This window comes from Acidovorax sp. T1 (assembly GCF_002176815.1).
Classification (GTDB): domain Bacteria; phylum Pseudomonadota; class Gammaproteobacteria; order Burkholderiales; family Burkholderiaceae_C; genus Acidovorax.
Genome location: NZ_CP021648.1, coordinates 1,310,001 through 1,367,671, shown reverse-complemented (window position 1 = coordinate 1,367,671; position 57,671 = coordinate 1,310,001). Strand labels below are relative to the sequence as shown.

47 protein-coding genes, 2 tRNA genes, 2 rRNA genes and 1 riboswitch (2 of these 52 cut by a window edge) are annotated in these 57,671 nt (G+C 64.0%); of the genes, 18 read left to right on the top strand and 33 right to left on the bottom strand.

Translation table 11 applies throughout. The features are described 5' to 3' along the window. The 12 genes from fabZ to rpsB form a co-directional block, all read right to left on the bottom strand. Window positions 1-146 carry the 5' portion of a 3-hydroxyacyl-ACP dehydratase FabZ gene (gene fabZ, locus CCX87_RS06505; protein WP_087744817.1) on the bottom strand. Its footprint begins 295 nt before the window's first position, so the window shows 146 of its 441 coding nt (coding positions 1-146); its start codon is at window positions 144-146; its stop codon lies off the left edge, out of view. Window positions 147-162: 16 nt separating this feature from the next. Continuing rightward, on the bottom strand, window positions 163-1,143 hold the full coding sequence (lpxD, locus tag CCX87_RS06500) for a UDP-3-O-(3-hydroxymyristoyl)glucosamine N-acyltransferase (protein WP_087744813.1): 981 nt from the start codon (window positions 1,141-1,143) through the stop codon (window positions 163-165). A 24-nt stretch (window positions 1,144-1,167) separates the two neighbouring features. Beyond that, complete coding sequence (locus tag CCX87_RS06495) at window positions 1,168-1,686, bottom strand: OmpH family outer membrane protein (protein WP_087744810.1); 519 nt, start codon at window positions 1,684-1,686, stop codon at window positions 1,168-1,170. Beyond that, window positions 1,686-3,983 (bottom strand): outer membrane protein assembly factor BamA, encoded by a 2,298-nt coding sequence (bamA, locus tag CCX87_RS06490; RefSeq protein WP_087744807.1) that lies wholly within the window; start codon window positions 3,981-3,983, stop codon window positions 1,686-1,688. The genes CCX87_RS06495 and bamA overlap by 1 nt, the downstream gene beginning before the upstream one ends. Window positions 3,984-4,028: 45 nt before the next feature. Beyond that, window positions 4,029-5,393: an RIP metalloprotease RseP gene (gene rseP / locus CCX87_RS06485; RefSeq protein WP_087744804.1), complete on the bottom strand. Its 1,365-nt coding sequence runs from the start codon at window positions 5,391-5,393 to the stop codon at window positions 4,029-4,031. 26 nt (window positions 5,394-5,419) lie between these two features. Then, a complete protein-coding gene (gene ispC, locus CCX87_RS06480; protein ID WP_087744801.1) occupies window positions 5,420-6,610 on the bottom strand; it encodes a 1-deoxy-D-xylulose-5-phosphate reductoisomerase in 1,191 nt (396 codons plus the stop codon). Further along, the gene (locus tag CCX87_RS06475; RefSeq protein ID WP_087744798.1) at window positions 6,607-7,464 is read right to left on the bottom strand and encodes a phosphatidate cytidylyltransferase; all 858 of its coding nucleotides are present in this window, start codon (window positions 7,462-7,464) and stop codon (window positions 6,607-6,609) included. Before CCX87_RS06475 ends, ispC begins: the two co-directional genes overlap by 4 nt. Window positions 7,465-7,473: 9 nt before the next feature. Further along, complete coding sequence (uppS, locus tag CCX87_RS06470; protein WP_087744795.1) at window positions 7,474-8,205, bottom strand: polyprenyl diphosphate synthase; 732 nt, start codon at window positions 8,203-8,205, stop codon at window positions 7,474-7,476. A 30-nt stretch (window positions 8,206-8,235) separates the two neighbouring features. Next, window positions 8,236-8,796, bottom strand: coding sequence for a ribosome recycling factor (gene frr, locus CCX87_RS06465; RefSeq protein ID WP_087744792.1), 561 nt, complete (start codon window positions 8,794-8,796; stop codon window positions 8,236-8,238). Between the two features lie 43 nt (window positions 8,797-8,839). After that, complete coding sequence (pyrH, locus tag CCX87_RS06460; RefSeq protein WP_087744788.1) at window positions 8,840-9,562, bottom strand: UMP kinase; 723 nt, start codon at window positions 9,560-9,562, stop codon at window positions 8,840-8,842. Between the two features lie 51 nt (window positions 9,563-9,613). Next, on the bottom strand, window positions 9,614-10,537 hold the full coding sequence (tsf, locus tag CCX87_RS06455) for a translation elongation factor Ts (protein ID WP_087748214.1): 924 nt from the start codon (window positions 10,535-10,537) through the stop codon (window positions 9,614-9,616). 106 nt (window positions 10,538-10,643) lie between these two features. After that, window positions 10,644-11,396, bottom strand: a complete 753-nt coding sequence (gene rpsB, locus CCX87_RS06450) for a 30S ribosomal protein S2 (protein WP_087744785.1) — start codon at window positions 11,394-11,396, stop codon at window positions 10,644-10,646. Window positions 11,397-11,583: 187 nt separating this feature from the next. Between rpsB and CCX87_RS06445 the strand changes: the two genes are divergently transcribed. Continuing rightward, a complete protein-coding gene (locus tag CCX87_RS06445) occupies window positions 11,584-12,927 on the top strand; it encodes an amidase (protein ID WP_087744784.1) in 1,344 nt (447 codons plus the stop codon). Between the two features lie 52 nt (window positions 12,928-12,979). Next, the gene (locus CCX87_RS06440; RefSeq protein ID WP_087744781.1) at window positions 12,980-14,218 is read left to right on the top strand and encodes an FAD-dependent oxidoreductase; all 1,239 of its coding nucleotides are present in this window, start codon (window positions 12,980-12,982) and stop codon (window positions 14,216-14,218) included. A gap of 56 nt (window positions 14,219-14,274) precedes the next feature. Here CCX87_RS06440 and CCX87_RS06435 read toward each other — a convergent pair whose 3' ends face one another. Continuing rightward, complete coding sequence (locus tag CCX87_RS06435) at window positions 14,275-15,798, bottom strand: CoA-acylating methylmalonate-semialdehyde dehydrogenase (RefSeq protein ID WP_087744778.1); 1,524 nt, start codon at window positions 15,796-15,798, stop codon at window positions 14,275-14,277. A 110-nt stretch (window positions 15,799-15,908) separates the two neighbouring features. Here CCX87_RS06435 and CCX87_RS06430 point away from each other — a divergent pair, with 110 nt between their 5' ends. Together CCX87_RS06430 and CCX87_RS06425 are read left to right on the top strand one after the other, a co-directional pair. Then, window positions 15,909-16,853, top strand: coding sequence for a LysR family transcriptional regulator (locus CCX87_RS06430; RefSeq protein WP_232476496.1), 945 nt, complete (start codon window positions 15,909-15,911; stop codon window positions 16,851-16,853). A gap of 80 nt (window positions 16,854-16,933) precedes the next feature. Beyond that, window positions 16,934-18,457, top strand: a complete 1,524-nt coding sequence (locus CCX87_RS06425) for an NAD(P)H-hydrate dehydratase (protein WP_087748212.1) — start codon at window positions 16,934-16,936, stop codon at window positions 18,455-18,457. Window positions 18,458-18,549: 92 nt separating this feature from the next. Here CCX87_RS06425 and rnr read toward each other — a convergent pair whose 3' ends face one another. Then, a complete protein-coding gene (gene rnr / locus CCX87_RS06420; RefSeq protein ID WP_087744775.1) occupies window positions 18,550-20,874 on the bottom strand; it encodes a ribonuclease R in 2,325 nt (774 codons plus the stop codon). A gap of 19 nt (window positions 20,875-20,893) precedes the next feature. Here rnr and CCX87_RS06415 point away from each other — a divergent pair. Next, window positions 20,894-20,978 (top strand) — tRNA-Leu (locus CCX87_RS06415). 190 nt (window positions 20,979-21,168) lie between these two features. Further along, window positions 21,169-21,253 (top strand) — tRNA-Leu (locus CCX87_RS06410). Between the two features lie 5 nt (window positions 21,254-21,258). On the opposite strand, the gene CCX87_RS20735 is transcribed toward CCX87_RS06410, so the two are convergent. Together CCX87_RS20735 and CCX87_RS06405 are read right to left on the bottom strand one after the other, a co-directional pair. Beyond that, on the bottom strand, window positions 21,259-21,516 hold the full coding sequence (locus CCX87_RS20735) for a hypothetical protein (RefSeq protein WP_143218328.1): 258 nt from the start codon (window positions 21,514-21,516) through the stop codon (window positions 21,259-21,261). A gap of 15 nt (window positions 21,517-21,531) precedes the next feature. Further along, window positions 21,532-24,273: a DUF349 domain-containing protein gene (locus tag CCX87_RS06405; protein ID WP_087744772.1), complete on the bottom strand. Its 2,742-nt coding sequence runs from the start codon at window positions 24,271-24,273 to the stop codon at window positions 21,532-21,534. Window positions 24,274-25,237: 964 nt separating this feature from the next. Between CCX87_RS06405 and CCX87_RS06400 the strand changes: the two genes are divergently transcribed. The 3 genes from CCX87_RS06400 to nrdR all read left to right on the top strand — a co-directional run bounded on the left by CCX87_RS06400 (window position 25,238) and on the right by nrdR (window position 28,031). Beyond that, window positions 25,238-26,080, top strand: a complete 843-nt coding sequence (locus CCX87_RS06400; protein ID WP_087744769.1) for a lytic transglycosylase domain-containing protein — start codon at window positions 25,238-25,240, stop codon at window positions 26,078-26,080. A 54-nt stretch (window positions 26,081-26,134) separates the two neighbouring features. Then, window positions 26,135-26,287, top strand: a riboswitch (ZMP/ZTP riboswitch). Window positions 26,288-26,318: 31 nt separating this feature from the next. Beyond that, window positions 26,319-27,563: a serine hydroxymethyltransferase gene (glyA, locus tag CCX87_RS06395; RefSeq protein WP_087744766.1), complete on the top strand. Its 1,245-nt coding sequence runs from the start codon at window positions 26,319-26,321 to the stop codon at window positions 27,561-27,563. Between the two features lie 18 nt (window positions 27,564-27,581). After that, window positions 27,582-28,031: a transcriptional regulator NrdR gene (gene nrdR / locus CCX87_RS06390; RefSeq protein ID WP_087744763.1), complete on the top strand. Its 450-nt coding sequence runs from the start codon at window positions 27,582-27,584 to the stop codon at window positions 28,029-28,031. A 206-nt stretch (window positions 28,032-28,237) separates the two neighbouring features. On the opposite strand, the gene CCX87_RS06385 is transcribed toward nrdR, so the two are convergent. Beyond that, window positions 28,238-29,983 carry a bifunctional metallophosphatase/5'-nucleotidase gene (locus CCX87_RS06385; RefSeq protein ID WP_232476549.1) on the bottom strand — a complete coding sequence of 582 codons (1,746 nt, stop codon included), beginning with the start codon at window positions 29,981-29,983 and terminating at the stop codon, window positions 28,238-28,240. A gap of 71 nt (window positions 29,984-30,054) precedes the next feature. Next, window positions 30,055-31,152, bottom strand: coding sequence for a chorismate synthase (gene aroC, locus CCX87_RS06380; RefSeq protein WP_087744758.1), 1,098 nt, complete (start codon window positions 31,150-31,152; stop codon window positions 30,055-30,057). Between the two features lie 259 nt (window positions 31,153-31,411). On the opposite strand from aroC, the gene CCX87_RS06375 reads away from it, so the two are divergent. Continuing rightward, on the top strand, window positions 31,412-33,583 hold the full coding sequence (locus CCX87_RS06375; RefSeq protein ID WP_087748211.1) for a sensor domain-containing protein: 2,172 nt from the start codon (window positions 31,412-31,414) through the stop codon (window positions 33,581-33,583). 33 nt (window positions 33,584-33,616) lie between these two features. Here the strand turns inward: CCX87_RS06375 and CCX87_RS06370 are convergent, their stop codons facing one another. After that, complete coding sequence (locus CCX87_RS06370) at window positions 33,617-34,069, bottom strand: CBS domain-containing protein (protein WP_087748210.1); 453 nt, start codon at window positions 34,067-34,069, stop codon at window positions 33,617-33,619. Window positions 34,070-34,165: 96 nt separating this feature from the next. Here CCX87_RS06370 and CCX87_RS06365 point away from each other — a divergent pair, with 96 nt between their 5' ends. Then, complete coding sequence (locus CCX87_RS06365; protein ID WP_087744755.1) at window positions 34,166-35,476, top strand: O-acetylhomoserine aminocarboxypropyltransferase; 1,311 nt, start codon at window positions 34,166-34,168, stop codon at window positions 35,474-35,476. A gap of 2 nt (window positions 35,477-35,478) precedes the next feature. Continuing rightward, window positions 35,479-36,288, top strand: coding sequence for an alpha/beta fold hydrolase (locus tag CCX87_RS06360; RefSeq protein WP_087744752.1), 810 nt, complete (start codon window positions 35,479-35,481; stop codon window positions 36,286-36,288). Window positions 36,289-36,350: 62 nt separating this feature from the next. Here the strand turns inward: CCX87_RS06360 and CCX87_RS06355 are convergent, their stop codons facing one another. Then, window positions 36,351-37,736, bottom strand: coding sequence for an FAD-binding oxidoreductase (locus CCX87_RS06355; RefSeq protein WP_087744749.1), 1,386 nt, complete (start codon window positions 37,734-37,736; stop codon window positions 36,351-36,353). A 238-nt stretch (window positions 37,737-37,974) separates the two neighbouring features. Next, window positions 37,975-39,225: a YihY family inner membrane protein gene (locus CCX87_RS06350; protein ID WP_087744746.1), complete on the bottom strand. Its 1,251-nt coding sequence runs from the start codon at window positions 39,223-39,225 to the stop codon at window positions 37,975-37,977. 157 nt (window positions 39,226-39,382) lie between these two features. On the opposite strand from CCX87_RS06350, the gene CCX87_RS06345 reads away from it, so the two are divergent. From CCX87_RS06345 to xth, 6 genes are all read left to right on the top strand, one after another. Beyond that, complete coding sequence (locus CCX87_RS06345; RefSeq protein ID WP_087744743.1) at window positions 39,383-39,808, top strand: DUF2069 domain-containing protein; 426 nt, start codon at window positions 39,383-39,385, stop codon at window positions 39,806-39,808. 61 nt (window positions 39,809-39,869) lie between these two features. Next, window positions 39,870-41,291, top strand: a complete 1,422-nt coding sequence (locus tag CCX87_RS06340; protein ID WP_087744740.1) for an FAD-binding oxidoreductase — start codon at window positions 39,870-39,872, stop codon at window positions 41,289-41,291. Next, window positions 41,288-42,352: a metallophosphoesterase gene (locus CCX87_RS06335; protein ID WP_087744737.1), complete on the top strand. Its 1,065-nt coding sequence runs from the start codon at window positions 41,288-41,290 to the stop codon at window positions 42,350-42,352. The genes CCX87_RS06340 and CCX87_RS06335 overlap by 4 nt, the downstream gene beginning before the upstream one ends. Before the next feature lie 130 nt (window positions 42,353-42,482). Further along, window positions 42,483-43,328 (top strand): thymidylate synthase, encoded by an 846-nt coding sequence (locus CCX87_RS06330; RefSeq protein WP_087744734.1) that lies wholly within the window; start codon window positions 42,483-42,485, stop codon window positions 43,326-43,328. Between the two features lie 10 nt (window positions 43,329-43,338). Then, the gene (locus CCX87_RS06325) at window positions 43,339-43,827 is read left to right on the top strand and encodes a dihydrofolate reductase (protein ID WP_087744730.1); all 489 of its coding nucleotides are present in this window, start codon (window positions 43,339-43,341) and stop codon (window positions 43,825-43,827) included. A gap of 82 nt (window positions 43,828-43,909) precedes the next feature. Beyond that, window positions 43,910-44,686, top strand: coding sequence for an exodeoxyribonuclease III (xth, locus tag CCX87_RS06320; RefSeq protein WP_087744727.1), 777 nt, complete (start codon window positions 43,910-43,912; stop codon window positions 44,684-44,686). A gap of 228 nt (window positions 44,687-44,914) precedes the next feature. Here xth and ntrC read toward each other — a convergent pair whose 3' ends face one another. The 12 genes from ntrC to CCX87_RS06260 form a co-directional block, all read right to left on the bottom strand. After that, window positions 44,915-46,516, bottom strand: coding sequence for a nitrogen regulation protein NR(I) (gene ntrC, locus CCX87_RS06315; RefSeq protein ID WP_087744724.1), 1,602 nt, complete (start codon window positions 46,514-46,516; stop codon window positions 44,915-44,917). A gap of 39 nt (window positions 46,517-46,555) precedes the next feature. Further along, window positions 46,556-47,578, bottom strand: coding sequence for a nitrogen regulation protein NR(II) (gene glnL / locus CCX87_RS06310; RefSeq protein WP_087748209.1), 1,023 nt, complete (start codon window positions 47,576-47,578; stop codon window positions 46,556-46,558). Window positions 47,579-47,646: 68 nt separating this feature from the next. Beyond that, window positions 47,647-48,144, bottom strand: coding sequence for a hypothetical protein (locus CCX87_RS06305; RefSeq protein ID WP_087744721.1), 498 nt, complete (start codon window positions 48,142-48,144; stop codon window positions 47,647-47,649). Window positions 48,145-48,354: 210 nt separating this feature from the next. Then, the gene (gene glnA, locus CCX87_RS06300) at window positions 48,355-49,770 is read right to left on the bottom strand and encodes a type I glutamate--ammonia ligase (protein ID WP_087748208.1); all 1,416 of its coding nucleotides are present in this window, start codon (window positions 49,768-49,770) and stop codon (window positions 48,355-48,357) included. A gap of 170 nt (window positions 49,771-49,940) precedes the next feature. Beyond that, the gene (locus CCX87_RS06295; RefSeq protein ID WP_087744718.1) at window positions 49,941-50,762 is read right to left on the bottom strand and encodes a competence/damage-inducible protein A; all 822 of its coding nucleotides are present in this window, start codon (window positions 50,760-50,762) and stop codon (window positions 49,941-49,943) included. Next, window positions 50,759-51,667: an EI24 domain-containing protein gene (locus tag CCX87_RS06290; protein WP_232476495.1), complete on the bottom strand. Its 909-nt coding sequence runs from the start codon at window positions 51,665-51,667 to the stop codon at window positions 50,759-50,761. Before CCX87_RS06290 ends, CCX87_RS06295 begins: the two co-directional genes overlap by 4 nt. A gap of 59 nt (window positions 51,668-51,726) precedes the next feature. Further along, entirely contained in the window at window positions 51,727-52,764 is a 1,038-nt protein-coding gene (locus CCX87_RS06285; protein ID WP_369825237.1) for a sterol desaturase family protein, read from the bottom strand. A gap of 63 nt (window positions 52,765-52,827) precedes the next feature. Next, a complete protein-coding gene (locus CCX87_RS06280) occupies window positions 52,828-53,640 on the bottom strand; it encodes a polysaccharide deacetylase family protein (protein ID WP_087744713.1) in 813 nt (270 codons plus the stop codon). Window positions 53,641-53,644: 4 nt separating this feature from the next. Next, window positions 53,645-54,598 carry a YncE family protein gene (locus CCX87_RS06275; RefSeq protein WP_442857483.1) on the bottom strand — a complete coding sequence of 318 codons (954 nt, stop codon included), beginning with the start codon at window positions 54,596-54,598 and terminating at the stop codon, window positions 53,645-53,647. Between the two features lie 212 nt (window positions 54,599-54,810). Then, on the bottom strand, window positions 54,811-55,560 hold the full coding sequence (locus tag CCX87_RS06270; RefSeq protein WP_087744706.1) for a 16S rRNA pseudouridine(516) synthase: 750 nt from the start codon (window positions 55,558-55,560) through the stop codon (window positions 54,811-54,813). Between the two features lie 105 nt (window positions 55,561-55,665). Beyond that, a 5S ribosomal RNA gene (gene rrf / locus CCX87_RS06265) occupies window positions 55,666-55,778 on the bottom strand. A 141-nt stretch (window positions 55,779-55,919) separates the two neighbouring features. Next, window positions 55,920-57,671: ribosomal RNA gene (locus CCX87_RS06260) — 23S ribosomal RNA — on the bottom strand; it runs 1,127 nt beyond the window's last position.

The window sequence follows — 57,671 nt, the reverse complement described above, 5'->3', positions numbered from 1 at the left end:
AAGTGCCCCATGAAATAAGGCTCGTTGAACGTGACGTTCTTGATTGCCTTGATGCGCGTGTTGCTCTCCAGCTCAATCACCTTGTCCACCAGCAAAAACGGGTAGCGGTGGGGCAGTTGCTTGAGAATTGCGTGGATATCCATCATCGAGTTGTTCTTCCGTTCATGCAGCCTTGAGAGCCTGCTCGAGCGCCTTGATGCGCTCGCGCAAGCTGTACAGTTGTTTGAGTGTGGCGGCGTTTTTTTCCCAGCGCGCATTGTCGTCGATGGGGAACATGCCGGTGTACTGGCCCGGCTTGGTGAGCGAGCGTGTGGCGACCGTTCCCGCAGAGATGTGCACGTTGTCAGCCAGCGCCAGATGCCCCAGCACAATCGCGCCACCGCCCACGGTGCAGTGCGCGCCGATAGTGGCACTGCCGGCCACGCCCACGCACCCGGCCATGGCCGAGTGTTTGCCGATGCGCACGTTGTGACCGATCTGGATCAGGTTGTCGAGCTTCACGCCGTCTTCAATGACGGTGTCCTGCAATGCGCCGCGGTCAATGCAGGTGTTGGCACCAATTTCCACATCGTCGCCAATGCGCACGGCGCCCAGCTGCTCGATCTTGATCCATTCGCCGCCCTGCGGCGCAAAGCCGAAACCGTCAGCACCAATCACCACACCCGCATGCACGATGCAGCGCGCGCCGATGTGGCAGCCTTCACCCACCGTCACGCGCGACTTGAGCACCGTGCCGGCGCCAATGTGCGCGCCGCGCTCCACCACACACAGCGGGCCCACCGAGGCACTGGGATGCACTACGGCCTGCGCATCCACCACGGCGCTGGGGTGCACACCGGGCTGCGCGGCCGCGCCATGGTGCTGTCGCCAAAGCTGCGTCACCCGGGCGAAATAGGCATAGGGGTTGTCCACCACAATGCAGGCGCCGCGCGCCAGCGCCGGCTCGCGCATGGCGGGCGCCACAATGACACAGGCCGCCCGGGAGGCGGCCAGTTGCTGCTGGTAACGCGGGTGGCTCAGGAAACTGATGTCGCCTGGGCCGGCGGTTTCGAGCGGCGCAATGCGCAGGACTGCGGTGTCCCGCAGCCCCCCTTCCAGCGATCCACCCAGCGCATCAACGATGGCCCCAAGGAGCAAACTCACGCGCCACCTGCCCTGCGCCGCGGCTTATTTGCCAGCGGCATTCAGCGCCTTGATCACCCGGTCAGTGATGTCGTGCTTGGGGTTGATATAGACGGCTTCCTGCAGGATCACGTCGTATTTTTCGGCTTCGGCAACCTGCTTGACCACCTTGTTGGCACGGTCCAGAACCTGGGCGAGTTCTTCGTTCTTGCGGGCGTTCAGGTCTTCCTGGAACTCGCGGCGCTTGCGCTGGAATTCGCGGTCCTGGTCCACCAGCTGGCGCTGGCGCGTTGTGCGCTGACTTTCGGCCATGGTGGGGGCTTCACGCTCGAATTTTTCGGTCGCCGTCTTCAGGGTGTTGCCCATGTCGATGAGCTCCTTCTCGCGACGGGAGAACTCCTGCTCCAACTTGGCCTGGGCCGCCTTGGCGGTGGTGGCTTCGCGGAAGATGCGGTCGGTGTTGACGAAACCGGCCTTGAATTCTTGTGCCTGCAGTGCAGGGGCGGCCACTGCCAGTGAGCCCAGCAGCAGGGCCAGGGTGAAATGGCGGGAAAGTGATTTCATTAGAAGGACGTACCAATCTGGAATTGAAGTTTCTGGATTCTATCGCCGGCGAACTTGCGCACCGGTTGGGCATAGGCAAGACGCAGCGGACCCAGGGGGGAAATCCAGCTCAGGCCCACACCCGCGGATGCACGCATGTCGCTGAAACGAAGCTTGTCATCCTCGCCATAAACATTGCCCACATCCACGAAGGTGAAAATGCGCAGCGTGCGGTCATTGCCTGCACCTGGAAAGGGCGCGATCAGTTCGGCATTGAGCGTGACTTTTTTGGGTCCGCCCAAAGAGGCGCCCGTGACATCGCGTGGCCCCAGTGTGCCCTGATCGAAACCACGCACCGAACCCAGGCCACCGGAGTAGAAGTTCTTGAACACCGGGAACGGCCGACCGTTCAAGCCCTTGCCATAGCCCAGTTCGCCATTGAAGGCCACCGTGAACCGCTTGTTCAGCGGGACGTATTGCTGGTATTGGTAGTTCGCCCGCAGGTAGCGCGCATCGCCCGCCACCGACCATTCGGAATTGAGCCGCTGGTAGCGACCCGAATTCGGCGCCAGCGCACTGTCACGGTCATCGCGCGACCAGCCGATGGTCAATGGAACGGAGTTGCTAGAGCTACCGTAGGTGTCGGCGTAGGCCAGGTACGCAGCCGGCATGTTGGTGCCCGCCTTGATCTTGGTCTGCTCGATACCACCGCCAAAGAAAACAGTATCGGTTTCGCTGAAGGGCACCCCAAAGCGCACCGAGGCTCCCGTGGTGACCAACTGATAATTGCCGCCCTGCTCGTCATAGGGCTTGTCGGTTCGGTAATAAGCGTCCAGGGTGCGCGAGATGCCGTCCTGGGTGAAATACGGGTCGGTAGTGCTCAACACCAAAGTCCGCCGGTATTTGCTGGTATTGACATCCACCCCCAGGTAGTTGCCGGAGCCGAAAACGTTTTCCTGTTTGATGGCAAACGACAGTGACACCTTTTCAGCGCTGGAAAAACCGGCACCGAGTTGCAGGGAACCGGTGGGCTTTTCGGCCACATTGATCACCAGGTCAACCTGGTCGGGCGATCCAGGCACTTCCTGGGTTTCAATCCCCACCTCGGTGAAGTAGCCCAGCCGGTCCACGCGATCGCGAGACAGACGGATCTTTTCGCCGTCGTACCACGAGGCCTCGAACTGCCGGAATTCGCGGCGCACGACTTCATCACGGGTGCGGTTGTTGCCGCTCACATTGATGCGCCGCACATAGGCCCTGCGGGCCGGCTCGGCCTGCAGCACCAGCGCCACACGGTTGTTTTCACGATCAATCTCCGGTACCGCCTCGACACGCGCGAATGCAAACCCGAAGCGCCCAAAATATTCGGAAAAAGCCTTGGTGGTTTCGGTGACCTGATCGGCGTTGTAGGGCTCGCCAGGACGAATGGTGACCAGCGATTTGAACTCGTCTTCGCGATCGAGGTAATTGCCTTCGAGCTTGACCCCCGACACCACGAAGCGCTCGCCTTCAGTCACATTGACCACAATGGAGATGTCCTGCTTGTCGGGCGAGATGGCCACCTGGGTGGAATCCACGCGAAACTCAAGGTAGCCGCGCTGAAGATAGTAGGAACGCAGCGTTTCCAGATCGGCATTGAGCTTGGCGCGGGCATAGCGGTCCGATTTGGTGTACCAGCTCAGCCAGCCGCCAGTGTCCTGATCGAACAGCCCCTTGAGCGTGGACTCGCTGAACGCCTTGTTGCCCACAATGCGTACTTCCTTGATGCGTGCCGGCTCGCCTTCCACCACAGTGAAGGTGAGGTTGACACGGTTACGCTCGATGGGCGTCACGGTGGTCACCACCTCGGCGCCGTACAAGCTCTTGTTGATGTACTGGCGCTTGAGCTCCTGCTCTGCCCGATCGGCCAATGCCTTGTCGTAGGGGCGACCTTCGGTCAGCCCCACGTCGCGCATGCTCTTTTTGAGCGCTTCCTTGTCGAACTCCTTGGTGCCCGCGAACTCAACGTCGGCAATGGTGGGGCGCTCTTCCACCACCACCACCAGCACGTTGCCAGTGGCCTCCAGCCGCACGTCCTTGAAAAGCCCCAGGCCAAACAGGGCCCGAATGGCGGCGGCGCCCTTTTCGTCGTTGTAGTCATCGCCCACCCGCAGCGGCATGGAAGCAAAAATGGTACCGGGCTCTACGCGCTGCAGACCCTCCACCCGAATATCCTGCACCTTGAACGGCTCCAGGGCCCATGCCGCATTGGCGACCAAAACCATGGCTGCAACAGCCGATGCGGTACGCACGCCCAGGCGATTGATGTGTTTTTTCATGAATGAAGCGGGAGCCGCATGACGCAGGGAAATGCGGCAAAAAGGTTAGCCAAAGAGCCGGGTGATATCGTTGAACAGGGCAATGGACATCATGAGAAGAAGAACCGCCACGCCACCGCGCTGCAGGTGTTCCATCCATGCATCCGATACTTTCCTGCCGGTCACACCCTCCCAAAGATAATACATCAGGTGCCCGCCATCGAGGACCGGCAATGGAAGCAGGTTGAGCACGCCCAGGCTCACGCTGATGAGCGCCAGAAACACCAGGTACTGCGTGATACCCATGCTGGCCGAGCGGCCGGCGTAATCGGCAATCGTCAAGGGTCCACTCAGATTTTTCAGGGAAGCCTCGCCGACCACCATGCGGCCCATCATGCGCAAGGTCAGAACGGACACGTCCCAGGTCCGCACCACACCGTTCCACAAACCCTCCACCGGGCCGTGCTGCACGGTGACAAACTCGGGCGGCGCGCCCACATAGGCGCCGATGCGGCCCACACTGGCGTTTTGCTCTTTCTGGACGTCGGGCATCACGTCCAGCGTGAGCTGCTGGCTGCCGCGTTCAATGCGCCAGGGCTGCACCACCGCCGCATCAGCATGCACAGACTGGCGAATCAGCTCCCGCAGCTGCTGGCCATCCACCACATCCACCGCACCCACTTTCAGCACCACATCGCCCTGGCGGAGCCCCGCCCGCTGTGCAGCGCCATCGGCCATGACTTCACCCAGCACGGGCCGTGTCCAGGGCCCCAGAAGCCCCACCTTGCGAAAGAGCTGCGCATCGGCCTCGCGCGCGTCGATCTGCGCCATGTCGAGCGGCACCTCACGGTGCGCGCCGCCGGGTGTGGGTTCGACCTCCAACCGGACCCTTTGGCCTTCAAGGGCGCCGCGGGTCAACAACCAGCGCAAGTCTTCAAAAGAACGCACCGGCTCCAGTTCGTCCGAACCGAGGGCCGCACTGTGCACCAGCTCACCACCGCGCAATCCGGCCACCTGCGCCACCGAGCCCGCCACGGGGCTGGCCAGCAGCGCCTTGGGTTCCTGGACACCGATCCAGTTCACCACCGAATACAGCAACATGGCCAGCAGCAGGTTGGCAATGGGGCCCGCTGCCACGATGGCCGCGCGCGAACGCAAGGGCTGGGTATTGAACGCAAGGTGACGCTCGGCCTCGGGCACCGGCGCCTCGCGCTCATCGAGCATGCGCACATAGCCGCCCAACGGGAAGGCACTGAGCACAAACTCGGTGGATGAGCCCTTGGGTTGCCAGCGCAGCAGCGGCTTGCCAAAACCCACCGAAAACCGCAGCACCTTGACGCCACACGCCACCGCCACCCGGTAATGCCCGTATTCGTGCACAGCGATCAGCACGCCCAGGGCAACAACGAAAGCAACAAGGGTCAGCAGCATGCAAAGGCTCCGTGAATTAACCGCATTCAGGCTGCCAGACGGCCGGCGGCCTGCTCGGCCACACTGCGCGCCTGGGCATCCAGGGCCAGCAAGGCATTGAGCGAATCGGGACTGGAGGGCGAAACCGCCTCCAAAGTTGCAAGATTGAGGTGGTGAATCTGGTCAAACCGGATGCGGCGCTCCAGAAACGCCGCCACCGCTACCTCGTTGGCCGCGTTCAGCACCGCCGTCGTGCCCTGCGGAGCCGCCAGGGCATCCCACGCCAGCTGCAATCCGGGAAAGCGGTCGCGATGGCCATGGTCGTCGATGGCTTCGAAGGTCATGGCCGAGAGTGCATGAAAATCGAGCGCCGAGGCCCCCGACTCGACCCGCTCGGGCCACGCCAGACCATAGGCGATGGGCACCCGCATGTCCGGGGTGCCCAACTGTGCCACCACCGATGTGTCCCGGTACTGCACCATGGAGTGGATGATGCTTTGCGGATGGATCACCACATCCAATTGCGACGGAGCCACGCCAAACAGGTAGCGCGCCTCAATCACTTCCAGCGCTTTGTTCATCATCGTGGCCGAGTCCACTGAAATCTTGCGCCCCATGCTCCAGTTGGGATGGGCACAGGCCTGCTCTGGCGTGACGTCGCGCAGCGAATCGGGTGTTCGGGTGCGAAAAGGTCCGCCCGACGCGGTGAGAATGATTTTCTCGACCCGCTGGCTCCAGGTGGCGGGATCTTCGGGCAGCGACTGGAAAATGGCCGAATGCTCGCTGTCGATCGGCAGCAACGTGGCCGCGCCTTCGCGCACCGCGTCCAGAAACACGTCGCCGCCCACCACCAGCGCCTCCTTGTTGGCCAGCAGCAAGCGCTTTCCGGCCCAGGCCGCCGCCAGGCAGGGCGCCAGCCCTGCAGAGCCGACAATGGCCGCCATGACCGTATCCACATCGTCATTGGATGCTATTATTTCAAGAGCATCAGGCGATTGAAGGACGGTCGTTTCAAGCCCATTTGCCTTGATTTTCTCGGCCAACAGACGGCCATGGGGCGCGCTGGCCATCACCGCAAAGCGGGGCCTGAACTGTGCGCACTGCGCCAGCATCAGGTCCACCTGGGTGGCGGCGCTCAAGGCAAACACTTCAAACCGGTCGGGGTGACGCGCCACCACGTCGAGCGTGCTGGTACCAATGGAGCCGGTAGAGCCCAAAACAGTGAGTCGTTGTTTCATAGAGGGGTTGTCAGGCGGGTCAGCATCAGGGCCAGAGGGAGCGTGGGCAACAAGGCATCCACCCGGTCCAGCACACCGCCATGCCCTGGCAGCAGACCACTGCTGTCTTTCACGCCCGCGCTGCGCTTGATCAGCGATTCCACCAGGTCACCGGCCACGCTCATGGCCACCATGAACAAGACCGAAATCACCAGCAACCACCCACCCTGCTGCGCCAGGCGGCTGTAAAAACTGGGCACAGTGGCCTGCCAGTGGACATCTGCGGCAACCCAGGCAAATGCCAGCACGATCACGCCCGCCAGAGCGCCCCATACCCCTTCCCAGCTCTTGCCCGGGCTGATGGAAGGCGCCAGCTTGGTTTTGGTGAAGCGCAAGCCAAAGGCACGGCCAGCAAAATAGGCAAAGATATCGGCCACCCACACCAGCACCAGCACCGACAGCAGAAAATTGACGCCCAGATGGCGCGCCTGCACCACGGCCAGCCAGGCCAGCCACAGCACCAGCACACCGGCCACCAGACGCACGCCCGCAGGAATGCGCGCCCAGCCCGGCACGCCGGCGCGCAGCAGCCAGGCCGCGCACAGCACCCACAGGCCACCACCAACAATCCACAGCGCGGTCAGGGGCCGGTCAACCCAGCCCAGCGCCCAGGACGCAGCGCACAAGGCAACGCAGGCGGCGCCCACGGCCAGCGAGCCGGCCTGGCCATAGCCGCTCAACCGCCCCCACTCCCACGCACCAGCGGCCATGAGCACCAGCACGACCAGCGTGAACGGCACCGTGGATGGATAAAAAAGCGCGGGCAGCAGGATAGCCAGCAGGACAAGGGCGGTGATGACACGCTGGAGAAGCATGGGGCCTTTTCAGCCGCGCACCGGGGCAGGATGCGCGGACACGATCTGTTCGGAGGTTTTGCCAAAGCGGCGCTCGCGGCAACTGAAGGCGGCAATCGCCTCGTCCAGTGCCGACTCGTCGAAATCCGGCCACAACCGGTCGCTGAAGAACAACTCAGAGTATGCGGCCTGCCACAGCAGGAAATTGCTGATCCGCATTTCCCCCCCGGTGCGGATCACCAAATCTGGATCAGGCACATGAGCCATACCCATGGCACCATGCAGGCTGGCCTCGGTGATGGACTCACCGCGCGCCGCCAGCGACGCGGCGGCCTGGGCGATATCCCAACGGCCGCCGTAGTTGAAGCACACGTTGAGCACCAGGCGCGTGTTTTCCGCCGTGGCGGCCTCCGCCCGCGCCAGGCCCTCGCGCACCTTGGGCGACAGGCCCGTCCGCTCGCCCACAAAGTACAGGCGCACACCGTCTTTTTTCAGCTGCGGCACTTCGCGCGCCAACGCCATGGCCAGCAGTTCCATGAGGCCGGAGACCTCATCGACCGGACGGTTCCAGTTTTCGGACGAGAACGCGAAGACGGTGAGCACGGCCACGCCGCGCTGCACGCAGGCGCGTGCGCAGCGGCGCAGCGAATCAACCCCTTGCTTGTGGCCCGCCAGACGCGGCAGAAAGCGGCGCGTGGCCCAGCGGCCGTTGCCATCCATGACGATGGCAATGTGGTGTGGCACCACCGGTGGTACAGACATGCAGAACGATCAGACCCGTGGACGAGGGGCTCAGACCGCCATGATTTCCTGTTCTTTGCCCGCCACCAGGGAATCGATCTCGGCGATGTGCCTGTCGGTGAATTTTTGCACTTCAGCTTCGGCGCGCTTTTGGTCGTCTTCGGACGCCAGCTTGTCCTTGACCAGCTTCTTGACGGATTCGTTGGCGTCGCGGCGCAGGTTGCGCACGGCAATCTTGGCGCTTTCGCCTTCGTTGCGCGCCAGCTTGGTCATCTCCTTGCGGCGCTCTTCGCTCATGGGCGGCATGGGCACGCGGATCAGGTCGCCCATCGACGCGGGGTTCAGGCCCAGGTCGCTTTCGCGGATGGCTTTTTCGATCTTGGCGCCCATGCCCTTTTCCCAGGGCTGGACGCTGATGGTGCGCGAATCGATCAATGCCACGTTGGCCACCTGGCTCAGCGGCACGAAGGAGCCGTAATACTCGACCTGCACGGTGTCCAGCAGGGCCGGGTTCGCACGACCGGTGCGAATTTTCTGCAGGTTGTTCTTGAACGCAGCGATGGACTGGTCCATCTTGGTTTCGGCGTTTTTCTTGATATCAGCAATCGTCATTGTTTCTCCTCAGGGCAGGCAGGCGGCAGGCGGGGCCTGGTGGTCAGGCATACACCAGCGTGCCTTCGTCTTCGCCCATGACCACCCGCTTCAGGGCTCCGTGCTTGATGATGGAAAACACACGCACAGGCAACTTCTGGTCGCGGCACAGGGCAAAGGCCGTCGCGTCCATGATGCCCAGGTTGCGTGACATCGCCTCGTCGAAACTGAGTTGGGTGTAGCGCGTAGCCGTGGGGTCCTTATGGGGGTCGGCAGTATAAACGCCGTCCACCTTGGTGGCTTTGAGAACCACCTCGGCACCAATCTCGGCCCCGCGCAGGGCTGCGGCGGTGTCGGTGGTGAAGAACGGGTTGCCCGTTCCGGCCGCAAAAACGACGACCTTGCCCTCTTCCAGATACTGCAGCGCCTTGGGGCGCACATAGGGCTCGACGACCTGCTCGATGGCAATGGCAGACATCACACGGGCCACCAGGCCCTGCTTGTCCATGGCATCCGCCAAAGCCAGCGCGTTCATCACGGTGGCCAGCATGCCCATGTAGTCGGCGGTGGCGCGGTCCATACCGACCGAACCACCCGCCACGCCACGAAAAATATTGCCCCCACCGATCACCACCGCCACCTGGACGCCCAGGCGGGTCACCTCGGCGATCTCCTCGACCATGCGGACGATGGTGGCACGGTTGATACCGAAGGCGTCATCCCCCATCAACGCCTCACCAGACAGCTTGAGCAAAATGCGCTTGTGGGCTGGTGCAGCGTGGGTCATGGGAAATTTCTCCGGTGATGGTGTCGGGACTTGGGGGGATTGCGGAAACGATCAGGCAGCAGCCTTGGCAGCAGCCACCTGGGCAGCCACTTCGGCAGCGAAGTCGTCCACCTTTTTCTCAATGCCTTCGCCGACCACGTACAGGGTGAAGCCCTTGACTGTGGTGCCGGCGGCCTTGAGCATCTGCTCGACGGTCTGCTTGTCGTTCTTCACGAAAGCCTGGTTGAACAGCGAGACTTCCTTGAGGAACTTCTGCACGCCGCCTTCGATGCGCTTGGCAACGATTTCATCGGACTGCACAGGCTTGCCTTCGGCCGTGGCCTTGGCAGCGTCTTCAGCCGCCTTGGCAGCCGCCACCGAGCGCTCTTTTTCGATCAGTTCGGCAGGCACTTCAGCGCTGGTCAGGGCCACGGGCTTCATGGCAGCGATGTGCATGGCCACGTCCTTGGCGGCGGCTTCGTCGCCTTCGAACTCGACGACCACACCGATGCGCGAGCCGTGCAGGTAGGAAGCCAGCTTGCTGCTGCCGCCAAAGTACTTGAAGCGGCGGAACGACATGTTCTCGCCGATCTTGCCGATCAGACCCTTGCGCACGTCTTCCAGCGTGGGGCCAAAGCTATCTTGCTCGTAAGGCAACGCGCCCAGAGCAGCCACGTCGGCGGGGTTGTGCTTGGCAACCAGCTCAGCGGCAGCCTTGGCCAGGGCCATGAAGCTGTCGTTCTTGCTCACGAAGTCGGTTTCGCTGTTGACTTCCACCAGGGCGCCCGTGGTGCCGTCGATGTAGCTCGCCACCACGCCTTCAGCGGTGATGCGCGATGCAGCCTTGCCGGCCTTGGTGCCAAGCTTGACGCGCAGCAGCTCTTCGGCCTTGGCCATGTCGCCATCAGCTTCGGTCAGCGCCTTCTTGCATTCCATCATGGGAGCGTCGGTCTTGCCGCGCAGTTCAGCGACCATGCTTGCGGTAATTGCAGCCATCATTGTTCCTTCAATATTCAGTTCAGTCAGTTCAGATTCGGGCTAAAAAAAAGGGGGCTCACCAGGGGCCCCGCTTTTATCCGCGATACATCGCGCAGCCGGGACTTCAGGCAGCGGACTCTTGCACTTCCACGAATTCGTCGCTGCCTTCAGGAGCCACCGCCTTGACCACTTCGTTCACGGCGTTGGCACGGCCTTCGATGATCGCATCGGCGATGCCACGGGCGTACAGCGTCACGGCCTTGGCCGAGTCGTCGTTGCCAGGGATCACGTAGTCGATGCCTTCAGGCGAGTGGTTGGTATCGACCACACCGATCAGCGGAATGCCCAGCTTCTTGGCTTCGGCCACGGCGATCTTGTGGAAACCCACGTCGATGATGAAGATGGCGTCGGGCAGGGCAGCCATGTCCTGGATGCCGCCGATGTCCTTTTCGAGCTTGGCGATTTCGCGGCTGAACGTCAGCTGCTCTTTCTTGCTCAGGCTATCAAGGCCGGTTTCGAGCTGGGCCTTCATGTCCTTCAGGCGCTTGATCGAGGTCTTGACGGTCTTGAAGTTGGTCAGCATGCCGCCCAGCCAGCGCTGGTCGACGAAAGGCACGCCAGCGCGCAGCGCTTCGGTGGACAGGATTTCGCGGGCCTGGCGCTTCGTGCCGACCATCAGGATGGTGCCGCGGTTGGCAGCCAGTTGCTTGGCGAACTTCTGGGCTTCCTGGAACAGTGGCAGCGACTTTTCCAGGTTGATGATGTGAATCTTGTTGCGATGGCCGAAGATGTAGGGGGCCATCTTGGGGTTCCAGAAGCGGGTTTGGTGACCGAAGTGGACACCGGCTTCCAGCATTTCGCGCATGGTAACGGACATAGAAATACTCCAAAGGTTGGGTCTAAAATCCAGCCCCAATACTTGCGCCGCCGTGCTTTGCACGAAGACGCAACACCTTGACAGGGCTGGTTTGCGATTGGTCTTGCCGCCTTCGCCGCGCCCACGCCACCTTGCGGCATCGCACACGCTGCTACTCTCAGCAAAACCCAAAGATTCTAGCACAGCCATGCTTTTTGACCTGACCACCACCCGCCAGCGCCTGGAGGACGGCACCAGCACCGCCCCTGCCGAACTGGAGCAATGCCTGGCAGTGGCGCAGTCTGCCGCCTGCGATCACGCCTTTGTGCGCCTTATGCCCGAGGCGGCGCGCACCACGGTGGCGCAAAACGATCCCAGCCGGCTACCGCTGGCGGGGCTTTCGGTGTCGGTCAAAGACCTCTTTGACATCGCGGGCCAGCCCACCGCCGCCGGCTCCACGGCGCTGGCCGACGCAGCGCCAGCACTGCAGGACTGCCCCGCCGTCGCCCGCCTGCGGTCGGCTGGTGGCACGGTCATCGGCCGCACGAACATGGTGGAGTTTGCTTTTTCGGGGGTGGGCGTGAACCCGCATTTCGGCACGCCCGCAGCCTGGGATGGGCGCTTTGGTGCGCTGCCGGGCGCGCCGCGAATTCCCGGCGGCTCGTCGTCGGGTGCGGGCGTTTCCGTGGCCACCGGTGCCGCCTTTGTGGGGCTGGGCTCGGACACGGGCGGCTCCATCCGCATCCCTGCCGCGCTCAATGGCATTGTGGGTTTCAAGAGCACGGCCCGCCTCGTCCCGACGACGGGCGCCATTCCGCTTTCCACCACGCTGGACACGGCCTGCGCCCTGACGCGCAGCGTGCGCGACGCCATCGTGGTGCACGAGGTGCTGGCCGCACGGCGCGTCACGCGCAGCCCCGCGCCGCTGCGCTTTTGGCGCCTGGCCGTGCCCTCCACCACCTTTCTCGACGGCCTTGATGCCACCGTGGCCCGGGCGTTCGCCCGCACGCTGGACACTTTGCGCCGCGCGGGCGCGCACATTGAAGAGATTGCACTACCACTGACGGCAGAACTGGGGCCGATGCAGGCCAGCGGCAGCCTGTCGGCCGCAGAAAGCCACGCCTGGCACCGCCCCCTGCTGGCCAGGCGCGCCCCGCAATACGACCCGCGGGTGCGCAGCCGGATCGAGCGCGGCGCCACCATGGTGGCCGCTGACTACATTGATCTGCTGCACGCGCGCCAGCACTGGATAGCCCGCATGGAGGCCGCCCTGGCCCCCTACGACGCCCTGCTCTCGCCCACGGTGCCCCTGGTGGCGCCCCCCATCGCCGATGTGGCGCCCGGCGCCGAACGCGACGCCGAGTTCTTTCGCGTCAACGCCCTGCTGCTGCGCAACACCAGCGTGGTGAACATGCTCGATGGCTGCGCCCTGTCGCTGCCCTGCCATGTGGCCGGGGAACTCCCGGTCGGGCTGATGGTCTGGCACGCTGCCCTGCACGACGACGCGGTGCTCAACGTGGGCCTGCAGATCGAGCAGACACTACAAAAATAATAGCTACCAACGCTTTACCATCAAGCGCTAGAAGCCAAAAACACTCTAACTCATGAAGATCGCCATCGTGGGCGCCGGCATTGTCGGCGTGTCCACCGCATACGAGCTGGCCCGCGACGGCCACGAGGTCACCGTGCTGGAACAGCGCAACGCCGTCGCCGAAGAAGCCAGCTTTGCCAACGCCGGTCTGCTGGCGCCACACCTGCTCACACCCTGGGCCACGCCCGGCCTGGGCACGCCGCTGAAGCTCATGGGCCGGCGCGCCACGCTGCGGCTGGCCCAAGGCGTCAAGGGGGCCGACCTGGCATGGCTGTGGCGCTGGCGGCGCGCAGCACGGCGCGGCGCGCAGGCCGCGCAGCTGGCGGCGCTGGAGGGCCTGGCCCGCTACAGCCAGCAGCGCCTGCTGCAGATCGCAACTGAGCACGCGCTGGACTTTGAAAGCAACCAGGGCCGGCTCATTTTGCTGCGCACCCCGCAAGAACAGGCCCGGTGGCAACCCGTCCTGCAGTTGTTGCGCGACGCCGGCGTTGCGCTGCGCGAGGTCGATGCCGACGCCGCACGCCAGATCGAGCCCGGCCTGTGCCCCGAAACCCCGCTGGCGGGGGCGCTGCACTTGCCCGACGCCATGGCGGGCAACTGCCGGCTGTTCGCACAACTGCTGCGCCAGGGCATGCAAGCCGGCGGCGTGGAGTTTGCTTTTGGCACCCGCGTGACCCGGCTGGCATCCCGGCCCATGGGCGTGCAGGTGCATGGCGAAAGCGGCACGCGGCCCTTTGACGCCGTCGTGCTGTGCGCCGGCATGGCATCGGCCGCCCTGCTGCGCCCGCTGGGCTTGCGCCTGCCGTTGGCGGCTGTGCATGGCTATTGCATCAGCGCACCGCTGCGCGAGGCGCTGCATGCGCCCGTGGCCAGCGTGGTGGACAGCCAGCACCAGATCACCATCACCCGCCTGGGCCAGCGCGTGCGCATCGCCGGCGGTGCCGAGCTGGGCGGGCAAGGTGCCGCGCACCACGCCCCCACGCTGCAGCAGCTCTACCTCCGCATGAACGAATGGTTTCCGGGCGGCGCCCTGCTGTCCTCCGGGCTGCAGGTGTGGCGCGGCGCACGCCCCACGCTGCCCGATGGTGCGCCCGTGGTGGGCGCCAGCGGTGTGCCCGGGCTGTGGCTCAACACCGGGCATGGCGCGGGCGGGTGGGCGCTGGCCAGCGGCTGCGCCCGCGCCGTGGCCGACCTGATCGGCCAGCGCAGCCCCGATGTCAGTCTGGACGGTCTGGGGATTCAGCGCTTCTGAACCCCCGCAAAAAAAGGGGCTTGCAGCCCCTTGTTTTTCGAACAAGCCGACTCGCCTCACTTCGCCGTCGGCATCACAAACTCGGCGCCCTTGGGCGTGCTCTCCGGCCAGCGCTGCATGATGCTTTTTTGCTTGGTGTAAAAACGCACGCCTTCTTCACCATAAGCGTGCATGTCGCCAAACAGGCTGCGCTTCCAGCCGCCAAAGCCGTGCCAGGCCATGGGCACGGGAATCGGCACGTTGATGCCGACCATGCCCGCCTGGATGCGGCGGCCGAACTCGCGGGCCACGTTGCCGTCGCGCGTGAAGCAGGCCACGCCGTTGCCGAACTGATGGTCATTGACCAGTTTCACCGCTTCACCGAAATCCTTGGCGCGCACCACTGCCAGCACGGGGCCGAAAATCTCTTCCTTGTAGATGCGCATGGCGGGCGTGACATGGTCAAACAGCGTGCCGCCCAGCCAGAAACCGCCTTCGCAGCCTTCGCCGGCCTGCTTGCCGTCAAAACCACGGCCATCCACCAGCAGCTGCGCGCCCTCATTCACGCCCAGATCGATGTAGCCCGAGATGCGCTCGTGGGCCGCGCGGGTCACGATGGGCCCCATCTCGGCCGCCAGGTTGGTGCCGTTGAGCACCTTGAGGGCCCGGGTGCGCTCGATGAGCTTGGGCACCAGTTGGTCGGCCGCATCGCCCACCAGCACGGCCACGCTGATGGCCATGCAGCGCTCGCCGGCCGAGCCGTAGCCTGCGCCAATCAGCGCGTCCACGGCCTGGTCGATGTCGGCGTCGGGCATGACGACCATGTGGTTCTTGGCGCCGCCCAGGGCCTGCACGCGCTTGCCGTGGCGGGCACCGGTTTCGTAAATATAGTTGGCGATGGGGGTCGAACCCACAAAGCTGATGGCCTTCACGTCAGGGTGCTCGATGAGCGCGTCCACAGCCTCCTTGTCACCCTGCACCACGTTGAACACGCCATCGGGCAGCCCTGCCTGCTGGAACAGGTCGGCCATCAGCAGCGAGGCCGTGGGATCGGTCGGGCTGGGCTTGAGCACGAAGGTGTTGCCGGCAGCAATGGCCACCGGAAACATCCACATGGGCACCATGACCGGGAAGTTGAACGGCGTGATGCCCGCCACCACACCGAGGGGCTGGCGCAGCGTCCAGTTGTCGATGCCCGTGCTGACCTGGTCGGTGAAATCGCCCTTGAGCAACTGCGGAATGCCGCAGGCAAATTCGATGATGTCGATGCCGCGCGCCACTTCGCCCTGCGCGTCGGTGAACACCTTGCCATGCTCGGCCGTGATGGCGTGGGCCAGCGCGTCCTTGTGCTGGTTGACCAGCTCCAGAAACCTGAACAGCACGCGGGCGCGGCGGATGGGTGGCGTGTCGGCCCAGGTAGGGAAAGCCGCCTGCGCAGCCGCCACGGCCGCATCCACATCGGCGCGGTTGGCCAACGCCACGCGGCCCGTCACTGCGCCCGTGGCGGGATTGGTCACCTCCTGGCTGCGGGTGCTGGTGCCTGCGGCGCGCTGGCCCTGGATGTAGTGGCCAATGGGGGTCGACTGGGTGGCGGTGGTCATGCAAACCTCTTAAAAATCAGTGGAAAGTGCCCCGCAGTCTAGAAGCCGCGCCGCGTCCCGCCAAGACCGCCGCCGTGAATTGATTGTTCATCATGGTGAACAATAGCGGCATGAAATCGACGAACCCCATCCACCCAGAAGCCCTCTGGTCCCACCTGCACTGGCTGGTGGTGCTGGGCGAACAGGGCAGCTACACCGGCGCGGCGGCGCGCCTGGGCGTGAGCAAGGCGGCCATGAGCCAGCACATTGCCGAGCTGGAGCGCGCGGCAGGCGTGCCGCTGGTGCGGCGCACCACGCGCAGCGTGGGCCTGACCGAGGCGGGGCGGCAACTGGTGGACGACACGCGCGGCGCCTTCGAGCGCATCGCCGAGAGCTTTGCCGGCGTGCGCGACCGCGCCGGTGTGCCCCACGGCCGCCTGCGCGTGACCGCCCCCGTGGCGCTGGCACGCCAGCAACTGGTGCCCCGGCTGCCCGCGTTCTTGCGCGCCTACCCGGAGGTGCGGCTGGAGCTGGACCTGTCGGACAAGCTGCGCTCGCTCACCCTCGAAGGCCTGGACCTGGCCATCCGCCACACGGCCGTGGCACCCGACACCCATGTGGCCTGGCTGCTGTGCACCACGCGGTCCGTGCTGGTAGCCAACCGCGCCTACCTGCGCCGCACCGGCATGCCCCAAACGCCCGACGACCTGCGCCTGCACGACTGCCTGCACTACCCCCGCACCCAGGAAGCCCCGGCGTGGACCTTCGAGCCCGTGGTGCCGGGCAACTCCCCACGCATGACCGTGCCCGTCACCGGCCCGCTGGCCGCCAACAACAGCGAGGCCCTGCGCGATGCGGCACTGGCGGGCCTGGGCATTGCGCTGGTGCCCGACTTCAGCGCGCAGGCGGCGCTGCAGGCCGGGAAACTGGTGGAAGTGCTGCCGGATTGGCGGCCCGTGGGCACCTTCAGCGAGACCATCCATGCAATCCGCCCCTACTCGGCCCATGTGCCGCGCGCGGTGGCGGTTTTCGTGGAATGGCTGCGGGAGGCTTTTGCGCCCGGATTCAGGGCCTGACGCAGCAATGGCTCGCCGCACCGTTGACAGCCCACAATAGACAATGCTTTCTGATTGATGCCCCCATGGAAAAAACTGCCATGCACCTCATCACACCCCAGCAGCCGCACCCCCTGTTCAACACGGCAGCCACCCGGCGCCTGGAGCAACAGGCCGCGGCAGCCCTGGCGCCGCACACCCTCATGCAGCGCGCCGGCCTGGCGGTGGCTCGGCTGGCACGGGCGCTGGCTCCCCATGCCCGCACCGTGTGGATTGCCTGCGGCCCCGGCAACAACGGCGGCGATGGGCTGGAGGCGGCCATGCACCTGCAGCGCAATGGACGGCGGGTGGTGGTGACCTGGCTCGGCACCCCCGAGCACGCGCCCGCTGACGCCCGCCAATCATGGCAGCGCGCACAGGTCGCAGGCGTGACCTGGGCCGACGCAGCGCCCCCCGGCATGACCGCCGCCGACCTGTGCATCGATGCCCTGTTGGGGATTGGCGTCACCTCCACAACCACGCGGGCGCCCGACAGCCGGATGCTGGCCCTGCTGGCGGCCTTGCAGCACAACCCGGCGCCCGTGCTGGCCGTCGATCTGCCCTCGGGCCTGGATGCGGACACGGGCCAGTTCGCTGCAGGTTTCGCATTGCCGGCACCGCCCGCATCCCGCAATACGCACAAACCACGCCACACGCTCAGCCTGCTCACGCTCAAGCCCGGCCTGTTCACGGCGGCTGGGCGCGACGCGGCCGGCAGCGTCTGGCTGGATGATCTGGGCGTATCTCAGCAACCAGAGCCCCCCAGTGCATGGCTGGCCGGCCCCGCCCTGCCCGCACCGCGCAACCACGCCAGCCACAAGGGCAGCTATGGCGACGTGGCGGTTGTAGGTGGCGAAGGCCTGGCGGCGCGCGGCCTGGGCATGACGGGCGCTGCGCTGCTGGCGGCATCTGCCGCATTGCACGCCGGCGCGGGCCGGGTGCTGGTGGCCTTGCTTGACGATGGCCAGATGGCGCTGGATGGGACGCAGCCCGAGTTGATGTTTCGCCGCTTTGACGCGCTGGCGCTGGAACAGCTCACGGTGGTGTGCGGCTGTGGCGGTGGCGAAGCCGTGCGCGCGGTGCTGCCCGCCGTGCTGGAAAAAGCCGCCCGGCTGGTGCTGGACGCCGATGCGCTCAACGCCGTGGCCGCCGATGCCGCGCTGCGCGCCGGTGTCGCGTCACGCGCCGCGCGGGGGCTGCCCACGGTGCTGACACCGCACCCGCTCGAAGCGGCTCGGCTGCTGTGCCTGTCCGCCGCCGAGGTGCAGGCCCACCGGCTCCATGCAGCGCAGCAACTGACAGAGCAGTTCCAGTGCGTGGCTGTGCTCAAGGGATCGGGCACCGTGACCGCAGCACCGGGGCACCCCCCAACCATCAACCCCACCGGCAACGCACGGCTCGCCACGGCGGGCACCGGCGACGTGCTGGCGGGCATGGTGGGTGCGCGCCTGGCAGCGGGCGTCGAAGCCCGGCGCGCAGCATTAGAAGCCGTGTACATCCACGGCCTTGCCGCTGACCACTGGCCTGCGGGGCGCACGCTGACAGCCAGCGCCCTGGCGCGGCACATCACCGAAAGTTATGCATAAAAAAGCCCGCTAGCGCTTATCCATAAAGCGCTAGCAGCTATCATAAAAAGAGCAAACCGGACACCGCTGCCGCGCGGTGGGCTGCCTTGGGCTCAACTGCGGCGCGGCTTGCGGCCCTTGCTTTTGCCGGCGTTGCCGTTGGCGGCGGCCTTCTTGGCCGATGACTTTGCCTTGGCCGGAGAGCGCGCGGCCTGCTCCCGCGTCATCGAGGCGCGCTCGGTGGCAGACAACTCAGGTGCCGGTGCGCGCTGGCGGCCCGCCGAACGGCCACCCGCCTTGCGCGCGCCATCCGATTGCGGCGCCACGCCCTTGTCCTTGAGTGCGCGGCCCAGCAGTTCCTCACCCTCGCGGATCAGGCGGAAATCGATCTTGCGTCCATCCAGGTCCACGCGGCTGACCTGCACGCGCACCCGCGTGCCAATCGAATAACGGATACCCGTGCGTTCACCGCGCAGCTCCTGGCGCGCTTCGTCGAACTTGAAGTATTCGCCGCCCAGCTCGGTGATGTGCACCAGGCCTTCGACGTACATCGCATCCAGCGTCACGAAAATGCCGAAGCTGGTGGCCGCGCTGACCACGCCGCTGTATTCCTCGCCCAGATGCTCGCGCATGTATTTGCACTTGAGCCAGGCCTCGACATCGCGGCTGGCCTCGTCGGCGCGGCGCTCGTTGGCGCTGCAGTGCAGGCCGGCGGCCTCCCAGGCCTGCGTATCGCGGCTGGGGGGCGGCACATCCTTGCGCGGCTTGGTGCCCGGCGCCGCCACGCGGGCCGCCAGGCGCTTGGCCAGCTTGGCATGGGCCTCGCCCGGGGTGGGCAGCGCGGGCAGCTTGTATTTGCTCTTGCCCAGAATGGCCTTGATGACACGGTGCACCAGCAGGTCGGGGTAGCGCCGGATCGGGCTGGTGAAGTGCGTGTAGGCATCGAATGCCAGGCCGAAGTGACCGCTGTTGACGGGCGTGTAGATGGCCTGCTGCATGGAGCGCAGCAGCATGGTGTGGATCTGCTGCGCGTCGGGCCGGTCTTTGGTGGCCTCGGCAATCGCCTGGAACTCCGACGGATGGGGGTTGTCGCCAATCGTCATGCCCACCGCCATGGCCTTGAGGTAACCGCGCAGAATTTCCTGCTTCTCGGGCGTAGGGCCTTCGTGCACACGGAACAGGCCTGGCTGGCCACCCTGCGCGATGAAGTCGGCGCTGCACACGTTGGCCGCCAGCATGGCTTCCTCAATCAGCTTATGGGCATCGTTGCGGGTGCGCGGCACGATCTTTTCAATGCGGCCGTTCTCGTCGCAGATGATTTGCGTCTCGGTGGTTTCAAAGTCCACCGCGCCGCGCTCACGGCGCGCCACCAGCAGCGCACGGTACACGTCGTGCAGGTTGATCAGGTCCTTGACCCGGTCCTTGCGTTTGCTGGCCTCGGGGCCACGGGTGTTGGCCAGGATGGCCGCCACCTCGGTGTAGGTGAAGCGCGCGTGGCTGTACATCACGGCCGGGTAGAACTGGTAGGCCTGCACCTCGCCCTTGGCGGTGACCAGCATGTCGCAGACCATGCACAGGCGCTCCACCTCGGGGTTGAGCGAGCACAGGCCGTTGCTCAGCTTCTCGGGCAGCATGGGGATCACGCGGCGCGGGAAATACACACTGGTGGCGCGGTCGTAGGCGTCGATGTCGATGGCGCTGCCGGTCTCCACATAGTGGCTCACGTCGGCAATGGCCACCAGCAGGCGCCAGCCCTTGGAGCGGCCGACCTTGGCGGGCTCGCAATAGACGGCGTCGTCAAAGTCGCGCGCGTCTTCGCCGTCGATGGTGACCAGGGGCACATCGGTCAGGTCCACGCGCTGGCGCTTGTCCTGCGCGCGCACCTTGTCGGGCAGCTCCTTGGCCTGCGCCAGGCATTCGGCAGAAAACTCATGCGGCACGCCATATTTGCGCACCGCAATTTCGATTTCCATGCCCGGGTCGTCCACCTCGCCCAGCACCTCGGTGATGCGCCCCACGGGCTGGCCAAACAGCGCCGGGGGCTCGGTCAGCTCGACCACCACCACCTGCCCTGGCTTGGCCGCGCCGGTGGCGCCCTTGGGGATCAGCACATCCTGCCCGTAGCGCTTGTCTTCAGGCGCCACCAGCCAGACGCCGCTTTCCTGCAGCAGTCGGCCGATCAGGGGCTGCGGCGGGCGTTCGATGATTTCCACCACGCGCCCCTCGGGGCGGCCGCGGCGATCCTGGCGCACGATGCGCACACGCACACGGTCCTTGTGCAGGACTGCGCGCATTTCATTGGGGGGGATGTAGATGTCGCCTTCGCCGTCATCGCGAATGACGAATCCATGGCCGTCGCGGTGCCCCTGTACGCTGCCTTCAATTTCGTCCGACAGATGCGCAGCGGGTGCGTCGGGGGTAATTTTTTTGATATACAATCTTAGACTTTCCTGAAATGCCCAGGTGGCGGAATTGGTAGACGCACTAGTTTCAGGTACTAGCGAGTAACATCGTGGAGGTTCGAGTCCTCTCCTGGGCACCAAGTTTAACGAGAACCGGTTACGGTTTTTCAACTATTCAAGCCACTGCACTCGCAGTGGCTTTTTTATTTTCCGCAGCCCAAATGCATCCACGGCCGGCGCATTCCCGAGCGCAACGCGAAATGCAAAAATCTTCGCACCAAGGCCTGCAGCCTCAAAAAGATGCTCTATAATTTGATTCTTTCCTGAAATGCCCAGGTGGCGGAATTGGTAGACGCACTAGTTTCAGGTACTAGCGAGTAACATCGTGGAGGTTCGAGTCCTCTCCTGGGCACCAAAATATTAAAAGCCGTTGCAATCGCAACGGCTTTTTTGCTTTCCGGAGCGGCAATCATCCAGCCCGGCCATGTCGGTTCCGACGAGCACATCCACCCCATCCGCCTCGGGAGCCGAGCGCCGCCAGGATAAGCCCCGGCTGAGCCGCAAGCTTGCTCGCAATATCCTTACCGGGGGATCGCCCCAGAAGTGCAGCAAACCGCAATCACGCCTGGACGCCACCGCAACCTCCACGTCCTTCATCTCAAAAGGACGTGGACTCATGCGGCGCTCATCCAATCACTTGCGCAGCAAGGTTTTCAGCACGTTCTGCAGACGGCGCGCGCTGGCGGCGTCACTGGCACTGGCCAGGACACGCGCAGTATCTTGCCCCCAGGTCTGGGCGGGCGCCGGATCGTTGCGGCGCGTGAGCAACTGCAATTGCAGCATCCGGCGCGCGCCGATGTGCTCTGCCGGGGTGGGCGCCTCGGCGGCCATTTCCAGGCGAAGCAAGGCCTCGGCAGCATCGCCTGTGGCGGGGGCAGAAAGCGCCTGCGACCAGGCACCACGCACAGCGGCCGTCACCCGGCCGCCCAGTTCCTGCGTACCGGGCAACAGCGCCGCATCGCGCTTTTCCCAGGCGGTCAACAACTGGGTCAGCGCTTCACCATGGGCCTGCGCAGCCAGCTTCTTGAGCGCCAGCTGTGCGTGCTCCATGGCGTCGCGCTGGGCACGGAAAGCCGTGTCACCCAGGCGCGGCCCGCGGTCTTCGTAAGTGGGGCGATCACCGAAGCGGCCGCCACGGTCATTGCGGTCGCCAAAATGGCTGTCTGCACGCGGGCCCCGACCGGCATCGCGATCACCCCGGCCATCGCGGCGATCGCCCGGACGCCCGCCACGACCTGGCGCTGCAGGCGCATCTTTCTTCATGCCGGGGCGGTCGTCGCCACGCACCGCCACCACCGGACGCACTGGCGGCTTGGGCGCGGCAGGTGCGGCGGTAGGCGCTTCTTGAGCGCCTTCATCAGCCACATCCGATGCTATATTTTCAATAGCTTCTTGCGCAGATGGGGCGGGCGCTTCAAGCTGATTTTGTGCATCTTTCTGCGCCGATGCCACGGCCTGCGCCGTCTGGGCCTGCCCGTGCAGCGCGGCTTCCAGCGCCTGCATGGCGGTGCGAATCTGCTGCGCGTCGCCCGTGGCGTTGGCGGCTTCCAGCGCCTTGGAGGCCTCCAGCACCACCCGGTCGCGTGCGCTCAGTTCGGTCACGGCCTTCTCGCGGTCTGCCGACTTGCGGTTGAAGGCTTCGTCAATCGGTTTGCGGAAGGCATCCCACAGCTTTTGCTCATGCTTGCGATCGAGCGGCACGGCCTGCGCCTCGGCCTGCCAGCGCTGCTGCAAGGCCTTCACGGCGTCAATGCGCAGCGTGGGTGCAGCGCCCAGCGCCACGGCCTCGTCAATCATGGCGTGGCGACGGGCCAGGCTCTCTTTCTGTGCGCTCTCTAGTGGCGCAGCGGCAGCGGCAATGACCTGCTTCCACAGTGGCTGCAGTTCGGCAAAGATCTTTTCGCCCACATGGCCGCCCTCACGCCAACGGTCGCCAAACTGGTGCAATGCACGGTTGATGGCCTTCCAGTCGCCCGAGGCGGCATGCTCCTGTGCCCACGCCTTGACCTCTTCGATCAGTGCCACACGCTGGGCCTTGTGCTCGGCAGCTTCGGTACGGATTTTTTCGAGCCAGGCTTCGACCACCTTGTGCGCGGCATTGCACGCCTCATCAAACTTTTTCCACAACGCATGGTTGGGCGCACCGCCCTGGTCTGACTGCTTCCACTGCTCGCGCAACTGGCGCAGAGATTCCTGCATCTTGCGGCCACCCAGGGCCTGGCCATCGGGACGATGGAGCAGCCCCTCGGCCTTGGCGACCAGGTCTTCGCGCACCTGGTCTGCACTCCAACGCTGCCAGCCTTCGAGCTCGCCAGCAGCCACCAGCGCGGCGTGCACCTGGTGCTCCAAAGGAGTATCGATGTGCTTGCCATGCACCTTCAGCACCGCACGCAGCGCAGCAGCAGCACCTGCGCTGGCCTTGCCGTGACCTTCGGCGGTTTCCTTTTCCAGGGTCGCCAAGGCATCGCGCACGATCTGCGCGGCTTTTTCAACGACCTCCGGAGCGACTTTAGGTTTGACTGCGCGGGCGGGCTTGGCTGCTGCGGCGGCGGCCGCTGCCTCGGTCGGCAACCCCCGCGCGGCACGCAACTCATCGGCCCACACAGGCACAGGAGGCAGAGGCGCTGCGGCGTCGTCGGCCGCCGCAGCGGCTTGCGCCACGGCGGGCTGGAAGGCGTCCCACACCACCAGCAGCTGCGTGCGCGATGCCTCCAGCAGCGGCGGAAAGCGTGCCTCCACACTGGCCCAGCTGGCGTCGCCCGTCAGCTCCTGAGCCTGCTCCTGCCAGCGGGCGACGTCGGCACGCAGCAATTCGAGCGCAGCATGGGCATCCTTCCAGGACTTGGTAGAAAGCACCTCGATGCGCTGGGCCAGCAGCACGGCGGCTTCCCGCTGCACCTGAACACGGTGCTGCAGGTCTTCGATCACCTTCACCCGATCGGCCACCTGCACCTTGAGCAGAGACAGGGGTTCGCGCGACAGGGGCGCGCCCGCTTTGGCCGCATCACGCTGCCACGCCAGAGCGTCGGCAATGTTGAGCTTGGGAGCCGCCAGCAATGCCTGGGCTTTCTCGGCCCACTCGGCCGCAATGGCCTCCTGGCCCTTGGCACGGCGGATTTCATCCAGCCGTTCACGCACCGCGCGTGCGGCGCCCTTGTCACGCCCGCTCAGCTCCTTGAATACCTCCTGGAGTTGCTCAGGCGCAGGTTGGGACGCGAGCCAGTCACGAATTCTGGAAGCCCGCTCACTCGACGTGGCAGCCGAAAAGGCGCCACCAGTCAGCGCGTCCAGCGGATGCGACTCTTGGGTTTTGGCCGGGGCCGGATTCACTTCAGGTGCGTCGGACATTTTGCTGCGAGAAAAAAAAGGAAACATGGATCCAATGGATGACGAGGGCCGTACAAGCTACTTTGGCAAGCGGGCCGCGGCGGCGACAGGCAATGCACGCCTGCGGGTAAAAGTGCTATTTTCACCGGGTTCCAGCAAAAGACCACGCCACGGTCTTGGCCACACATTCCAGGAAATGATCTGGCGCAAGCCGGTCAGGTCGGCTGACGCAGGCAGGTCAATTGATGGACTGCGTCTCCTGGCGCAACGAGGTACACCACAGAGAACCACCCCATTATCTCTATATATGTGCGCTACAGGCGCACAGACCCGTTCGCCCAGCCTGCCCGCAGACGCCCAGGACTGCCGCACCAACAAGAAAGCCCGGCGAACAGACCTCATGGTCTGCCCACCGGGCTTGACGGCTGACACAACGGTCTTTGCCATCATTTCGCAACCTGGAGATGAAGATCCACGTTGCGAGGAGACAAGGGATTGCCTCCAAGGCTTGCCATAAAAGCTGCATCTGCTGCACCGGGGCACTGCATGCCTTCGGCGGGAGACTTTGCCCAGTCTGGCGATGCCTGCATGCGCAGGCGAAGCAACCTTAGCAAATTCGCCGAACCGACTCAAATTGCATTCTCAATGGGCAGCAAGGCCGCGATTAAATTTGACATACGGGCGTCACAAAACACCCCCGCAACCACTCCGTGAAATTTCCAGAATTCAGCCATTCACTGGGTTTTTTCACATATTTATTATAATAAATAAGTATATAAACAAACATTGTTAGTATTGACTTGGCATTAAGTGAGCTTCTAGAATCCGCCAGCCCACAACAGGGCTGGTAAAAACCCCAACCCGCTGCCGAACCCGGCTAAGTCAATTCAATGCGTTGCGTCATGAACAAAGCAAAAAAATTGATGGCGTACCAATCCAGGTGAATCCCCGAACCGATGCCCGTCGTTGACGGCCGCATCGCCAGCAGGAGTCGCCTCAGAAAGGAAGAGCTATGACAGCGTCAGGAAAAATTGTCTCCGGCGTACGAACTTTCGTTGCCGACGTGACCGAAGGTTTCCTTGAAATCACCCACAACAGTTTTGCCCTCATCGGGCTGGCCGTTGCCTTTGTCGTTTTGACCCTCACTGCCCGCCCGGACCTGCGCCAGGCGGGTGAGGAGCAGCTGAGAGACTGGCTGCAGTCCCGCCAGGTCGCCCTGCTGGACATGCCCGTCGAGCTGGATGCCAGCGAGCGCGCCACCGCCAGCAACCCCAAGGACCTGCCCAAGGAGCAGGCTGCTGTGGCTTACTGGTTGAGCAAGAAGTACCGCGTTGCGCCAGAGCCCCTGAGCGCACTGGTGGCTGAAGCCTATGAGGCCGGTGCACGCACCAAGATAGATCCCACCCTGATCCTGGCCATCATGGCCATCGAATCAAGCTTCAACCCGTTTGCCCAAAGTGCGGTGGGGGCCCAGGGTCTGATGCAGGTCATGACGCGAATTCATACCGACAAGTATGAAAACTTTGGCGGCCATTTCGCGGCATTCGACCCGGTCACCAACCTGCGCGTCGGCGTGAAGGTGCTGCAGGAATGCATTGCGCGGGCTGGATCGGTCGAAGGCGGGCTGCGCTACTACGTGGGCGCGGCCAATCTGCCCGATGACGGCGGTTACACCGCCAAGGTGCTGGCCGAACATTTCCGGCTGCGCCAGGTCGCGGGTGGACGCTCCGCCCCCATGAACCCGCCCGCCACCCTGTCGACCCAGGCCCCGGCCCGCACCGTCCCCGTCACCACACCTGCCGCCGCCGTCGCCACCCCTGACGAGGCTGACGGCGACAAGATTGCCCTGCTTTAACCCCCCTGGCAACCAGCAGTCCGACGAGGCAATGGGGCGCCGGTCAGCTACACTAGGGGCGTACGCGACTGGCGATAGGCGCGGCTCCCACAAGGGTGCCGCCGCTGACGTGGAAACCGGCAAGGGCACGCCTCTTGTGAACCACTAGGGAGCGTGCCGCAAGGGTTCAAAACCTTCTGCGTTCCGCCGTTCGCCTGGGCAGCCCTTGTTTCAAGGGACATCAGTTCATAGGACTGCCATGTACCACCGCAATATTCTTGTCGAACAAACCGACCCCGAACTCTTTACTGCCATCCAGGCCGAAAACAAGCGCCAGGAAGAGCACATCGAGCTGATTGCCAGCGAAAACTACGCCTCGCCCGCCGTCATGTGGGCCCAGGGCACGCAGCTGACCAACAAGTACGCCGAAGGCTACCCCGGCAAGCGCTACTACGGCGGCTGCGAGCATGTAGACGTGGCCGAGCAACTGGCCATCGACCGCGTCAAGCAGATCTTCGGCGCCGAAGCCGCCAACGTACAGCCCCACTGCGGCGCATCTGCCAACGAGGCCGTGTTCCTGGCTTTCCTCAAGCCCGGCGACACCATCATGGGCATGAGCCTGGCAGAAGGCGGCCACCTGACGCACGGCATGCCGCTGAACATGTCGGGCAAGTGGTTCAACGTGGTCTCCTACGGCCTGGATGCCAACGAAGCCATCGACTACGAAGCGATGGAAAAGAAGGCCCACGAAACCAAGCCCAAGCTCATCATCGCCGGTGCCTCGGCCTACAGCCTGCACATCGACTTTGCGCGCTTTGCCAAGGTGGCCAAGGACGTGGGTGCGATCTTCATGGTGGACATGGCCCACTACGCGGGCCTGATCGCCGCCGGCGTGTACCCCAACCCCGTGCCCCACGCCGACGTGGTCACCTCCACCACGCACAAGAGCCTGCGCGGCCCCCGTGGCGGCATCATCCTGATGAAGGCCGAGCACGAAAAGGCTATCAACAGCGCCATCTTCCCCGGCCTGCAAGGTGGCCCGCTGATGCACGTGATCGCAGCCAAGGCCGTGGCCTTCAAGGAAGCTCTGCAGCCCGAATTCAAGGCCTATCAGGAGCAAGTAGCGAAGAACGCCAAGGTGGTGGCAGAGACGCTGACGGCTCGCGGCCTGCGCATCGTGAGCGGCGGCACCCAAAGCCACGTGATGCTGGTGGACCTGCGCGCCAAGGGCATCACCGGCAAGGAAGCCGAGGCCGTGCTGGGCGCCGCCCACATGACCATCAACAAGAACGCAATCCCCAACGACCCTGAAAAGCCAATGGTGACCAGCGGCGTGCGCATTGGCACCCCGGCCATGACCACGCGCGGCTTCAAGGAAGAAGAGGCCCGCATCACCGCCAACCTGATTGCCGACGTGCTGGACAACCCGCGCGACGAAGCCAACATCGCCGCCGTGCGCGCCAAGGTCAACGCGCTGACGGCACGTTTCCCGGTCTACGGTTAATCCCGGCGCATTGCCCTCATGAAGTGCCCCTTCTGCAGCCACCTGGAGACGCAAGTCGTCGAGACCCGGGTGTCCGAGGATGGGGTCTTCATCCGCCGCAGGCGCCAGTGCGGCGCCTGCGAAAAGCGCTTCACCACCTACGAGCGGCCGGAAGTGAGCTTTCCGGCCATCGTCAAAAAGGACGGCCGCCGCATCGAATACGAGCGCGGCAAGCTGCTCGCCTCATTCAACCTGGCGCTGCGCAAGCGGCCCGTGAGCACCGTCCAGATCGACAGCGCCATTGAGCGCATCGAGGAAAAACTGCTCAACCTGGGGCAGCGCGAGGTGCTTTCCAGCCGCATTGGTGAACTGGTCATGCGCGAGCTCAAGAAGCTCGACAAGGTGGCCTACATCCGTTTTGCCAGCGTGTACCGCAGCTTCGAAGATATCGACGACTTCCGTGCGATGGTCGACGAGGTTCGCAAGTAAATTGAGCCAGATTTAGCACATTTTTGGCCCGCAGCGCTTATGCATCAAGCGCTATCAGCTATCAATCAAATAGCAATTTCTGACCGGAGCACGGTCGCCGGCAGGCCACATGGCGCAGAGGCAGCGGGCTTGCACCCGCAACAGTTCACTATCAAAAAAAGAGCTATCAGCGCTTGATACACAAGCGCCAGCGGCACTTTTGATGGTTACCGGCTTGATCCCGTGCCCTGGGCACTGCGGGTGATGCGGTTCGTCGCCGGGGGTGCCACGGGGCTGTGGGCGCGGAAATAGGCCTCCAGCGCGTCCAGATCCTGGCCGCCGCCCAGCATGTCGGGTGCCTGCGCGAATGCCGTGAAATTGTCGCCGCCGCTGGCCAGGAAGTTGCTCATGGCGACGCGCACACGGGTCTCGTCGGTCACTGGCTGGCCATGCAGCAGCATGTGGCTGATGCGCTCGCCGGCCGGCCGCGAGAGATCGTAGGCATAGCCAAACCCCGCCGACACCGACAGCACGCGCGGCCGCTCTGGCGTGTTGGTGCCGCTGTGAAACTGCTGCTCCAGCGCCGCACGCAGCTGGGCCCCGGTGAGGGCCTTGACCACCAGGTGGTTGCCAAAAGGCTGCACGGCAAACAGCTGTCCATAGCGCACCACCCCTTGCCCGTCGGGCACCAGATCGGCACGCACACCACCAGGGTTCATGACGGACATCTGCGCCCCGCCCTGCTCGGGCAGGCGCGTTGCTGCCAGTTGGGCGTCGGCAATCAGGTTGCCCAGCGGTGATTCGAGCGATGGGCCGGGTTGCCGCACGATGGCAGCGGTGGCCTGCCCCACGGGCCGCTGGACCAGCGGCACGGCTGCCGCGCGGTAGGTGGAAACGATGTGCTGCACGCCGGGGTCGGCAGAAAACACGGGCACGACGGCTTTCGTGTCCACCCGGCCCTGCGGGCCCGTGAACCCTTCGCCCTGCACGATGACCTGGCGCGCCGCCTTGCGCAGCACGCGGCGGGTGCGGGTGTCCACGCGCAGGGCAATCTCGGTGACCAGCGTGCCATACAGGCCTGCGCTGGTCAGCAGAAACGGGCGCTGCGGGTTCACGCTGGCGTAGTCGCAAACATAGGCCCGGTGCGTGTGGCCCGAGACCACCACGTCCACGGCGGGGTCGAGCTGCTCAAGGATGGGGACGATGTCGCCGCTCAGCCCCGCGCAGCTGGTTTCGGTGATGCCTGCCGTGGTGCTGCCGCCCTCGTGGATCACCACCACGATCACATCGACGCCCTGAGCCCGCAGTTGCGGCACGAGCGCGTTGGCGGTGGCGGCCTCGTCCTCGAACCGCAACCCGGCCACGCCAGTGGGCGACACCATAGTGGGCGTGGCCTTGAGCGTGAGGCCAATGAACCCCACGGTGACTGTGGCACCCCCTTCATGAAAACGCTTGAGCCCCGTGGCAGGCAAGAGCGTCTGGCCATCCTCGCGCACGGTGTTGGCAGCCAGAAAGCCAAAGCGGGCCCCGTCAAAAGGCCGGGAAATCTGGCAGGGCGTGCGCACGGTGAACTGCTCGCAACCGCCGTGCTGCAGCCGCAGCAGCTCGCGCCAGCCGCGGTCGAATTCATGGTTGCCCACGGCGTTGAAATCAATCTGCATGCGGTTGACGGCCTCGACGGTGGGCTCGTCCAGAAACAGGGCCGAGGCCAGTGGCGAAGCCCCCACCATGTCGCCGGCGGACACCACCGCGTGGTGCGGATTGCGGGCCTTGAGCGCCGCAATGGCGCTGGCCAGATAGGCCGCGCCACCCGCCGGCACGGCCACAGCCCCCGCAGGCCCCGGCACGCTGACCGCCAGGCGTGGCGGTTCCAGGTGGCCGTGCAGGTCGTTGAAGCCGATCAGCGTGATGTCGATGTGCTGCGGCGCCGGTGCCACGGCGGCACAGCCTGCCAGGGCCGCCAACACACCCATGGCAGCGGCAGTGCGCACGCCCCGGCGCAACAACCACCGGGCCATCACGGGCAACCGGGCCACCTGAGTCCTTAAAGAATCGAAGCCCGGATGGGCGGCACGCCGGCCACCACATCGGCGCACTGGGCGCGGTGGCGCAGGGCGTGCTCCATGACCACCAGGGCCAGCAGCGCCTCGGCAATGGGTGCGGCGCGGATGCCCACGCAGGGGTCATGGCGGCCCTTGGTGATCACTTCGACGCTCTGGCCGTGGATGTCGATCGACTCGCGCGGACTGATGATGGAGCTGGTGGGCTTGATGGCGATGCTCACTTCCAGGTCTTGCCCGGTGCTGATGCCTCCGAGCACACCACCCGCGTTGTTGCTGCGAAAGCCTTCCGAGCTCATGGAATCGCCATGCGTGGTGCCTCGCTGCGCCACGCTGGCGAAGCCGGCGCCAATCTCCACGCCCTTGACCGCGTTCAGGCCCATCATCGCGTAGGCGATATCGGCATCGAGCTTGTCATACAGCGGCTCGCCCAGCCCCACCGGCACGCCCGTGGCCTGCACGCGGATGCGGGCACCGCACGAATCCCCGGCCTTGCGCAGGGCGTCCATGTAGTCCTCGTACTGGGCCACGTCGGCCACGGGCGCAAAGAAGGGGTTGCTGTGCACATGCTCCCAGCTCTCGAACGGAATCGCCAGCTCGCCCAGTTGCGTCATGCAGGCACGGAACTGCACGCCATATTGCTGGGCCAGCCATTTCTTGGCCACCGCGCCAGCCGCCACCGTGGGCGCCGTGAGGCGGGCTGACGAGCGGCCGCCGCCGCGCGGATCGCGGATGCCGTATTTGTGCCAGTAGGTGTAGTCGGCATGGCCGGGGCGAAAGCTCTCGGCGATGTTGCTGTAGTCTTTGCTGCGCTGGTCGGTGTTGCGGATCAGCAGGGCAATGGGGGTGCCGGTGGTCTTGCCCTCGTACACGCCCGAGAGGATTTCGACCGCATCGGGTTCATTGCGCTGCGTGACATGGCGGCTGGTGCCGGGGCGGCGGCGGTCGAGGTCGGCCTGGATGTCGGCCTCGGCCAGCGGCATGCCGGGCGGGCAGCCGTCGATCACGCAGCCAATGGCCGGGCCGTGGGATTCACCAAAGTTGGTGACTGCGAATAGGGTGCCGAAAGTGTTGCCGCTCATGGTGCCGGATTATCCCAGAGCCTTGAGTACGGACGGCGCTTCCCCGGGGCTTTACCGCACTGCCGCATGACACACCGGGGTGACAAAGCACCTCGCCGTGAGCAAAAATCGTACAAGCTGGCGCCTTTATGCTTGGCAGCGCACTGCGGGCTTGCTAGCATCAACCATCGCTTTCTGATACCCCATGCCCGCTTTAGCGCCGCCCTCACCCGGTCCTGCATTGCCGAACCGTGCCTCGCCACCCGCCCCCGTGGCAGATATGCCACTTCGCCGGGCGCTGGATGCCAGCGACAACGCCATTGTTCTGACCGACAGCGACAAGCGCGTGGTCTACGTCAACGGAGGCTTCACGCGGCTGTTTGGTTATGAGCCCGATGAAGTATTGGGCAAGCTCCTGAGCGATGTACTGCTGGGCCCATACGCAAACCCGGATCTGCTCACGAACATCCGTGCCGACGTCCTGACACAAGGCCAGACACAAGGCCAGTTTCATACCGATACGCTGCTCTACGGCAAGACGGGGCAGCCACGGTGGGTGTCGCTAGTGATCAACGCCTCCAAGGAGGACGCCGGAGGTCCGGGGGGCAGCATCTCGATATTGACAGACATCACGCTCACGAAGATGCACGAGGTGCTGCAAACGCGCGTGCTCGAAGGCATGGTCAATGAACTGCCCCTGCCCGAGCTGATGACCCTGGCCTGCCGTGAGGTTGAACGCATTGCCCCCGAGGTCACGGCCACCATCCTGGCGGTGGACGCACAGGGTCTGCTGCACCCGTTGGCGGCGCCCAGCCTGCCTGCCACCATCAGCCGCGCACTGGATGGACAGCCCATTGGCCCCAAGGCAGGCTCGTGCGGCACGGCCGCTTTCCGCAACGCGCCCGTGGTCGTCACCGACATTGCATCAGACCCGCTGTGGGACGGCTACCGTGACCTGTTTGCGGACAGCGGGATGCGCGCCTGCTGGTCGAGCCCCATCCGCGACCACCGGGGCCAGCCGATCGGCACCTTTGCCTTTTATTTTCGCGAGCCCCGCGCGCCCGACGCGCTGCACCAGCGGCTGGTGGAGGTGTGCCTGCACCTGTGCGCGCTGGCCATTGAACGTGACAGCACGCACCAGCGCATCCACCAGCTGGCATTTTTTGACGTGCTGACCGGGTTGCCCAACCGCGCCCTCTTTCGCAGCAGCGCAGAGCGCGCCCTGGCCGACCTTCAGAAAAAAGGCCGTCCGGGCGCCCTGCTATTTGTGGACCTGGACCGGTTCAAGCAGGTCAACGACACCCAAGGGCACGCCGCAGGCGACGTACTGCTGAGCGAAGTGGCCAAGCGCCTGACGCAAGGCCTGCGTGCCCGCGATCTGATCGCCCGCCTGTCGGGCGACGAATTTGTGCTGCTGTTGTCCGAGTGCACCACCGAACAGGCGGTGCAAAGCGCCCACCGCGTGCTGCACGATATCGCCCAGCCGCTAGACATCCTGGGGCAGACCCATGTGCCCCACGCCAGCATCGGCATTGCGATGTTTCCGAACGATGGTGACACCATCGACACGCTGCTACGCCATGCCGACCAGGCCATGCACCAGGCCAAGAGCGACCACCGGCACAGCATGCAGCTGTTCAGTGCCGAGATGAACCGCCGCGTGCAGGAACGCGCCTCGCTGGAGCGCGCGTTGCAGCAGGCGCTGGCCGAACGCAGCCTCACGTTGCACTACCAGCCCCAGGTGCTCAGCAGCTCGCCCGGCACACTGCATGGCGTGGAAGCCCTGGCGCGCTGGAACCACCCGCAGTGGGGCATGGTGCCGCCGTCGCAGTTCATCCCTGTGGCCGAGGACGCCGGGCTGATCCATGAGTTGACCTTGTGGTTGCTGGATGAAGCCTGCCGGCAGCTGGCGGCCTGGCGCTCTGCAGGCCATGACGTGCCCTGCGTGGCCGTCAACCTGTCGGGCCGCAGCTTCCACCGGCCCGAGTTTGCCCAGGAGATCAGCGATGCACTGGAGCGCCATGGCCTGCGCACCAGCGACGTGCTGCTGGAGATCACCGAGAGCGTGATGATGGATGCGCGGCCGGTCACGCTGCAAAACATCAAGGCGCTGCACCACAAGGACTTCAAGCTGTCGCTCGATGACTTTGGCACCGGCTACTCCAGCCTGAGCTATCTGCACCGCCTGCCCATCAGCGAGCTCAAGCTCGACATGGCCTTTGTGCAGGACCTGACCACCAGCGCCACGGCGCGCGCCCTCACGGTGTCGGTGCTGAGCATTGCGCACAGCCTGGGCATGGTGGTAGTGGCCGAGGGCGTTGAGACCACCGGCCAGCAGCAGTGGCTGCAGGCCCACGGCTGTCCGGTGATGCAGGGCTACCTGTTTGGCAAGCCGCTGCCGCCCGATGAGATTGAAGCCTGGCTCTGCGCAAAGGCGACAGAGCTGCGCTGAGAACAACGCCCGGAATCGCGGGCGACGCGGCGGTCAGCCGCTACGGGACTCGTCTTCCGGCCAGTCGCGGATGTAGGCCTTGAGCATTTTGTTCTCGAAATTCTGGGCGTCCACCACGGCCTTGGCCACGTCATAAAAGCTGATCACACCCATCAGCATCTTGCGGTCCATCACAGGCATGTAGCGCGCGTGGCGGTCCAGCATCATGCGGCGCACCTCGTCCATGTCGGTTTCGAGCGTGCAGGTCAGGGGATGGTCGTCCATGGCCGAGCGGACCAGCATGGCGCCCACGCTGCCACCGTTGCGCACGGTTGCCTGGATCACTTCGCGGAAGGTGAGCATGCCCACCAGGTCGCCCAACTCCATCACCACCAGCGAACCAATGTCTTTTTCCGCCATCACGCTCAAGGCAACGGCGATGGGTTCGTCCGGTGTCACGGTGTAGAGTGTGTTTCCTTTGACGCGAAGGATGTCGCTGACTTTCATGGTTTTGTCTCCGAGGGCGCGCTGGGCGCAACAGGCTGGTTCACGGCAAATATAGCCCACAATGCCCGCCTGCATTGACAACATGGGAGACACAAGATGCCCGGTTACTCCGACCCCGGCTTTGACACGCTGGCGCTGCACGCAGGCGCCAGCCCCGACCCCGCCACCGGCGCGCGTGCCGTGCCCATCCACCTGACGACCTCGTTCGTCTTTGAATCAAGCGACCATGCCGCTTCGCTGTTCAACCTCGAACGTCCAGGCCATGTGTACAGCCGCATCAGCAACCCGACCAACGCGGTGCTGGAGCAGCGCGTTGCGGCGCTGGAGGGCGGCGTGGGCGCGATTGCCGTGGCCAGCGGCCAGGCCGCGCTGCACCTGGCCATCGCCACGCTGATGGGCGCGGGCAGCCACATCGTGGCCAGCACGGCACTGTATGGTGGCTCGCAAAACCTGCTGCACTACACGCTGGCACGCTTTGGCATCGAGACCACCTTTGTCAAGCCCGGCGACATCAACGGCTGGCGCGCCGCCGTGCGCCCCAACACCAAGCTGTTCTTTGGCGAGACCGTGGGCAACCCGGGCCTGGATGTGCTGGACATCCCCACCGTTTCATCCATCGCCCACGAGGCAGGCGTGCCGCTGCTGGTGGACTCCACCCTCACCTCGCCCTGGCTCATCAAGCCGTTTGAACATGGCGCCGATCTGGTCTACCACTCGGCCACCAAATTCCTCTCGGGCCACGGCACCGTGGTGGGTGGCATCGTGGTGGATGGCGGCAGCTTTGACTGGGACGGCCCAAAATCGGCCGGCAAGTTTGCCGAACTGACCCAGCCCTACGACGGCTTTCACAACATGGTGTTCACCGAAGAGAGCACCGTGGGCGCCTTTTTGCTGCGCGCCCGCCGCGAGGGCCTGCGCGACTTTGGCGCCTGCATGAGCCCGCACACGGCCTGGCTCATCCTGCAGGGCATCGAAACCCTGCCCTTGCGCATGGAACGCCACATGCGCAACACGGAAAAGGTGGTGGAGTTCCTGGCCGCGCAGCCCTTTGTGTCGCGGGTGGGCCACCCCATGCTGGCATCGCACCCCAGCCATGCGCTGGCGCAAAAGCTGCTGCCGCGTGGGGCGGGCTCGGTGTTCAGCTTCGACCTCAAGGGCAACCGCGAGCAGGGCAAGAAGTTCATCGAAACCCTCAAGGTCTTCAGCCACCTGGCCAACGTGGGCGACTGCCGCAGCCTCGTGATCCACCCGGCCAGCACCACGCATTTCCGCATGACCGACGAAGCCCTTGCCAACGCCGGCATCAGCCAGGGCACGATCCGGCTGTCCATTGGCCTCGAAGACGCCGACGACCTGATCGACGATCTGAAGCGCGCCCTCAAGGCGGCCGAGAAAGCGGGGGCCTGACCATGCATATCCAAGTCAACGGCAGCCCCGTCTATTGCTACACCGGCGGCAAGGCCTTCGACGCCGCCAAGCCCACTGTGGTGCTCATCCATGGCGTACTCAACGACCACAGCGTGTGGGCCCTGCAAAGCCGCTACCTGGCCAACCACGGCTGGAACGTGCTGGCCATCGACCTGCCCGGCCACTGCCGCAGCGGCGGCGATGCCCCGGCCAGTGTTGAGCAAGGCGCTGCTTTTGTGGCGACGCTGCTTGATGCCCTGGGCATTGAGCGCGCCGCTCTGGTGGGCCACAGCTGGGGCTCACTGATTGCGCTGGAAGCAGCCGCGCAAATGGGCCCGCGCGTGAGCCACCTGGTGCTGGTGGGAACGGCCTACCCGATGAAGGTGTCGCCCGCCCTCATCGAATCGGCATTGAACGAGCCAGAGAAAGCGCTGCGCATGGTCAACGTGTTCTCGCGCAGCACGCTGGCGCCACCCTCGGGTGCGGGCTTCTGGGTGTATGGCGCGGGCATGGCGCTGGGCCGCAAGGTGCTGCGCAGCAACCCGCAGGTCAACCTGTTCCACCGGGGCTTCGTGGCCTGCGACAGTTATGCCAACGGCGAGCAGGCCATGGCCCAGGTGCAGTGCCCGGTGCTATTTGCACTGGGTACGCAAGACCAGATGACGGTCCCCAAGGCCGCGCAGGGCCTGATCGCCATTGCCCGCAACGCGGGCAAGTCCGTGCAGGTGGTCAACCTACCGGTTGGGCACAACCAGATGACCGAGGCCCCCGACGGCACACTGATGGCCATTCGGGATTTTTTGAACGCATGAGCATGCCACCTGTTTGATCCCAAAGCAGCTTTTTTGCCGACCTGCCCCAGCAAGGGTCGCGGTCAGGCGGGTCGGATATTCTGGTTGGTGCTGAACAGGTTGGCTGGGTCGTACTGGCGCTTGATCTGCGCCAGCCGCGCGTAGTTCTGGCCGTAGGCCGCCTTCACCCGGTCGCTCTCGTCGTCGGTCAGAAAATTGACATAGACACCGCCGCTGGCATAGGGCGCCGACGCCTTGAAGAAGTCGCGCGCCCAGCCCATGCAGCGCGCGTCATCGGCCGGGTCGTCCCAGCGGCCGTGCACATTCATGACGAAGCGGGCGTCCCGGTGGGCATAGGCGGCGGCATCGGGCGCTGGCCGGGTGGTGGCGCCGCCAATGGCCCCGAAAAATATCTCGCACTGGGGCGATGGCAAGGTTGCGATGTAGTCAATGACTGCATCGAACAGCCCATCCTTGAGTTCCGAAAAATTGTGCGATTTCCAGTAGTTGCGTGCGCCGGGTGTGAGCAGCGGATCAAAGGCTTTCTGCCAGGCCACGTAGGGCATCACATCGACATGGGTGCCGGCTGGCGTGCCAAAGCGGTACAGCGGCTCGACCAGCGCTTTTCCCTGCGCCGGGTCGCCGGTGTAGAGCAGCGCCAGCACGATGACCTCATGGCCATGCACGCTTTCAGGCAGGAACGGCAGCGGCGGCGCCTTGCGCAAAACCACCCAGACCGACAGTTCGTCAGGCGCCTTGTCCATGAATTCGCGGTACTGCTGCAGCACCTGTTTGGCCTCGGCCATCGGAAACACGATCAGCCCAGCCAGCAGGTTCGGGCCCACGGGATGCAGCCGGAACCCGAAACGTGTCACCACGCCAAAATTGCCGCTGCCGCCGCGCAGCGCCCAGAACAGGTCCGGATGCTCGGTGGCGCTGGCATGCAGCACCTCGCCTGCTGCCGTCACCACTTCGGCCGATTCCAGGTTGTCGATGCTCATGCCGTATTGGCGGCTGAGCCAGCCAAAACCGCCGCCCAGCGTGAGGCCGGCGACGCCGGTGGTGGAGTTGATCCCGAGCGGCGTCGCCAGGCCATGGGCCTGGGTGGCGGCGTCAAAATCCGCCAAAGTGGCACCGCCTTCAATGGTGATGCGCCGCGCATCGGCATCCACCTGTGCGGCCTTCATCTGCGAGAGGTCGATGACGATACCGTCGTCGCACAGCGCGCTGCCGGCAATGTTGTGCCCGCCACCGCGCACCGCCAGTGGCAGGCCCTGGTTTCGCGCAAAATTCACCGCATGCACCACATCCAGAGTGGTGGTGCAGCAGACGATGGCTGCAGGGTGCTTGTCGATCATCCCGTTCCAGACCTTGCGCGCGGTGTCATAGGCAGGGTCACCCGCAAGAATGACCGTTCCCTGAAGCCCCGCTTTCAACGCCTCGGCCTGCCTGGCTTGCAAATTTTTCATGGTCTTCTCCTTTGCTGCGGCGGAATTCGCCCCTTGCACAAAGGATGGAGAAAGACCGACCGGTCACTCCTGATCCGTTGCGTGAGAAATTGACCGCTGGTGCGGTTTAGCACCACGCCGCAGCCCTTGCAAGGCACGCTGCCATCTGGAATAAAGACTTACTTTTCACTTACCAGCAGCTGCGCAACGAGACCAGCCGCAAATCACCATCCAGCGCTTTTCTCACAAGCGCCAGCAGCTATTCTTTTTGGAGCAAATCCGACAGATGCAATTGCGCCAGCCCGGCGCTGCCCCACAGCGGCGCCAGGCTGGCGGAGCGGTCCAGCAACAGGCGCTGCAGCAGGGGCTCCAGCAGGGTTCTGTCGGGGTCGGCCAGCAGCACATAGCGCGGCTCGGGGTCGTCGGCAGCGCTCTGCGCCGGGTCGTTGGTGCGCCCCACCCAGTCGAGCGCCGTCAGGGTATCGAGCACCGGCGCCAGTTGCAGCACGTCCACGCGCAGCAGCTGCGCCAGCTGGCTGGCACGCAAGCCCTTGCCGATGTGGCGGCGCGCGCGCTGCAGCTCCTGCAGCACCTCTACCGCCAGCTGGAAAGCCCAGCCCGGCACCGTGCCGCGCCGCGCCACGCCGGCCAGCAGGCTGGGCAGATAGGCCGTGACCACCGCCCCCAGCAGCACGATGACCCACGCCACATAGATCCAGACCAGCAAGATAGGCAGCGTGGCAAAGGTGCCATACACCACCGAATAGGTCGGCACCTTGCCCAGGTAAAGGGCCAGCACCTTCTTGGCCAGTTCGATGCACACGGCCACGAACAGGCCGCCTGCCCAGGCGTGGCGCCACTTCACGGGCGTGTTGGGCACATAGTGGTACAGCGCCGCCATGCCAGCGGCCAGCACCAAAAATTCGATGGAATCGAACAGCAGGCGCACTCCATCGGGCACAGCCCGCACCAGCCCGCCCGAGGCCGACATCACATACGAGGTGAGCGCCAGGCTGGCGCCCAGCACCACCGGCCCCAGCGTGATGGCGGCCCAGTAGATCAGCACCCGCTGCCCCAGCGGCCGCAGGCGCCGCACGCGCCAGATGTTGTTGAGGGTGCGGTCGATGGTCAAGATCAGCGCCAGCGCCGTCACCAGCAAGATGCTGAAACCCGCCACCCCCAGCCGGCTGGCCTGGGCCGCGAACTGCGTGAGGTAGCCCAGCACCTGGCGCGAAATGCTGTCGGGCACCAGGCTGTCCACCAGCCAGCGCTGCAGCACGCCCTGCAGCTCGCCAAAGATAGGAAACGCCGTGAACAAGGCCAGCGCCACGGTCACAAAAGGCACCAGGGCCAGCACGGTGGTGAACGTGAGGCTGCTGGCCGTCAGGCCCAGGCGGTCTTCACGAAAGCGCTCGCGCAGCGTCTGGGCGGTGGTTTGCCAGGGAAAGTGCGACAGCTCGGTCAGCAACGCCTGCAGGCGCTGGACTATGGTCTGTGGGGTCAGGGACATGGCCGATATGATCCTATGCCCGGCCACGGACCACGGGATGGCTTTGATAACGCTGCATGGATGCTGACTGTTTGTGCTGGATCAAGCGCGCATTGTGGGCCCAACCGCCCGGCGGGTGCGCAGCCCGCACCGCCCCTTTATATCGACAACACCCTCCATGAACCCATCGCATCCCACACCTGGCAACGCCGTTGCCGCCACCCGCTGGCTGGCCGCTGGCAGCCTGCTGGCGCTGATTGCCCTGTGCCTGGCCTGGGAGCTGGTGCTGGCCCCGCTGCGCCCCGGCGGCTCGTGGCTGGCGCTCAAGGCGCTGCCGCTGTGCATTCCGCTGGCCGGCATCCTGAAGAACCGCATGTACACCTACCGCTGGGTCAGCCTGGTGATCTGGCTGTATTTCATCGAGGGCGTGGTGCGCGCCTGGGGCGATGCCCCGCCGGGCGCATGGCTGGCGGGCGCCGAGATCGTGCTGTGCGTGGTGCTGTTCACGGCCTGCACGCTGCATGTGCGGCTGCGCCAGCGCAACGCCCGGGCCCAGGCACAGCCACAGGCCGCCGCCGACAGCGCCACCGCGGTTTCGCCGTAGCGCGCCACAGGCACAACGCCGGCCATCACCGCCCTGTTCACTGTTTACCTGAAAGACCAGCATGTCCACCTTGCTTGACACCTTACGGCGCATTGTGGGCGCCACCCATGTCCTGACCGACGGCGACCTCAGCGCCTGGGAGCAGGACTGGCGCCGCCGCGAGCGCGGCAAGGCGCTGGCCGTGGTGCGCCCCGGCAACACCGGCGAAGTCGCAGCCGTGGTGCGCGCCTGCGCCGCTGCGGGCACAGCCATCGTGCCGCAGGGCGGCAACACCGGCCTGGCCGTGGGCTCGACGCCCGACACCTCGGGCACGCAGGTGGTGCTGAGCCTGGCGCGCATGAACGCCGTGCGCGCCCTCGACAAGGACAACCTCACCATGACGGTAGAGGCCGGCTGCATCCTGCAGAACGTGCAGGACGCGGCCGACAAGGCGGGCCTGCTGTTCCCCCTGTCGCTGGCCGCCGAGGGCAGCTGCACCATTGGCGGCAACCTGGGCACCAATGCCGGCGGCACGCAGGTGGTGCGCTACGGCAATGCGCGCGACCTGTGCCTGGGCCTCGAAGTGGTCACGCCCCAGGGCGAGGTGTGGAACGGCCTCAAGGGCCTGCGCAAGGACAACACGGGCTACGACCTGCGCAACCTGTTCATTGGCAGCGAAGGCACGCTGGGCGTCATCACCGCCGCCACGCTCAAGCTCTATCCCAAGCCAGCAGCGCAGCTCACGGCCTGGGCCGCCGTGCCCTCGATGGAACATGCGGTGGCGCTGCTGGGCCTGGCGCACCAGCACCTGGGCGCGGGGCTCACGGGCTTTGAGGTGATGGGCCAGTTTGCGCTGAGCCTGGTGGGCAAGCACATGCCGCAACTGCGCGTGCCCTTCCTGGGGGATGTGCATGCGCCGTGGGGCGTGCTGCTCGAAAACTCCGACAGCGAATCCGAGGACCACGCCCGCGCGCGCTTCGAGGCACTGCTCGAAACCGCCTTCGAGGCCGGCTGCGTAACCGATGCCGTGGTGGCAGAAAACCTCTCGCAGGCGCACAACCTGTGGCACATCCGCGAGAGCATTCCGCTGGCGCAGGCCGAAGAGGGGCTGAACATCAAGCACGACATCTCGGTGCCCATTTCGCGCATCCCGGCGTTTGTCGAATATGCCGACGCCCTGCTGGTGCGCGAGATTCCCGGCGTGCGCCTGGTCAACTTCGGCCACCTGGGCGATGGCAACCTGCACTACAACGTGCAGGCCCCCGTGGATGGCGACCCCAAGGTGTTCCTGCGCGAGCAAGAGGCGCATGTCAACCACCTGGTGTACGAAGCCGTGGCGCAATTCGGCGGCTCGTTCTCGGCCGAGCACGGCATTGGTGCGCTCAAGGTGGACAAGCTCGAAAAATACCAGTCGCCCACGGCGCTGGCGATGATGCGAGCCATCAAGGCGGCGCTGGATCCGCAGGGCATCATGAACCCGGGGCGGGTGCTGGGCGCCGCATGAGCCTCATCCAGGCCCTGCCGCCAGGGGCGCTCGACATCGTCGGCGACATCCATGGCGAAATCGACGCACTAGAGCAATTGCTGGCCCATCTGGGCTACGACGCCCAGGGCCGGCACCATGCTGGCCGCACGCTGGTCTTTGTGGGCGACTTCTGCGACCGGGGCCCCGACAGCCCCGCCGTGCTGGCGCGGGTGGCGCAGCTGGTGGCCAGCGGCCGCGCCGTGGCCGTGATCGGCAACCACGAGATCAACCTGCTGCGCAACGACGCCAAGGACGGCGCCGGGTGGTACTTTGACGCGCGCCTGGATTCCGACGAGGGCAAATACGCGCCCTTTGCCCGCCCCACGGCCAGCGAGCGCGCGGCCATCATCGCCTTTCTGGGCACGCTGCCGGTAGCGCTGGAGCGGCCCGACCTGCGCATCGTGCACGCCGCCTGGCTGCCCGCCCAGATCGCCGCCGCGCGCCAGTTGGCCGCTGGCAGCGTCCGCGCCGAATACGACCACTGGGAAGCCGAGGTGCGCCGGCAGGCACAAGACGGCACGCTGGCCCGGCGCATGGCGGCCGAGCGCCAGCAGTGGCCGCACGACCTGGAAAACCCCCTGCACAAGCCGCCGTTTCTGCAGGCCCACGCCGACAACGAACTGCTCAAGGCCATGCTGAACCCGCTCAAGGTGCTGACCGCGGGGGTTGAACGCCAAGGCACCGACCCCTTCCATGCCGGCGGCAAATGGCGCTTTGTCGAGCGCATCGCCTGGTGGGACAGCTACACCGACGCCACCCCCGTGGTGGTGGGCCACTACTGGCGGCGCCCTGTGGTGCCCGCACCGCACACCCTCACGCACGAAGAAGAAAGCCTGTTCAGCAACACGCCGCCCTTTGCCTGGCACGGCCAGCGCCACAACGTCTTTTGCGTGGACTATTCGGTCGGCGGGCGCTGGCGGGCCCGCAAGGCCGGCACGCCCCACGACCCGCAATACCGGCTGGCCGCCCTGCGCTGGCCCGAACGCACGCTGCTGTTCGAGGACGGTGCGCAGGTGCCCACCACGGGGTTTGGCGCCTGATCCCTCCCGGCCAGCCCCGCCACCCCGCAGCCACAGCACCGGCCCCGACCATCGGTGGCACACTATCGGGCCCGGCGCCCCAGCACGCCGGCGCCCCTTGTCAAACGCTTCCAACGCCTGCTTTTTCCCCATGACTTCCGCCCCTCCCCCGCGCCCCGTCCGCTCGCAATACGAAGATTTCATGCGCCATGTGTTCACCCACGGGGTCTCCAAGGCGGACCGCACGGGCACCGGCACCCAAAGCGTTTTCGGCCACCAGATGCGGTTTGATCTGCGCGAGGGCTTTCCCCTGGTCACCACGAAAAAGGTGCACCTCAAGTCCATCATCGTGGAGCTGCTGTGGTTCCTCACCGGCTCCAGCAGCAACCACTGGCTCAAAGAGCGCGGCGTCACCATCTGGGACGAATGGGCGCGCCCCGATGGCGACCTCGGCCCGGTGTATGGCGTGCAGTGGCGCAGCTGGCCCACGCCCGACGGCGGCCACATCGACCAGATCAGTCAGTTGATCGACACCCTCAAGACCAACCCCGACTCGCGCCGCATCATCGTGAGCAGCTGGAACGTGGCCGAGCTGCACAAGATGGCGCTGATGCCCTGCCATGCGTTCTTCCAGTTCTATGTGGCGCCCGCCACCACGCCCGGCGGCAAAGGCCAGCTTTCCTGCCAGCTTTACCAGCGCAGCGCCGACATCTTTCTGGGCGTGCCCTTCAACATCGCCAGCTACGCGCTGCTCACACACATGGTGGCGCAGCAGTGCGACCTGGAGGTGGGCGATTTCATCTGGACGGGCGGCGACTGCCACATCTACAGCAACCACACCGAACAGGTGCAGACACAGCTGGCGCGCACGCCCTTTCCCTATCCCACCCTGCATATCAAGCGCCGGCCCGCCAGCATCTTCGACTACCAGTTGGAAGACTTTGAAGTGCAGGACTACCAGTGCCACCCCGCCATCAAGGCACCCGTGGCGGTGTGAGGGAGCGCGCATGGAAGTGGCACTGATCTACGCACGCGCCGCCAATGGCGTCATCGGCCGGGACGGCTCCATGCCCTGGCATTTGCCGGAAGACCTGGCGCATTTCAAACGGCTCACGCTGGGGCACCCGGTAATCATGGGGCGCAAGACCTGGGATTCACTGCCCGAGCGCTTTCGCCCCTTGCCGGGGCGCACCAACATCGTCATCACACGCCAGACCGATTGGCATGAAAATGGCGTACAGCGCGCATCCAGCCTGCGCGAGGCGCTACAGTTTTGTGCATCGTCCGACACCGTGTGGGTGATGGGCGGCGCGCAAATCTACGCCCAGGCGTTGCCGCTGGCCCACCGCGTCGAAGTCACCGAGATTGCACAAAATTTTGACGGCGACGCCCACGCGCCAGTACTTGGCCCCGAATGGGTAGAGGCCGCCCGCGAGAACCACACCAGTGCCAGCGGGCTACCGTTCAGCTTTGTCAGCTACGTGCGTGCAGCCTGACGGCGCAGCATTTACCCCATCGATCACTCACTTATTGATAGCTTTTAGCGCTTACAACATAAGGGCTAGAGGCTAAAAACACATGCAAATTGCCACCTGGAACGTCAATTCCCTCAGCGTGCGCCTGCCCCAGGTACTGGCCTGGCTGGCCGCCAACCCGGTCGATGCGCTGTGCCTGCAGGAGCTCAAGCTCACCGACGACAAGTTTCCGCACGATGCGCTCAAGGCGGCCGGCTACGAAGCCGCAGCCTTTGGCCAAAAAACCTACAACGGCGTGGCGATCCTCAGTCGCCACCCGCTGCGCGACGTGGTGCGCAACATTCCTGGGCACGATGATGAGCAAGCCCGCGTGATTGCCGCCACGCTGGACACACCCACGGGCCCCTTGCGCCTGCTCAACGGCTATTTCGTGAACGGGCAAGAGCCAGGCTCGGAAAAATTTGCCTACAAGATGCGCTGGCTGCAGGCACTGCAGGACATGGTGCGCGCCGAGATGGCGGCGCATCCGCGCCTGGTGCTGGTGGGTGACTTCAACGTGGCGCCAGAAGACCGCGACTCTTACGACCCCGTGGGTCTACGCGAAACCATTCACCACACCATCGAAGAGCGCACGCACTTCCAGGCCCTGCTGGGGCTGGGGCTGACCGATGCCTTTCGCATGTTCGAGCAGCCCGAGAAGAGCTATTCATGGTGGGACTACCGCATGCTGGGTTTCCAGAAAAACCGGGGGCTGCGCATCGACCATATCCTGGTCAGCGATGCGCTGCGCGGCTCTGTCAGCGCCTGCACGATCGACCGTGCGCCGCGCAAGAACCCGCAACCCAGCGACCACGCACCGGTGGTGGTGACGCTGGGCTGAGATCGTAAACACGATCTCAGAAGCCAAGCCGCTGCCCAGCAACGCACCACCGAGGCCTTGCGGCCCCGGGGCTTGTGCTTTCCTCAATCCGGCAGTTGGATGCGCCTGCCGGTGCCGTGATGGGGGTGCCAGGCAAGACGCAACGACGCCGCAGGCTCATGCCAGCTTTTAGGTTTACTATGTTTTTCATAGCTGCAAGCGCTTGGTACATAAGCGCAAGGCAGCGATTTAGCTCTCATCCGGCGCATCAAGCCCCAGTTCCTGGATCTTGCGCGTGATGGTGTTGCGGCCAATGCCCAGCCGCTGTGCAGCCTCCATGCGCCGGCCGTGGGTGGCAACCAGCGCTGTGCGAATCAAGCGTGATTCAAAGCGCCGCGTGAGGACATCCCATACATCGGTTTGCCCGCCCGCCAGCAGCTTTTGCGCCTCGGCTTCGAGTGCATGCTCCCAGCCACCGCTGCCAGCGGCGTTGGCGTTGGCGGTGCCCGGCACGGGCGCGGTGCCTTCGTTCACCAGAAGGTCACCGCCCAACTCCGGCGCGAACACCGGCACCGCGCCCGAAGCGGGCGCGGGTACAGGGGCCGCATGGAGCGAATCAGGGCGCTCGACCACCACCGGTGCAGCCACGGTGCGCGCAGGTGCCTGATAAACCGACGATTCCAGCACCTCGGGCGGCAGGTCTTGCAGCGAAATCACCTGCGCGGGCGCCATCACGGTGAGCCAGTGGCAGATGTTTTCGAGCTGGCGCACATTGCCCGGAAAGGCGAACTGCTCCAGCCGCGCCAGCGCCGATTCGGCGATGCGCTTGGGCTCCACGCCCAGCTGCCGCGCGCTTTGCTGCAGAAAATGGCGCGTGAGCATGGGCACGTCTTCGTGTCGCTCGCGCAGCGCGGGCAGGCGCAGGCGGATGACGTTGAGGCGGTGGAACAAGTCCTCGCGAAAGCCGCCTTCCTTGACGCGCTTTTCCAGATCCTGGTGGGTGGCCGCAATCACACGCACATGGGCTTTGACGGCCGCATGGCCGCCCACGCGGTAGAACTGGCCATCAGACAACACACGCAAGAGGCGCGTCTGCAGATCAAACGGCATGTCGCCGATTTCATCCAGGAACAGCGTGCCGCCCTCGGCCTGCTCGAAGCGGCCACGCCGCTGCGTCTGCGCACCCGTGAAGGCGCCGCGCTCATGGCCGAAGAGCTCGGATTCGAGCAGGTCTTTCGGGATCGCCGCAGTGTTGATGGCCACAAATGGGCCGTCGGCGCACGGCGAATGTTTGTGCAGCGCACGCGCCACTAGCTCCTTGCCCGAGCCCGATTCGCCTGTGATCAGCACTGTCACCTGGCTCTGGCTCAGGCGGCCGATGGCGCGGAACACGTCCTGCATGGCGGGCGCCTGGCCCAGCATCTCGGGGGTTTCGGCCTGGCGCTCTTCCGTTACTTCCTCGCGCTGGCTTTCTTCCACCGCGCGACGGATCAGCTCGACCGCCTTGGGCAGGTCAAACGGCTTAGGCAGGTATTCAAAGGCCCCGCGCTGGAATGCCGAGACGGCGCTGTCGAGGTCGGAGTACGCCGTCATGATGATGACGGGCAACCCCGGCTGCAGTTCGCGCACTTTTTCCAGCAGCTGAAGGCCGGAGCCCCCGGGCATGCGGATGTCGCTCACCAGAACCTGGGGGCCTTGCCGTGCGGCGTCGCCCACGGCAATTTGCGCCAGCGCTTCCAGCACTTCGCGGGGGTTCGTGAAGCTGCGCGTGGGCAGGTTCTCGCGGGCCAGCGCTTTTTCCAGGACGAAGCGGATCGAGGGGTCGTCATCTACTATCCAGATCGGCTTCATGTGTTTTTTTACCTTCGCTGTAGTTGCATGTCGGGGACCTCAGGGCAAGGGAATCAGGATGCGGAAGTCGGTGCGACCCGGCACGCTGTCGCATTCGACCAACCCATGGTGGCGCTGTACGAATGTTTGTGCCAACGTGAGCCCCAGTCCTGATCCCCCGTCCCGACCCGACACCAGCGGGTAAAAAATCCGCTCTTTGATGGCATCGGGCACACCCGGTCCGTTGTCGATGACATGCAATTCCAGTGCCAGCCGATGCCGTTGCCGACCAAACGTGACTTGCCGGCCCACGCGGGTGCGCAGCGTGATGACGGCATCGCCTTTGGCGATGCGTTCTGCCAAGGCCTGGGCCGCGTTCTGCACGATGTTCAGCAAGGCCTGAATCAGCTGGGCGCGATCGCCACGAAACTCGGGGATCGAGGTGTCGTAATCGCGCTGCACGGTAAGGCCCTGCGGGTATTCGACCAGCACCAGCGAACGCACGCGCTCGCACACCTCGTGGATGTTGACGTCCCCCACCAAGTGCGGATGGCGGTGCGGCGCCAGCAGTCTGTCCACCAGGCTCTGCAGGCGATCGGCCTCGTGGATGATGACCTGGGTATATTCGTGCAGCTCGCGGCTTTCTAGCTCCATCTCCAGCAGCTGTGCGGCGCCGCGGATGCCGCCCAGCGGGTTCTTGATCTCGTGGGCCAGGTTGCGAACCAGCTCCTTGTTGGCCTGGGCCTGGTCGAGCAGGCGTTCTTCGCGGTCCTGGCGAGCATGCTGCTCCAGAGGCCACAGCTCGACCAGGATTTCGCCCACCTGCTCGGCATCGGCCACGTTGACATGCACAGGCACGGGGTCCTGGTGCAGGCGCTTCAGGCTCGCTTCGTAGCGCAGCGCGGCAAAGTCCTTGCCCCGCGCACCGGCCAAAGCCGTCTGCAGCAGCGTGGGGTCGGTAAAGAAGGATGAAAAGTCCAAGCCCTCCAGCATGCGCCGCGACAACCCCAGCGTATTCTCCAGCGACGCATTGGCAAACTGCACGGCGCCGTCTGAACGCAGCACTGCCACCAGCGTAGACATCAGGTCCAGCGGGTGAAAGCGCTCCGTTTCAGCGGCGGGAGAATCGGGCACCGAGCGCTCCATCGCGCTTACTTCGGACTGCCTGGAAGGCGTGCCAGCTCGCGACGGATTCCGGCCAGATCACTCTCGCTGCGCGCAACACTGGCCTTGAGTTCGGCCGTGCGCTCCAGGTAAACCTGCGGGTTGCGCAGGTCCAGCGCATTGCGCTCGGGCGCACCGTTGTTGTATTCCTTGAGCAATTCGGCGTGGCGTGCCTCGGCCTTGCGCAACTCGGACTCCAGAATGGCCCGGGCATCCGCATCGCGCGCGCGCTGGTCGTTGTTTTCCACGCGTGGTGCACCGGCGGGCGAGGCAGTAGAAGCACCGGGGGTTGCAACGCCAGATGCCTTGGCGCGGGCGCCCTGCACCACCGTCACGTTGCCGCCTTCGACCAGCTTGCAGCCGCGTTCCTTGGCTTGGGCGGCGTTGTTGGTGTATTCATTGCCGCAGCGGTAGATGCGGTCTTGTGCCCAGGCGGCGGGCGCCAGGGCAGCGATGACTATCAGGGTAGTGAGCGATTTTTTCATTCAGTGTCCTCGCACATGCTATGCAGGGGTGCTGTTGAGTATCCCCTAATCGCCACGCATCACCAATTGGGCAACCGCAACCGATACAGGCTATTGGGAAAGGATGCAACAGATGATGGCTTGGTTCCTGACCCGACCTCAACATATCGTGGCACCATGAAAAAAGGCGGCTTGCGCCGCCTTTGGATGCCATCGCCTGCGGGCAGACGATTACAGCGAGTAGTACATGTCGTATTCGACCGGATGCACCGCCATGCGAAAACGCGTGACTTCGCTCATCTTCAAGTCGATGTAGGCGTCGATCATGCTTTCAGAGAACACGCCACCCTTGGTCAGGAAGCCACGGTCGGCGTCCAGGGCTTCCAGCGCTTGGTCCAGGCTGTGGCAGACGGTTGGAACCAGCTTGTCTTCTTCTGGCGGCAGATGGTACAGATCCTTGGTTGCGGCTTCGCCGGGATGGATCTTGTTTTCCACGCCGTCCAGACCCGCCATCAGCAGTGCCGCAAAGCCCAGGTAGGGGTTCATCAGTGGATCGGGGAAGCGGGCTTCCACGCGACGGCCCTTGGGGTTGGCCACGTAAGGAATGCGGATCGAGGCAGAGCGGTTCTTGGCCGAGTAGGCCAGCTTCACCGGGGCTTCAAAGTGGGGCACCAGGCGCTTGTAGCTGTTGGTGCCAGGGTTGGTGATGGCGTTCAGCGCACGGGCGTGCTTGATGATGCCGCCGATGTAGTACAGAGCGAAGTCCGACAGGCCGGCGTAGCCGTCGCCTGCAAACAGGTTCTTGCCATCTTTCCAGACCGACTGGTGCACATGCATACCCGAGCCGTTGTCACCGTGGTAGGGCTTGGGCATGAAGGTGGCTGTCTTGCCGTAGGCATTGGCCACGTTGTGGATCACATACTTTTGCAGCATGGTCCAGTCGGCGCGCTCGACCAGGGTGCTGAAACGCGTGCCGATTTCATTCTGGCCAGCGCCCGCCACTTCGTGGTGGAACACTTCAACCGGAATGCCCAGGGATTCGAGGATCAGCGACATCTCGGCGCGCATGTCCTGCGTGCTGTCGACGGGAGGCACGGGGAAGTAGCCGCCCTTGACGGTGGGGCGGTGGCCGCGGTTGCCACCTTCAAGCTTGGAGCCGGTGTTCCAGGGTGCTTCGTACTCTTCGATTTCGTAGAAGGTGTGATTGGGATCGGTGCTCCAACGCACACCGTCGAAGATGAAGAATTCGGGTTCGGGGCCGAAGAATGCCGTATCGCCCAAGCCAGAGGCCTTCAGGTAGGCCTCGGCGCGCTTGGCCACCGAGCGAGGATCGCGGTCATAGGCCTTGCCATCGCTGGGCTCGATCACGTCGCAGGTCAGGATCAGCGTCGTTTCTTCGAAAAACGGGTCGATGTTGGCCGAATTCGGGTCAGGAATCAGCTGCATATCGGAGGCTTCGATGCCTTTCCATCCAGCAATCGACGAGCCGTCAAAGGCATGGCCCGAAATGAATTTTTCTTCGTCAAAATGTGAGACGGGCACGGTGGTGTGCTGCTGTTTGCCACGGGTATCGGTAAAACGGAAGTCCACGAATTTGACTTCGTTCTCCTTCACCAGCTTCATTACGTCTGCAACGGTCTTGGCCATCAGGTTCTCCTGGGTAAAACGCTTGTTAAAAAAGTCTGCCAAGCGAAAAGCAGTTTGCGTGCCAGGCGAGTGCCTTGCCTGCACTGGGACGGAGCACTCAGGGCAAAGCCGCTGAAGCCCCGGCACCAAATATCACCAAAACGGTGCATTCATGCATTTTTTAGAGCTCACTACAGGTTTCGCACCAATTCAGGGCCGCATCGAGCACCAATGGCGTGCAAGCCCGTTTGCAGGCCTGCCCACGCAGCAGGAACGTCTGCAGCCGGTCCCTTCACGCCCAATTCTATGTGGCGCCCATATTGCGGGTGATCAACGCTGGGCAGGCTGAACACCCGGATTCCGGGGTGCTCTTGCTCAATGCGTTGCATCAGGGGCGTGAGCACCGCCTCCAGCGAGCCAAAGACAATGACGGACTGTTCGGTCTGCGGCGAACAATTGAAAAGATGCGGGTATTCGTGGTCCAGCACCCATGCGATCATGGGCCACGCCATCACCGGAAAGCCCGGTACAAAATGCACTGCCCCGCCTCCCGGGCCATTGCAGCTGAAGCCGGGGATTTTGTTGTAGGGGTTGGGCACGATGCGCGCGCCCTGGGGAAACATGCCCATGTTGAGCCGATGCACGTTGTCCGGACGGTCTGCCTCATAGGGCACGCCCTGCTCGCGCGCCACATCCTGCATGCGCTCGCGGATCAGGGCCTCGGCTTGCGGGTGCAGCACCAGATCCGCACCCAGCGCCCTGGCCGCGCACTGGCGCGTGTGGTCATCCGGAGTGGCGCCAATGCCGCCGCATGAAAACACCATATCGCCCGACGCGAACGCACGGTGCAGCGTGGCTGTGAGGCGCTCGGGACTGTCGCCCACATAGTCAACATACGACAAGGCCAGCCCGCGTGCCGCCAGCAACTCGATGACCTTGGGCATATGCTTGTCGGCACGCTTGCCCGAAAGAATCTCATCGCCCACGATGATCAGGCCAATATGCGAACTCATGGCAATTCTTTCTCCGAAATGAAGGTTGCATCAGGGGCTGCGCCGGGGTGGACTGCAATGGCCACAGCAGCTGGATCGCTGGCAGGGGCCACCGTTGCCGACGGTGCACCGCCCTCCTGCCGCAGGCGCTCCAGCGCGGCAAGGCAGTAGTGCGCAAACCAAAGGGAAGAAAAGGCAAAAACCAGTGTGTAGATCCAGATCGCCAGCGGCACCAAAATAAAAAAAGCCGCCGCAAAAACCACGCCGGAAGCCCATACAAGGCTGGGCGCCGCGCCCAGATAACCGGCCAACACACCGATACCCAACAGGCGGGTTCGGTGGCGGCGCAATATCTCGCGCCGCTCTTCCTTGCTGGCATGCTCGGCCAGCGCATCGAACGCCATGACGCGGTAGGTCAGCCAGCCCCAGATCAGCGGCGGCAGCACCAACACCAGAGGTGGCACCAGCCACAGCGGAATCGACACCACCAGGGCCATCACTGCCAGCACGGTGGAACCCAAAGACCACACCGCGCCAGCCCAGAAAGAGCCGCCCTTCTTGCGCTCGAGATGGGGAAAACGACGCTGGGCGACCAGGGTGACCAGTGCGGGCGTCATCAGCAGGGCAACTGCCAGCAGGGAGAACATCACCAGCACGGGCGTGACAATCAGGATCACCATGAGCGGCGCCATCACAGCGGTCACGTCGCCCACGCCCCAGGCGTGCAACCAGCCCCAGAAGGGGGCCAGCAGCGTGGAAGACTCCATCAACGCGCGCATGCCCCGTACGGCACCATCCCAGTAGAAATAGCCCAGGGCGCCGCCCAACACCCCGATCAGCAGCAATGGCACCATTGACAGCATGATCACGCGCGGTCGCAGGCAATACACCGCTGCGCGCCAGAAAGAATCAACCAAGAGTCCCATGCCGGCAAGCATACCTTGACTGCCTGGGAACCGGCTCAACGGGTGGCTTGAATGCGGGTTCAGGCCTTGCCAACCAGCCTGAGCACTCCGCGCCATTGCTGGGACCAGAACCCTCTGCCATAGTCGCGCAGACGGCCCTGCGGATCGGGCTCCACCTGGTCCCTCACCCCCGTGGGTTCGTAGCGAAGCTGGAAATCGGCCGTACCAAACAACATGTCCCACCAGGGCAACAGCACGCCGAAGTTGTGTCCGCCCAAAACCGCCTTTCGCCCCGTGGGCGGCAGCGCGCCTGGGGCCATGTCGACGGGTGGTGTGGATGGATTCACCGCTGGCGTGGTTTCATGGCCGAAGCCGATGGTGTGGTGCCGGCGGTGAAACCGGGGACTGATCCACAGCCGCTCACCCCAGCGGCCAAACCACAGGCGCAGGTTGGCGTGCTGAAAGCTTTCGCTCAGCTGGGTAATCGCCACGATGGCGATGAATTGCCCAGGAGCCACGCCGATGGCTTGCGCCACGATCACCAGCAGCGTGTCTCTCAGCACATCGTCGAGCAGATGGTTGCGGTTGTCGCTCCACATGGTCATCTGGCGCTGTGCGTGGTGCAGGGAGTGCAGCCGCCACCACCACTCGAAATGGTGCTGGCCCCGGTGGAGCCAGTAATCCACGAAATCAAAAGCCACCAGGTAAAGCAGCAGGCTGACCCATGGAATATCCGTGACCCCCGGCCACAGACCATCGAGTTGCAACGTACTGATGCCCACCACCCGAAGTGAGCCAAACAGCATGTCCAACAACGGGGCAATGGCAAAGAACAGAAGCACCCGAAACAGGCCAAGCCGGTGCAGCAGCGTGTAAAGCATGTCCGTGCGGATGGCCGCCCGGTCGGTGACGGGCTCTACGGGGCGCCAGCGCTGCAAGGGGCCAAACACCACCACGATGACCACCAGTTGCAGCAGGCCCACCAGCAACCACCCCGTGGCCTCGTATCCGTTTTCCAGCAGATTGCCCAGCCCCAAGGCAAAGAGCAAAGGCTGCAGCGTGGACTCGAACAACCACTGCTGCGCCCCGTTAAAGGCCTCGGCCCACCACTCCATCATTTCACCCTCTTGTCATTGTTTTGCACACGATGATGCTGCCCGAATGCTGTGACAGTGCACCAGTCAACGCACCTGCGCCACCGCGTACTCCGGGTGCTCGCGCAATGTGCGAAAACAGAACCCTTTTGCCTTCAGCCCCACGATCAGCGGCTCCAGCACGGCAGGAGCCCAGGCATCCTTGCGCGACCAGATGCCCAGATGCGCCATCAGGATGTCGCCACTGCGTATGCCTTGCAGCGCTTTGCGCAGCAGCGCGTCGTTGCTGAATTTTTCACTGGGCAGCTCATCCCCCAGAAACCCCGCCGGCGCCCAGCCCACATGGGTGTAGCCGCACGCCTTGGCGCTGGCAATCAGCTGGGGCGATGTCTTGCCGCCGGGCGCCCGGAACAGGGGCAGGGGCTTCTGGCCTGTAAGGGCCTGCAATCGATCCGCAGCACGGGCCAGTTCTTGGCAATATTCCGGTGCGCCCATCGTGAATTCCTGCCCCTGTCGCGGACCGGCCGAGGGCCGCACGCGAAACGCCGGTGCGGCCGCACCACCGAGGTCCGCGCGCCAGTAAACATGGTTCCAGGTGTGAGAGGCAAAGGCATGGCCTTCCGCACCGCGGGCGCGCCACCACGCCGCCCAGTGCGCGCCCAGGCTGCCATCGCCCTGCTTGGTCGGTTCTTGCGCGGCAAAAAAGGTCGCCTGGACCTGGTGGCGTTGCAGCACCTCCGCGATCAGCGGAGCCACCTCCATGTGGCCGGTGTCAAAAGTGAGGTAGAGCGGCTTTTTACAGTCATTTTGAGCACTAGCGCTTATAGGTAAAGCGCAAGCAGCTATCAAAAACGAAGCGCTTACAGCCCGCCCCAAGCACCGCAGAATCGCTTCGCGCATGGCGTCACCGGGGTGCGTGCTGCAACGTCCATACGCCATGGGGCGATTTACCTACCGCGACTTGCCGCACCACCTTGCCGGCCTGGGTATCCACCACCGAAAGCTTGCGTGCCCAGCGTGAGCTCACGTAAATCCAGCGGCCATCGGCCGACACGTCCATGCAATCGGGCCCTCCCGGTACGGGATAGGTGGCCACGACCTCTTGGGTTCCCATGTCAATTTTGCTGATCGAGTTGGCAACCCGGTTGCTGACATAAAGATGGCGGCCGTCTCCCGCAGCCCGGAAGGCATGCGCGCCGTTGCCTGTGGTGATTTTCTTGATACTGCGCGGCTCTCGTCCGGAAATATCAAACACCTCCACCCCATCGCTGCCCGTCAGCCCGACAAAAAGCCGCCGATCATCGCCACTGCCATACACGTCCGCCGGCATGGCGCCCGTCTTGGTGCGCCATTTGATGGTCTGCGTGGCGATGTCCATGGCAACAAGTTCATCGCTGTCCTGCATCGACACATAGACCGTGGTGCTGCGGCTGTCTATCCACATGTGGCTGGGTGTGCGCGACGTGGCTACGCGCTTCACCAACACGGGCTCGTTCCCGTCCCAGCGGTAAAAGTCCACATGGTTCAGCCGGTTGGCCGCGGTGATGAGCCACTTCATGTCAGGGGTGAAGCGCAGATGGTAGGGATCGACAATGCCGCGTACAGTCCGCTGCACCTGCGCGGTTCGCGGGTCCACAAAGGTCAGCGTGTCGCCCAGCGCATTGGCCACAACCAGTGACTTTTCATCCGGCGTCAGGTACAGATGGTGCGGCTCCTTGCCCGTGGGGATGCGCACAGTTTCGGTCCAGGTGACGGGATCAATCACGCTGACATTCGCCTCCAGCGAATTCAAGACAAAAACAGGAGGCGGCGCAGACGTTGCCGCATTGGCAACGGACAACGCGAACCCAGCCAACAGGGCGCAACAACGTGCAGTAGAAAAAATCTTCACAGGAACCAACTTTCAAAGCAGCGGAGGAGTTTAGCGCCGCACACCCTGCGCCTACGTACCAAAGACGTAACAACGGGCGAGCAGACCATGTTTGAACTGGATGATTGCTCCAAAAACGCAGCATGCCGGGAAGAAGCCGAGTCGAAACCTGGATAGATGGTATGCCTTGGCGTGCTGTATCACGAAACAGGATTCAGCCTGAGCAGATCCGCAGCAGACAACCATTTCCACTGCCCGGCTGCCAGATCTGAAGGAAGATCCAGCGTGCCGATGCGCGAGCGATGCAACGCCTCCACCCGATTGCCCACAGCCGCCAGCATGCGCTTGACCTGGTGGTATTTGCCTTCCGTCAGGGTCAGGTCCAGATGATGGCTATCCAGCGGCGTGCAAGCGGACGCGCGCACGGGCTTGGGATCATCATCGAGCACAACACCTGCCAGCAACTTGCCGATTTGCTGGTCATCCACCGGATGTTTGGTGGTTACCCGGTACACCTTGGGTACATGCTTCTTTGGCGAACTCATGCGATGGATGAATTGCCCATCGTCGCTGAGCAACAAAAGACCCGTTGTGTCCTGATCAAGACGGCCTACAGCCTGCACGCCTTGAATGGCACTCTTGCACGGTCTCTGCCGCAGCGGAGCGGGTAGCAAGGTGTAGATACTGGGGTAAGTTGATGGCTTCTGCGAGCATTCTGTCCCAGAAGGCTTGTGCAGCATCACGTACGCTTTGGCGTGGTACGGCCACTCCACCCCTTGCACCCGCAAACGCAGATCATCGGTATCGAAATCCAGCACTGCATCAGTACACAGACTGAAGGGAGCGTCTGGGTCGAGGCTGGCCGTCTCGACCCACCCATGCTGCACAAGTCCCGCGCAGACACGGCGGGTACCAAACCCTTGAGAATACAGAATATCTTGAAGTTGCATTGCCATGTTCCGGCGGACATCCCCGGCCCAATAAAAGCGCGATCCATAACCCCAAAGCAGAACGCCCCACTCAAAGTTTGAGTGGGGCGTTACTGGGCTGTAAGAGCCTGACGATGACCTACTTTCACACGGGAACCCGCACTATCATCGGCGCAAAGTCGTTTCACTGTCCTGTTCGGGATGGGAAGGAGTGGTACCAACTTGCTATGGTCATCAGGCATAACTTGGTGCTGGGCAGTTTTGTGAACTGCCTGGCGAATTCATAGAGTTTGGAATCAGATTTTATGTTTTGACTGCGTCAACTTGGCATAACAATCTTTGAGCTGTTCACACTTGCATGTGTTGGCTATCAAAGTTATAGGGTCAAGCCGCACGAGCAATTAGTACAGGTTAGCTTAACGCATTACTGCGCTTCCACACCCTGCCTATCAACGTCCTGGTCTTGAACGACTCTTCAGGGGGCTCAAGGCCCCGGCAGATCTCATCTTGAAACGAGTTTCCCGCTTAGATGCTTTCAGCGGTTATCTCTTCCACACTTAGCTACTCGGCAATGCCACTGGCGTGACAACCGATACACCAGAGGTGTGTCCACTCCGGTCCTCTCGTACTAGGAGCAGGCTTCCTCAAATCTGCAGCGCCCACGGAAGATAGGGACCAAACTGTCTCACGACGTTTTAAACCCAGCTCACGTACCTCTTTAAATGGCGAACAGCCATACCCTTGGGACCGGCTACAGCCCCAGGATGAGATGAGCCGACATCGAGGTGCCAAACACCGCCGTCGATATGAACTCTTGGGCGGTATCAGCCTGTTATCCCCAGAGTACCTTTTATCCGTTGAGCGATGGCCCTTCCATACAGAACCACCGGATCACTATGTCCTGCTTTCGCATCTGCTCGACTTGTCAGTCTCGCAGTTAAGCACGCTTATGCCATTGCACTATCGTCACGATGTCCGACCGTAACTAGCGTACCTTCGAACTCCTCCGTTACGCTTTGGGAGGAGACCGCCCCAGTCAAACTGCCTACCATGCACTGTCCCCGATCCAGATAATGGACCTAGGTTAGAACCTCAAACACACCAGGGTGGTATTTCAACGTTGGCTCCATGAGAACTAGCGTCCTCACTTCAAAGCCTCCCACCTATCCTACACAGATCTGTTCAAAGTCCAATACAAAGCTACAGTAAAGGTTCATGGGGTCTTTCCGTCTTTCCGCGGGGAGATTGCATCATCACAAACATTTCAACTTCGCTGAGTCTCAGGAGGAGACAGTGTGGCCATCGTTACGCCATTCGTGCAGGTCGGAACTTACCCGACAAGGAATTTCGCTACCTTAGGACCGTTATAGTTACGGCCGCCGTTTACTGGGACTTCAATCAAGAGCTTGCACCCCATCATTTAATCTTCCAGCACCGGGCAGGCGTCACACCCTATACGTCCACTTTCGTGTTTGCAGAGTGCTGTGTTTTTATTAAACAGTCGCAGCCACCGATTTTTTGCAACCCCGTTGGGCTCCCTCTGTACGAGTTCACCTACTTGGGGCATACCTTCTCCCGAAGTTACGGTATCAATTTGCCGAGTTCCTTCTCCTGAGTTCTCTCAAGCGCCTTAGAATACTCATCTCGCGCACCAGTGTCGGTTTGCGGTACGGTCGTGTGTAGCTGAAGCTTAGTGGCTTTTCCTGGAAGCAGGGTATCACTCACTTCGACTGCAAGCAGCCTCGTTATCACCCCTCATCTAAGCCCGGCGGATTTGCCTACCGGGCACGACTACAGGCTTGAACCAACATATCCAACAGTTGGCTGAGCTAACCTTCTCCGTCCCCACATCGCACTACACATCGGTACAGGAATATTGACCTGTTTCCCATCAGCTACGCATCTCTGCCTCGCCTTAGGGGCCGACTCACTCTACGCCGATGAACGTTGCGTAGAAAACCTTGCGCTTACGGCGAGGGGGCTTTTCACCCCCTTTAACGCTACTCATGTCAGCATTCGCACTTCTGATACCTCCAGCATCCGTTACCAGACACCTTCACAGGCCTACAGAACGCTCTCCTACCACGTGCAATAAATTGCACATCCGCAGCTTCGGTAACTGGCTTAGCCCC

What these genes read in the sequence shown, in the direction of transcription:
- CCX87_RS06425 (WP_087748212.1), top strand. Translation starts at nt 16,934, where the DNA reads ATGCACCTCATCACACCCCAGCAGCCGCACCCCCTGTTCAACACGGCA.
- frr (WP_087744792.1), bottom strand. Translation starts at nt 8,796, where the DNA reads ATGACGATTGCTGATATCAAGAAAAACGCCGAAACCAAGATGGACCAG.
- CCX87_RS06270 (WP_087744706.1), bottom strand. Translation starts at nt 55,560, where the DNA reads ATGCAACTTCAAGATATTCTGTATTCTCAAGGGTTTGGTACCCGCCGT.
- CCX87_RS06285 (WP_369825237.1), bottom strand. Translation starts at nt 52,764, where the DNA reads ATGATGGAGTGGTGGGCCGAGGCCTTTAACGGGGCGCAGCAGTGGTTG.
- ntrC (WP_087744724.1), bottom strand. Translation starts at nt 46,516, where the DNA reads ATGAAGCCGATCTGGATAGTAGATGACGACCCCTCGATCCGCTTCGTC.
- CCX87_RS06400 (WP_087744769.1), top strand. Translation starts at nt 25,238, where the DNA reads ATGACAGCGTCAGGAAAAATTGTCTCCGGCGTACGAACTTTCGTTGCC.
- CCX87_RS06330 (WP_087744734.1), top strand. Translation starts at nt 42,483, where the DNA reads ATGACTTCCGCCCCTCCCCCGCGCCCCGTCCGCTCGCAATACGAAGAT.
- CCX87_RS06295 (WP_087744718.1), bottom strand. Translation starts at nt 50,762, where the DNA reads ATGAGTTCGCATATTGGCCTGATCATCGTGGGCGATGAGATTCTTTCG.
- glnL (WP_087748209.1), bottom strand. Translation starts at nt 47,578, where the DNA reads ATGTCTACGCTGGTGGCAGTGCTGCGTTCAGACGGCGCCGTGCAGTTT.
- CCX87_RS06360 (WP_087744752.1), top strand. Translation starts at nt 35,479, where the DNA reads ATGCATATCCAAGTCAACGGCAGCCCCGTCTATTGCTACACCGGCGGC.
- tsf (WP_087748214.1), bottom strand. Translation starts at nt 10,537, where the DNA reads ATGGCTGCAATTACCGCAAGCATGGTCGCTGAACTGCGCGGCAAGACC.
- CCX87_RS06440 (WP_087744781.1), top strand. Translation starts at nt 12,980, where the DNA reads ATGAAGATCGCCATCGTGGGCGCCGGCATTGTCGGCGTGTCCACCGCA.
- CCX87_RS06350 (WP_087744746.1), bottom strand. Translation starts at nt 39,225, where the DNA reads ATGTCCCTGACCCCACAGACCATAGTCCAGCGCCTGCAGGCGTTGCTG.
- CCX87_RS06325 (WP_087744730.1), top strand. Translation starts at nt 43,339, where the DNA reads ATGGAAGTGGCACTGATCTACGCACGCGCCGCCAATGGCGTCATCGGC.
- glyA (WP_087744766.1), top strand. Translation starts at nt 26,319, where the DNA reads ATGTACCACCGCAATATTCTTGTCGAACAAACCGACCCCGAACTCTTT.
- CCX87_RS06340 (WP_087744740.1), top strand. Translation starts at nt 39,870, where the DNA reads ATGTCCACCTTGCTTGACACCTTACGGCGCATTGTGGGCGCCACCCAT.
- ispC (WP_087744801.1), bottom strand. Translation starts at nt 6,610, where the DNA reads ATGAAACAACGACTCACTGTTTTGGGCTCTACCGGCTCCATTGGTACC.
- nrdR (WP_087744763.1), top strand. Translation starts at nt 27,582, where the DNA reads ATGAAGTGCCCCTTCTGCAGCCACCTGGAGACGCAAGTCGTCGAGACC.
- CCX87_RS06355 (WP_087744749.1), bottom strand. Translation starts at nt 37,736, where the DNA reads ATGAAAAATTTGCAAGCCAGGCAGGCCGAGGCGTTGAAAGCGGGGCTT.
- CCX87_RS06370 (WP_087748210.1), bottom strand. Translation starts at nt 34,069, where the DNA reads ATGAAAGTCAGCGACATCCTTCGCGTCAAAGGAAACACACTCTACACC.
- CCX87_RS06445 (WP_087744784.1), top strand. Translation starts at nt 11,584, where the DNA reads ATGCTTTTTGACCTGACCACCACCCGCCAGCGCCTGGAGGACGGCACC.
- rpsB (WP_087744785.1), bottom strand. Translation starts at nt 11,396, where the DNA reads ATGTCCGTTACCATGCGCGAAATGCTGGAAGCCGGTGTCCACTTCGGT.
- rseP (WP_087744804.1), bottom strand. Translation starts at nt 5,393, where the DNA reads ATGCTGCTGACCCTTGTTGCTTTCGTTGTTGCCCTGGGCGTGCTGATC.
- CCX87_RS20735 (WP_143218328.1), bottom strand. Translation starts at nt 21,516, where the DNA reads ATGAGTCCACGTCCTTTTGAGATGAAGGACGTGGAGGTTGCGGTGGCG.
- CCX87_RS06405 (WP_087744772.1), bottom strand. Translation starts at nt 24,273, where the DNA reads ATGTTTCCTTTTTTTTCTCGCAGCAAAATGTCCGACGCACCTGAAGTG.
- CCX87_RS06430 (WP_232476496.1), top strand. Translation starts at nt 15,909, where the DNA reads ATGAAATCGACGAACCCCATCCACCCAGAAGCCCTCTGGTCCCACCTG.
- pyrH (WP_087744788.1), bottom strand. Translation starts at nt 9,562, where the DNA reads ATGACCCACGCTGCACCAGCCCACAAGCGCATTTTGCTCAAGCTGTCT.
- CCX87_RS06365 (WP_087744755.1), top strand. Translation starts at nt 34,166, where the DNA reads ATGCCCGGTTACTCCGACCCCGGCTTTGACACGCTGGCGCTGCACGCA.
- bamA (WP_087744807.1), bottom strand. Translation starts at nt 3,983, where the DNA reads ATGAAAAAACACATCAATCGCCTGGGCGTGCGTACCGCATCGGCTGTT.
- CCX87_RS06435 (WP_087744778.1), bottom strand. Translation starts at nt 15,798, where the DNA reads ATGACCACCGCCACCCAGTCGACCCCCATTGGCCACTACATCCAGGGC.
- glnA (WP_087748208.1), bottom strand. Translation starts at nt 49,770, where the DNA reads ATGGCCAAGACCGTTGCAGACGTAATGAAGCTGGTGAAGGAGAACGAA.
- CCX87_RS06280 (WP_087744713.1), bottom strand. Translation starts at nt 53,640, where the DNA reads ATGCGCGAAGCGATTCTGCGGTGCTTGGGGCGGGCTGTAAGCGCTTCG.
- CCX87_RS06495 (WP_087744810.1), bottom strand. Translation starts at nt 1,686, where the DNA reads ATGAAATCACTTTCCCGCCATTTCACCCTGGCCCTGCTGCTGGGCTCA.
- CCX87_RS06305 (WP_087744721.1), bottom strand. Translation starts at nt 48,144, where the DNA reads ATGAAAAAATCGCTCACTACCCTGATAGTCATCGCTGCCCTGGCGCCC.
- xth (WP_087744727.1), top strand. Translation starts at nt 43,910, where the DNA reads ATGCAAATTGCCACCTGGAACGTCAATTCCCTCAGCGTGCGCCTGCCC.
- CCX87_RS06375 (WP_087748211.1), top strand. Translation starts at nt 31,412, where the DNA reads ATGCCACTTCGCCGGGCGCTGGATGCCAGCGACAACGCCATTGTTCTG.
- CCX87_RS06475 (WP_087744798.1), bottom strand. Translation starts at nt 7,464, where the DNA reads ATGCTTCTCCAGCGTGTCATCACCGCCCTTGTCCTGCTGGCTATCCTG.
- aroC (WP_087744758.1), bottom strand. Translation starts at nt 31,152, where the DNA reads ATGAGCGGCAACACTTTCGGCACCCTATTCGCAGTCACCAACTTTGGT.
- CCX87_RS06345 (WP_087744743.1), top strand. Translation starts at nt 39,383, where the DNA reads ATGAACCCATCGCATCCCACACCTGGCAACGCCGTTGCCGCCACCCGC.
- CCX87_RS06290 (WP_232476495.1), bottom strand. Translation starts at nt 51,667, where the DNA reads ATGGGACTCTTGGTTGATTCTTTCTGGCGCGCAGCGGTGTATTGCCTG.
- uppS (WP_087744795.1), bottom strand. Translation starts at nt 8,205, where the DNA reads ATGTCTGTACCACCGGTGGTGCCACACCACATTGCCATCGTCATGGAT.
- CCX87_RS06385 (WP_232476549.1), bottom strand. Translation starts at nt 29,983, where the DNA reads ATGGGTGTGTTGGCGGCCCTGGCAGGCTGTGCCGCCGTGGCACCGGCG.
- CCX87_RS06335 (WP_087744737.1), top strand. Translation starts at nt 41,288, where the DNA reads ATGAGCCTCATCCAGGCCCTGCCGCCAGGGGCGCTCGACATCGTCGGC.